Annotated in this window: 52 protein-coding genes and 1 pseudogene (1 of these 53 running past the window's edge); 32 read left to right on the forward strand and 21 right to left on the reverse strand. The window is 64.8% G+C overall.

All coding sequences use genetic code 11. From position 1 onward, the window contains the following. A partial coding sequence (locus tag HFRIS_RS19035) for a serine hydrolase (RefSeq protein WP_006464772.1) occupies positions 1–798 on the forward strand: 798 nt, incomplete at its 5' end. Here the strand turns inward: HFRIS_RS19035 and HFRIS_RS19040 are convergent. The 7 genes from HFRIS_RS19040 to xylF all read right to left on the reverse strand — a co-directional run bounded on the left by HFRIS_RS19040 (position 779) and on the right by xylF (position 10102). Continuing rightward, on the reverse strand, positions 779–2296 hold the full coding sequence (locus HFRIS_RS19040; protein ID WP_039876465.1) for a sensor domain-containing diguanylate cyclase: 1518 nt from the start codon (positions 2294–2296) through the stop codon (positions 779–781). The two genes, HFRIS_RS19035 and HFRIS_RS19040, sit on opposite strands and share 20 nt — an antisense overlap. A 130-nt stretch (positions 2297–2426) precedes the next feature. Further along, the gene (locus tag HFRIS_RS19045) at positions 2427–3353 is read right to left on the reverse strand and encodes an L-fucono-1,5-lactonase (RefSeq protein WP_006464774.1); all 927 of its coding nucleotides are present in this window, start codon (positions 3351–3353) and stop codon (positions 2427–2429) included. A 1-nt stretch (position 3354) separates the two neighbouring features. After that, positions 3355–5139: an IlvD/Edd family dehydratase gene (locus HFRIS_RS19050; RefSeq protein ID WP_006464775.1), complete on the reverse strand. Its 1785-nt coding sequence runs from the start codon at positions 5137–5139 to the stop codon at positions 3355–3357. Positions 5140–5172: 33 nt separating this feature from the next. After that, the gene (gene xylB, locus HFRIS_RS19055) at positions 5173–5964 is read right to left on the reverse strand and encodes a D-xylose 1-dehydrogenase (RefSeq protein ID WP_006464776.1); all 792 of its coding nucleotides are present in this window, start codon (positions 5962–5964) and stop codon (positions 5173–5175) included. Between the two features lie 260 nt (positions 5965–6224). Continuing rightward, positions 6225–7382, reverse strand: coding sequence for a sugar ABC transporter permease (locus HFRIS_RS19060; protein ID WP_199181529.1), 1158 nt, complete (start codon positions 7380–7382; stop codon positions 6225–6227). A 21-nt stretch (positions 7383–7403) separates the two neighbouring features. Then, complete coding sequence (gene xylG / locus HFRIS_RS19065; RefSeq protein WP_006464778.1) at positions 7404–8963, reverse strand: D-xylose ABC transporter ATP-binding protein; 1560 nt, start codon at positions 8961–8963, stop codon at positions 7404–7406. A gap of 122 nt (positions 8964–9085) precedes the next feature. Further along, positions 9086–10102 carry a D-xylose ABC transporter substrate-binding protein gene (gene xylF / locus HFRIS_RS19070; RefSeq protein ID WP_006464779.1) on the reverse strand — a complete coding sequence of 339 codons (1017 nt, stop codon included), beginning with the start codon at positions 10100–10102 and terminating at the stop codon, positions 9086–9088. A gap of 292 nt (positions 10103–10394) precedes the next feature. On the opposite strand from xylF, the gene HFRIS_RS19075 reads away from it, so the two are divergent. From HFRIS_RS19075 to HFRIS_RS19105, 7 genes are all read left to right on the forward strand, one after another. After that, positions 10395–11690: a XylR family transcriptional regulator gene (locus HFRIS_RS19075; RefSeq protein WP_167331830.1), complete on the forward strand. Its 1296-nt coding sequence runs from the start codon at positions 10395–10397 to the stop codon at positions 11688–11690. Further along, a complete protein-coding gene (locus HFRIS_RS19080) occupies positions 11687–12751 on the forward strand; it encodes an aldose epimerase family protein (protein ID WP_006464781.1) in 1065 nt (354 codons plus the stop codon). Before HFRIS_RS19075 ends, HFRIS_RS19080 begins: the two co-directional genes overlap by 4 nt. Positions 12752–12980: 229 nt before the next feature. After that, positions 12981–13406: a hypothetical protein gene (locus tag HFRIS_RS19085; RefSeq protein WP_006464782.1), complete on the forward strand. Its 426-nt coding sequence runs from the start codon at positions 12981–12983 to the stop codon at positions 13404–13406. Then, positions 13406–13858 (forward strand): DUF2442 domain-containing protein, encoded by a 453-nt coding sequence (locus tag HFRIS_RS19090; protein ID WP_006464783.1) that lies wholly within the window; start codon positions 13406–13408, stop codon positions 13856–13858. The genes HFRIS_RS19085 and HFRIS_RS19090 overlap by 1 nt, the downstream gene beginning before the upstream one ends. A gap of 274 nt (positions 13859–14132) precedes the next feature. Next, a complete protein-coding gene (locus tag HFRIS_RS19095; RefSeq protein ID WP_006464784.1) occupies positions 14133–14744 on the forward strand; it encodes a (2Fe-2S)-binding protein in 612 nt (203 codons plus the stop codon). Next, on the forward strand, positions 14741–16993 hold the full coding sequence (locus HFRIS_RS19100; RefSeq protein ID WP_006464785.1) for a xanthine dehydrogenase family protein molybdopterin-binding subunit: 2253 nt from the start codon (positions 14741–14743) through the stop codon (positions 16991–16993). Before HFRIS_RS19095 ends, HFRIS_RS19100 begins: the two co-directional genes overlap by 4 nt. 18 nt (positions 16994–17011) lie before the next feature. Then, positions 17012–18370 (forward strand): c-type cytochrome, encoded by a 1359-nt coding sequence (locus HFRIS_RS19105; protein ID WP_006464786.1) that lies wholly within the window; start codon positions 17012–17014, stop codon positions 18368–18370. A gap of 56 nt (positions 18371–18426) precedes the next feature. Here HFRIS_RS19105 and HFRIS_RS19110 read toward each other — a convergent pair whose 3' ends face one another. Further along, the gene (locus HFRIS_RS19110; RefSeq protein ID WP_006464787.1) at positions 18427–19461 is read right to left on the reverse strand and encodes an XdhC family protein; all 1035 of its coding nucleotides are present in this window, start codon (positions 19459–19461) and stop codon (positions 18427–18429) included. Positions 19462–19825: 364 nt separating this feature from the next. Between HFRIS_RS19110 and HFRIS_RS19115 the strand changes: the two genes are divergently transcribed. Both HFRIS_RS19115 and HFRIS_RS26025 read left to right on the forward strand, forming a co-directional pair. Then, positions 19826–20875 carry an NAD(P)-dependent alcohol dehydrogenase gene (locus HFRIS_RS19115; RefSeq protein WP_006464788.1) on the forward strand — a complete coding sequence of 350 codons (1050 nt, stop codon included), beginning with the start codon at positions 19826–19828 and terminating at the stop codon, positions 20873–20875. 46 nt (positions 20876–20921) lie between these two features. Further along, positions 20922–21179 (forward strand): annotated as a pseudogene (locus HFRIS_RS26025) (cyclophilin-like fold protein). A 6-nt stretch (positions 21180–21185) separates the two neighbouring features. Here the strand turns inward: HFRIS_RS26025 and HFRIS_RS19120 are convergent. Continuing rightward, the gene (locus HFRIS_RS19120; RefSeq protein ID WP_006464789.1) at positions 21186–22109 is read right to left on the reverse strand and encodes a LysR family transcriptional regulator; all 924 of its coding nucleotides are present in this window, start codon (positions 22107–22109) and stop codon (positions 21186–21188) included. 137 nt (positions 22110–22246) lie between these two features. Between HFRIS_RS19120 and glcE the strand changes: the two genes are divergently transcribed. The 5 genes from glcE (at position 22247) to HFRIS_RS19145 (ending at position 28616) form a co-directional block, all read left to right on the forward strand. Further along, complete coding sequence (gene glcE / locus HFRIS_RS19125; RefSeq protein WP_006464790.1) at positions 22247–23386, forward strand: glycolate oxidase subunit GlcE; 1140 nt, start codon at positions 22247–22249, stop codon at positions 23384–23386. 14 nt (positions 23387–23400) lie between these two features. Continuing rightward, the gene (glcF, locus tag HFRIS_RS19130) at positions 23401–24654 is read left to right on the forward strand and encodes a glycolate oxidase subunit GlcF (RefSeq protein WP_006464791.1); all 1254 of its coding nucleotides are present in this window, start codon (positions 23401–23403) and stop codon (positions 24652–24654) included. 12 nt (positions 24655–24666) lie between these two features. Further along, entirely contained in the window at positions 24667–26106 is a 1440-nt protein-coding gene (locus tag HFRIS_RS19135; RefSeq protein WP_006464792.1) for an FAD-linked oxidase C-terminal domain-containing protein, read from the forward strand. Between the two features lie 25 nt (positions 26107–26131). Further along, entirely contained in the window at positions 26132–27217 is a 1086-nt protein-coding gene (gene hppD / locus HFRIS_RS19140; RefSeq protein WP_006464793.1) for a 4-hydroxyphenylpyruvate dioxygenase, read from the forward strand. A gap of 88 nt (positions 27218–27305) precedes the next feature. Continuing rightward, positions 27306–28616: an MFS transporter gene (locus HFRIS_RS19145; RefSeq protein ID WP_006464794.1), complete on the forward strand. Its 1311-nt coding sequence runs from the start codon at positions 27306–27308 to the stop codon at positions 28614–28616. Positions 28617–28646: 30 nt separating this feature from the next. Here the strand turns inward: HFRIS_RS19145 and HFRIS_RS19150 are convergent, their stop codons facing one another. The 7 genes from HFRIS_RS19150 to HFRIS_RS19180 form a co-directional block, all read right to left on the reverse strand. Next, on the reverse strand, positions 28647–30098 hold the full coding sequence (locus HFRIS_RS19150) for a cytochrome c (RefSeq protein ID WP_006464795.1): 1452 nt from the start codon (positions 30096–30098) through the stop codon (positions 28647–28649). Positions 30099–30109: 11 nt separating this feature from the next. Next, positions 30110–31891: a GMC family oxidoreductase gene (locus tag HFRIS_RS19155; protein ID WP_006464796.1), complete on the reverse strand. Its 1782-nt coding sequence runs from the start codon at positions 31889–31891 to the stop codon at positions 30110–30112. A 68-nt stretch (positions 31892–31959) separates the two neighbouring features. Continuing rightward, positions 31960–32670 carry a gluconate 2-dehydrogenase subunit 3 family protein gene (locus tag HFRIS_RS19160; protein ID WP_006464797.1) on the reverse strand — a complete coding sequence of 237 codons (711 nt, stop codon included), beginning with the start codon at positions 32668–32670 and terminating at the stop codon, positions 31960–31962. Positions 32671–32845: 175 nt separating this feature from the next. Next, positions 32846–34105 carry a nitrate regulatory protein gene (locus HFRIS_RS19165; RefSeq protein WP_006464798.1) on the reverse strand — a complete coding sequence of 420 codons (1260 nt, stop codon included), beginning with the start codon at positions 34103–34105 and terminating at the stop codon, positions 32846–32848. A gap of 153 nt (positions 34106–34258) precedes the next feature. Next, on the reverse strand, positions 34259–35599 hold the full coding sequence (locus HFRIS_RS19170) for a YncE family protein (protein WP_420865070.1): 1341 nt from the start codon (positions 35597–35599) through the stop codon (positions 34259–34261). 119 nt (positions 35600–35718) lie between these two features. After that, on the reverse strand, positions 35719–36189 hold the full coding sequence (locus HFRIS_RS19175; RefSeq protein ID WP_006464800.1) for a DUF305 domain-containing protein: 471 nt from the start codon (positions 36187–36189) through the stop codon (positions 35719–35721). 118 nt (positions 36190–36307) lie between these two features. Then, positions 36308–37141, reverse strand: coding sequence for an oxidoreductase (locus HFRIS_RS19180; RefSeq protein ID WP_006464801.1), 834 nt, complete (start codon positions 37139–37141; stop codon positions 36308–36310). Between the two features lie 175 nt (positions 37142–37316). Here HFRIS_RS19180 and HFRIS_RS19185 point away from each other — a divergent pair, with 175 nt between their 5' ends. After that, positions 37317–38204, forward strand: a complete 888-nt coding sequence (locus tag HFRIS_RS19185) for an AraC family transcriptional regulator (RefSeq protein ID WP_420865071.1) — start codon at positions 37317–37319, stop codon at positions 38202–38204. An 18-nt stretch (positions 38205–38222) separates the two neighbouring features. On the opposite strand, the gene HFRIS_RS19190 is transcribed toward HFRIS_RS19185, so the two are convergent. After that, positions 38223–38930, reverse strand: a complete 708-nt coding sequence (locus HFRIS_RS19190) for a YitT family protein (protein WP_244436320.1) — start codon at positions 38928–38930, stop codon at positions 38223–38225. Positions 38931–39194: 264 nt separating this feature from the next. Here HFRIS_RS19190 and HFRIS_RS19195 point away from each other — a divergent pair, with 264 nt between their 5' ends. Together HFRIS_RS19195 and HFRIS_RS19200 are read left to right on the forward strand one after the other, a co-directional pair. Continuing rightward, positions 39195–40043 (forward strand): AraC family transcriptional regulator, encoded by an 849-nt coding sequence (locus tag HFRIS_RS19195; RefSeq protein ID WP_006464805.1) that lies wholly within the window; start codon positions 39195–39197, stop codon positions 40041–40043. Between the two features lie 53 nt (positions 40044–40096). Continuing rightward, positions 40097–40504: a DUF2000 family protein gene (locus HFRIS_RS19200; RefSeq protein WP_006464806.1), complete on the forward strand. Its 408-nt coding sequence runs from the start codon at positions 40097–40099 to the stop codon at positions 40502–40504. 71 nt (positions 40505–40575) lie between these two features. Here the strand turns inward: HFRIS_RS19200 and HFRIS_RS19205 are convergent, their stop codons facing one another. Continuing rightward, positions 40576–41457, reverse strand: a complete 882-nt coding sequence (locus tag HFRIS_RS19205; protein ID WP_006464807.1) for a MurR/RpiR family transcriptional regulator — start codon at positions 41455–41457, stop codon at positions 40576–40578. Positions 41458–41756: 299 nt separating this feature from the next. On the opposite strand from HFRIS_RS19205, the gene HFRIS_RS19210 reads away from it, so the two are divergent. Genes HFRIS_RS19210 through HFRIS_RS19240 form a run of 7 tightly spaced genes read left to right on the forward strand, consistent with a single transcriptional unit; the run spans position 41757 to position 46781 of the window. Next, on the forward strand, positions 41757–42590 hold the full coding sequence (locus HFRIS_RS19210; protein ID WP_006464808.1) for a transporter substrate-binding domain-containing protein: 834 nt from the start codon (positions 41757–41759) through the stop codon (positions 42588–42590). Positions 42591–42612: 22 nt separating this feature from the next. After that, positions 42613–43248, forward strand: a complete 636-nt coding sequence (locus tag HFRIS_RS19215) for a DUF1989 domain-containing protein (protein WP_006464809.1) — start codon at positions 42613–42615, stop codon at positions 43246–43248. A gap of 5 nt (positions 43249–43253) precedes the next feature. Next, positions 43254–43889, forward strand: coding sequence for an urea carboxylase-associated family protein (locus HFRIS_RS19220; protein ID WP_006464810.1), 636 nt, complete (start codon positions 43254–43256; stop codon positions 43887–43889). 16 nt (positions 43890–43905) lie between these two features. Then, the gene (locus HFRIS_RS19225) at positions 43906–44604 is read left to right on the forward strand and encodes an amino acid ABC transporter permease (RefSeq protein WP_006464811.1); all 699 of its coding nucleotides are present in this window, start codon (positions 43906–43908) and stop codon (positions 44602–44604) included. A gap of 1 nt (position 44605) precedes the next feature. Next, the gene (locus HFRIS_RS19230) at positions 44606–45310 is read left to right on the forward strand and encodes an amino acid ABC transporter permease (protein ID WP_006464812.1); all 705 of its coding nucleotides are present in this window, start codon (positions 44606–44608) and stop codon (positions 45308–45310) included. Beyond that, on the forward strand, positions 45307–46122 hold the full coding sequence (locus HFRIS_RS19235; protein WP_006464813.1) for an amino acid ABC transporter ATP-binding protein: 816 nt from the start codon (positions 45307–45309) through the stop codon (positions 46120–46122). Before HFRIS_RS19230 ends, HFRIS_RS19235 begins: the two co-directional genes overlap by 4 nt. Further along, complete coding sequence (locus HFRIS_RS19240; RefSeq protein ID WP_006464814.1) at positions 46119–46781, forward strand: DUF1989 domain-containing protein; 663 nt, start codon at positions 46119–46121, stop codon at positions 46779–46781. Before HFRIS_RS19235 ends, HFRIS_RS19240 begins: the two co-directional genes overlap by 4 nt. Positions 46782–46817: 36 nt before the next feature. Here HFRIS_RS19240 and HFRIS_RS19245 read toward each other — a convergent pair whose 3' ends face one another. Next, positions 46818–47705, reverse strand: a complete 888-nt coding sequence (locus tag HFRIS_RS19245) for a LysR family transcriptional regulator (RefSeq protein WP_006464815.1) — start codon at positions 47703–47705, stop codon at positions 46818–46820. Between the two features lie 126 nt (positions 47706–47831). On the opposite strand from HFRIS_RS19245, the gene HFRIS_RS19250 reads away from it, so the two are divergent. From HFRIS_RS19250 to HFRIS_RS19275, 6 genes are all read left to right on the forward strand, one after another. Then, positions 47832–48797 (forward strand): amidohydrolase family protein, encoded by a 966-nt coding sequence (locus HFRIS_RS19250; RefSeq protein ID WP_006464816.1) that lies wholly within the window; start codon positions 47832–47834, stop codon positions 48795–48797. An 11-nt stretch (positions 48798–48808) separates the two neighbouring features. Beyond that, positions 48809–50161 (forward strand): MFS transporter, encoded by a 1353-nt coding sequence (locus HFRIS_RS19255; protein ID WP_006464817.1) that lies wholly within the window; start codon positions 48809–48811, stop codon positions 50159–50161. Next, a complete protein-coding gene (locus tag HFRIS_RS19260; RefSeq protein WP_006464818.1) occupies positions 50158–51078 on the forward strand; it encodes an SMP-30/gluconolactonase/LRE family protein in 921 nt (306 codons plus the stop codon). Before HFRIS_RS19255 ends, HFRIS_RS19260 begins: the two co-directional genes overlap by 4 nt. A 47-nt stretch (positions 51079–51125) precedes the next feature. Further along, positions 51126–51815, forward strand: a complete 690-nt coding sequence (locus HFRIS_RS19265) for an RraA family protein (protein ID WP_006464819.1) — start codon at positions 51126–51128, stop codon at positions 51813–51815. Next, positions 51812–52753, forward strand: coding sequence for a hydroxyacid dehydrogenase (locus HFRIS_RS19270; RefSeq protein ID WP_006464820.1), 942 nt, complete (start codon positions 51812–51814; stop codon positions 52751–52753). Before HFRIS_RS19265 ends, HFRIS_RS19270 begins: the two co-directional genes overlap by 4 nt. A gap of 61 nt (positions 52754–52814) precedes the next feature. Beyond that, positions 52815–54137 carry an MFS transporter gene (locus HFRIS_RS19275; RefSeq protein WP_006464821.1) on the forward strand — a complete coding sequence of 441 codons (1323 nt, stop codon included), beginning with the start codon at positions 52815–52817 and terminating at the stop codon, positions 54135–54137. Between the two features lie 107 nt (positions 54138–54244). Here the strand turns inward: HFRIS_RS19275 and HFRIS_RS19280 are convergent, their stop codons facing one another. After that, entirely contained in the window at positions 54245–55174 is a 930-nt protein-coding gene (locus HFRIS_RS19280) for an amidohydrolase family protein (RefSeq protein ID WP_006464822.1), read from the reverse strand. A 521-nt stretch (positions 55175–55695) separates the two neighbouring features. On the opposite strand from HFRIS_RS19280, the gene HFRIS_RS19285 reads away from it, so the two are divergent. After that, positions 55696–55938, forward strand: a complete 243-nt coding sequence (locus HFRIS_RS19285; RefSeq protein WP_006464823.1) for a hypothetical protein — start codon at positions 55696–55698, stop codon at positions 55936–55938. A gap of 148 nt (positions 55939–56086) precedes the next feature. Here HFRIS_RS19285 and HFRIS_RS19290 read toward each other — a convergent pair whose 3' ends face one another. Continuing rightward, a protein-coding gene (locus HFRIS_RS19290) for an alpha/beta hydrolase family protein (protein ID WP_081626886.1) crosses the window boundary here: on the reverse strand, positions 56087–56294 show its 3' portion. Its footprint extends 1037 nt past the window's final position; the window shows 208 of its 1245 coding nt (coding positions 1038–1245); its start codon lies beyond the right edge, outside the window; it ends in the stop codon at positions 56087–56089.

Consider the following 56294-nt stretch of genomic DNA (forward strand, 5'->3'; position numbering starts at 1 on the left):
GTCAATACCAAACCCGAACTGCTCCCCCGTTGCGGCTTCACCGCCGCGTCGAAGCAGCACATCTTCTCGCGTGGGGTCTATGTGCTTGACGAGCAGACCAATACGCCACTCTTTGAACGCAATGCCGATACGGTGGCACCGATCGCTTCGGTCACCAAGCTGATGACGGCCATCGTCTGGCTGGACCAGAAGTCGCTGCCCATGAGCAACCGGCTGGAAGTCACCGAGGACGATCTCGATACCCTCAAGTTCACCCACTCGCGCCTGAACGTCGGCGCCAGCCTGTCGCGTGCAGACATGCTGCACATTGCTTTGATGTCTTCCGAGAACCGTGCTGCCGCGGCCATGAGCCGTGACTATCCGGGTGGCCGTCCGGCCTTCATCGCGGCCATGAATGCGCGGGCACAGGCGCTGGGCATGAAGCAGACCCGCTTCGAGAATGCGACCGGACTGTCGCCGGACAATGTCTCTACCCCGCGCGAACTGGCCGAGCTGGTCAAGGCCGCCAACCGCTACCAGCTGATCCGTAACGATTCTCTGGACAAGCAGAAGATCATCAACATCGGTCGCGGCCAGCTGCAGTACATCAATTCCAATCGCCTGATCCGTTATGGCCAGGTCAATGCCACGGTGCAGAAGACCGGTTTCATCAACGAATCCGGCCACAACATGGTGCTACGCCTGCTGGTGCATGACCGCCGCCCGGTGATCGTCACCATGCTGGGCAGCGGCAGCGCCGACGGTTCCCGCCTGGATGGCGTGCGTATCGCCAAGTGGCTCAACTGCTCGCTGAACTAACGGGCGCTCCATCCTGCACCGGGGCCGGATCGGACTGTGCCATCTGGACCCGATTGCGCCCCATGCGCTTGGCCTGATAGAGCGCCTGGTCGGCGGCCTTGATCACTTCCTCGATGCTGTGATGCACCTGCCGGTCCAGGCAGGTCGCACCTATACTCACCGAAAGCCGCCCGAAGGGGCTGCGTTCATGCGGAATCTTCATCGCCTGCAGTGCCGACATGATGTTGCCGGCCACGTGCAGCGCGCCGGCGGCATCGGCCTCGTCAAGCAGGATCACGAATTCCTCCCCGCCATAGCGGCCGGGCTTGTCACACTGCCGTGCCACAGCGCCGGTGATGCAACGTGCTACCGATACCAGCGCATAGTCGCCCGCCTTGTGGCCGTAGGTGTCGTTGTAGAGTTTGAAGAAATCGACATCGACGAACAGGATCGCAAAGCGCGCCGAGGTATTGCGCTGGCTCTTGTGCCAGGCGTCTTGCAGGCAATCGTCCAGTGCCCGGCGGTTGAGCAAGCCGGTCAGCTTGTCGGTGCGGGCCTGCTCTTGCAGTTGCTGGTCCAGTTTGCTGCGGCGGAAGAACTCCTCGCGTAACCGGCGGATCAGACAGGCGCAGATGGCGCTGAAGGCGGCCCCAAGAAACAGGACTGCATAGAGCATCCGCTCCCATTCGCGGAACAGTTCGGCATGGGTCCGGCCCACGAAGACCAGCCAGGGTGTATCGGGGATGCGCACGTAGGCGTACAGGCGCTTGACGTCGTCCTGCTGGGATCGCGCGGTATAGCTGCCCTGCAGGCTTTCCGGCGCTGACGAGGGCAGGGCCATGATGCGTCTGAAATTGGGCGTGTAACTCAAGCGAGAACCGATGAAGGCTTCATCGTAGGGCAGGCGCATGTAGGCCACGCCGTCCAGGGCGTAAAGCGACATGACGGCCTGTTTCTCCAGCGACAGGCTTTCGAACAGATGCCGGAAGTAGTCCAGGTACAGCACCATGAAGGCCACGCCGCCGAAGGACCCATCGGCGTTTGCCAACCGCTTGGACAGTACGATGACCTGCATTCTCCGTTCCAGGCGGATGCTCAGTGGTCGTGAGACAAACAGTTTTACCGTTGGATCGTCGCGATGCCTGGCGAAGAAATCCCGGTGTCCGTAATTGCCCGGCATGATCTCGGCCAAGGTGGGAGAACCAACCAGCAGTTCGCCATCGCGGCCGACGATGCCCATGGCGGCGATATAGGTGGCTTCAGCCTTTTCACCCAGAAGGAAGTCGCGTCGCTGCTGCTCCGGCATGAGCTGCAGGCTGGCATGCCGATGGCGCCAGACCAGGCTGTCCAGGTCCAGTGACAGCAATTCCATGTTGCGTGAAATCGAACGCTGGGCAATGCGCGCCACGTTGAGGGCATGCTCAATCGCGCTGCGCTCGGTCTGCCGATAGCTCTGGTAGAGCACCACGCCCGTGATGACAGTTGCCATCAGCGCGAGCGCACTGATGGTCAAGGTCATGTTGCGTTTGAGGCTTTTGATGTTCGTCTCCCCGTATCCCAGGTTGTTTGCCGCCATCGGGGGTGACCCCTGCGGCGCAATATCGCACCGGGCTTGACGGTTGGCAACGAAAAGGAATCGGGGGAAAACCTTATGACATCAGTCCATAAATCCTGGCCGAGGATTCGCCCCACAGGGCGTCCTGGTCGGTAGGAGAAAGGCGCTTGGCAGCCCATTCGCGCACCACGGCCACCACGCGCGCGTAGGAGGCGGCGAGCAGGCATACCGGCCAGTCGGAGCCGAACATGAGCCGCTGCGGACCGAACAGGTCCAGCGCGGTATCCAGACATTGCACGATATGTTCGAAGTCGCGTGTGCACAGGCCGCGCAGCCAGTCCGCCTCGGTCAGCAGGCCGGAAATCTTGCAGGCCACATGGGGCATGGCGGTCAGCTCGCGCATCTCCTGGCGCCAGCGTTCGAAGGCGGCGCGGCCCTTGCGGAATTCCTTGAGGGCCGGCTTGCCCAGATGGTTTAGCACGATCCAGTGCTGGTCGTGATGGGCGCACAGCTGGCGCAACTGCGGCAGGTGGCGTTCATGGGCCAGCAGGTCCAGCACATAGTCCCGCTCCTGAAGCCAGCGTACCCCCTGGTTGAACTGTGGCAGGGCCAGCAGCAGTTCGGCGTCATCGTCCTCCTGCATGGGATGGCGCAGCCCCAGCAGCTTGCTGCCACCCCAGTGCTCCATGCGCTCGGCCAGCATGGGCGAGCCGATGTCTTCCCAGCCGATGATGCCGGCGATGCGTTGGTCGCGCCGTGCCATCTCCAGCAGGAATGCCGTCTCGTCGTGGCCGGGACGTGCCTGCACCGTAATCGACGCATGCAGGCCCTGTGCATCCAGCAGGGGCTGGAACTGGTAGGGCAGGCGGTCTTGCGCCAGCAGGTCCATGCCGGTACCGATCCACGGATAGTCCTCGCAGCGGTAGCGCCAGAAATGCTGGTGCGCGTCGATGCGCATCGGCCCCTTGAGCTTTCTCACCGGGGCCGGTGGCATGCGCAGTTCACGATGCAGGGTCAGCATGTCAGTGGTTGTGCCGGGGCATGGTCTGCGCCACACCCTGGTACTTCAAGGCCAGCTCCATGCAGGCACCGGTTTCCAGTTGACCCACGGTGCTGCGGTAGATCTCCTGCCAGGGCGTCTGGCTGGGTGGCACGGGCGGAATACCCTCGCTCTTGCGGCGGGCCAGTTCTTCTTCGCTGATGAGCATATTGCACTCCCCGGTGTTGAGGTCGATGCGCACGCGGTCGCCGTCGCGCAGCCAGGCCAGACCACCACCGACCGCGCTCTCGGGTGAGGCGTTGAGGATGGAGGGACTGTCGGAGGTACCCGACTGGCGCCCATCGCCCAGCGTGGGCAGGGTAGAGACGCCGCGCTTGATCAGCGCATCGGGCGGCTGCATGTTGACCACCTCGGCCGAACCCGGCCAGCCCACCGGACCGGCGCCACGGATGGCCAGCAGGGTGTTGTCGTCGATGTTGAGTGCCGGGTCGTTGATGCGGGCGTGGTAGTCGTCCGAACCATCGAAGACCACGGCGCGGCATTCGAAGATGTTTTCCTGGCCGGGCGTGCTGAGGTAGCGCTGGCGGAAGGTCTCCGAGATGACACTGGTCTTCATGATGGCGAAGTCGAACAGGTTGCCCTTCAAGACCAGGAAGCCGGCCCGTTCACGCAGCGGCGCGCTGAAGGGGTAGATCACTTCACGGTCGTTCGACTGGCGGCCCTGCAGGTTCTCGGCCATGCTCTTGCCGGTGGCGGTGATACGATCGGCGCGCAGCTTGCCGGCCTGCTGCAGCTCCCACATGATGGCCGGCACGCCGCCGGCGCGGTGGAATCGCTCGCCCAGGTACTTGCCGGCCGGCTGCATGTTCAGCAGCAGCGGCACGTCGTAGCCGAACTTCATCCAGTCTTCCGACTGCAGATCCACGCCGGCATGGCGCGCCATGGCCATGATGTGCGGCTGGGCGTTGGTGGAGCCGCCGATGGCGGCATTGACCACGATGGCATCGAGGAAGGCTTCGCGGGTCAGGATGGCCGAAGGGCGCAGGTCTTCGTAGGCCATGCCGACGATGCGGCGTCCCGTCTCATAGGCCATCTGGCCGCGCTCGCGATAGGGGGCGGGAATGGCCGAGCAGCCGGTCAGCGACATGCCCAGCGCCTCGGCCATGGCGTTCATGGTGGAGGCCGTGCCCATGGTGTTGCAGTGGCCGGAGGAGGGCGCCGACGCGGCAGCGATCTCCAGGAATTTCTCGTTGTCGATGGCGCCGGCCGAGAGTTGCTTGCGGCCCTTCCAGATGGCTGCGCCCGAGCCGACCAGCTCACCATCCAGCCAGCCGTCCAGCATGGGGCCGCCGGACAGCACGATGGCCGGGATGTCCACCGTGGCCGCGGCCATGATCTGCGACGGTGTGGTCTTGTCGCAGCCGGTGGTCAGTACCACCGCATCGATGGGATAGCCGTGCAGGATTTCGACCAGGCCCAGGTAGGCCAGGTTGCGGTCGATGGCAGCGGTGGGGCGGCGGCAGTTCTCGAAGATGGGGTGCAGCGGGAATTCCATGGGAATGCCGCCGGCATCGCGGATGCCATCGCGCACCCGCTTGGCCAGTTCCAGGTGGATGCGGTTGCAGGGGCTGATGTCGCTGCCGCTCTGGGCGATGCCGATGATGGGGCGCCCCGAGCGCAGTTCCTCGGCGGTGATGCCGTAGTTCATGAAGCGCTCCAGATAGAGCGCGGTCATGTCGATGTGGTCGGGATTGTCGAACCAGTCCTGGGAGCGGAAGCGACGGGGTGTGGCAGATGGCTTGTTCATGGATTCCTCTTGGCCCGTGGGCGATTGGGTGGGTTACGCGCCCAGCCAGCCCGCATCGACGTAGTATTCGCGGCCGGTGCACTTGGCTGCGCTGTCGGAGGACAGGAACAGCGCCAGTGCAGCGACATCATGCGGATCGACGCGGGTGGGCAGGCATTGCGCAGCCAGGATTTTCGCCTCTTCTTCGGGGGTGTGCCACAACAGTGTCTGACGCGGGGTGCGGATGGCACCGGGGATGATGGCGTTGACCCGGACGCCATCACGCCCGAAATCACGCGCCATGCCGTGCGTCATGCCCTCGATACCGGCCTTGGCGGTCATGTACAGGGTCAGGTCGGGCAGGCCCAGATGCCAGGAAATGGAGCCGAAATTGAGGATCACGCCCGATTGCTGCGCGCGCATGCCCGGCAACACGGCCTGGGCGCAGAAGAACTGGTGGCGCAAGTTGACGGCGATGCGCTCATCCCAGTAGGCCGGGGTGACCTCGGCGGTCTTGTGGCGATCATCGTTGGCGGCGTTGTTGATGAGGATGTCCACGGTACCGGCCGCGGCGATGACCTCGGCGAAGGTGGCGCGCAGGGCCTCCAGGTCCATCAGGTTGCAGCGGAAGAAGCGCGGCGGTACGGGTGCCTGCTGCAAGGAGGCCACCAGCGCCTCGGACGGTTCGCTGGCGATATCCAGGAAGAACACCTGCGCACCCTGGGCGGCGAAGGCTTCCACCAGCGCCGCGCCGATGCCGCTGCCGCCGCCGGTGATGACGACCCGCTTGCCGGCGAGGCTGCGGTAGAGCGCGTGTTCGAAAATGGGGGCGGTGGCTGCGGTCATGCTTGATAACTCCAGTAGGTAGGACGGGCCGCTGATGCGGCGCGTAAAAAATTTAGTCTGATTCAGTCTGAATATCCGAAAAGCTGCATCGCTCCATCTCTTCCCGTTCGGACTGAGTAGGCCCGCGAGGGCCGTATCGAAGGCGCTGGGAACGCTGCGCTCCTTCCTCAAAGCAGGGCGCGCCTTCGATACGCGGCTGTACCGCTACTCAGTCCGAACGGTAGTCGGAGTGTGCTGCCGTCTTTTTTTGCCTTCGTTGATCAGCGGCCCGAACGGGTGCTCACATCGACCCACACGGCCAGCACCAGGATGCTGCCCTTGACGATCATCTGCCAGTAGGTGCCCACGTCCAGCATGGACATGCCGTTGTCGAGACTGGCCATCACCAGTGCACCGATCAGGGCGCCATAGATGGTGCCGGAGCCGCCGCGCATGGAGGTGCCGCCAATGAAGCAGGCGGCGATGGCATCCAGCTCACCCATGTTGCCGGCCGAGGGCGAACCGGCAGCCAGGCGGGCGGTATTGACCAGGCCGGCCAATGCGCACATCACCCCCATGATGCCGAACACCCACAGCTTGACGGCCTGCACGTTCACACCCGACAGGCGGGTGGCTTCCATGTTGCTGCCCACCGAATAGATGCGGCGGCCGAACACGGTCTGCGTGCTCACATAGCTGAACAGGCCCAGCAGTGCCAGCAACAGCAGCACCGGCACCGGGATGCCGTCATAGCTGTTGAGCGTACGCACGAAGGCCAGCAGCACGGCACCGATGACCACCACCTTCAGGCCGTCGCGCCACAGTGCCGTCAGCGGCAGGCCATGACGGCTGCGGTTGACCCGGCTCATCCAGGTCAGCGCCAGCGCCAGCACGAATAGCGCCACACCCAGCGCCACCCCCATCTGGGGCGGAAGGTAGCCCTGGCCGAGGTAGACCATGTTGTCCGAGACCGGGGCGATGGTCAGTCCACCGGTGATGCCCAGCAGGATGCCGCGGAAGGCCAGCATGCCGCCCAGGCCGACGATGAAGGAGGGAATGCCCAGGTAGGCCGTCAGGTAGCCGTTCAGCAGCCCCAGCGCCAGGCCGAAGCCCAGCGCCAGTACCAGGTTCAGCGCCAGCGGCAGGTGGTGGCTCACGTCCAGCAGCGCCGCCAGACCGCCCAGCAGGCCCAGCAGCGAACCCACCGAGAGGTCGATCTCGCCGGCGATGATCACCAGCACCATGCCGCAGGCAAGGATGCCGGTCACCGACATCTGGCGCAGCAGGTTGGACAGGTTGCGCGGCGTCAGGAAGCCACCCTCGGTCATGAAGCTGAAGAAGCCCCAGATGATGGCGATGGCGATCAGCAGCGCAATGATCTTGTAGCGCCGGAATACCTGCTTGAGGTCGGCCATGTTGGCCAGATTGCTTGAAGTCATACCGAATTTACCTTGTGATTTTTATCCTGCCGCCGCAGAGCGCGCGGGCGCCTGCGCTACGGGTTGGTTGATCGCCGCGGCCAGCACGGTTTCCTGGCTCAGCTTGTCGTTGACGAAGTCGCCACGCAGGCGGCCTTCGCCGATCACCAGTACGCGGTCCGACACGCCCAGCACCTCCGCCAGTTCGGAGGAGACCATGATGATGGCCAGGCCCAGTTTGGCCAGTTCCGAAATGAGGCGGTAGATCTCGGCCTTGGCGCCGACATCCACGCCGCGGGTCGGCTCGTCCAGGATCAATACCTTGGGCTGGGCCAGCAGCATCTTGGAAAGCACCGCCTTCTGCTGATTGCCGCCCGAGAGGCTGGTAATGGGCAGGAAGGGCGTGGCTGTCTTGACCCGCATGCGGCTGATTTCGTCCTGGATGGTCTTCAGTTCGGCGCTCCCATCGATGCGGCTGCCACGGGAGAAGCGCTTGAGCACGGTCAAGGTGATGTTCTGGCCGACATCGAGGTCGGGCACGATGCCGTGGTGCTTGCGGTCTTCCGGCACCATGCACAGGCCGCGCCGGATCGACTTGAGCGGCGAACCGGTATCGGCCAGCTTGCCTTCCAGCAGTACCTGGCCTTCGTGACGGCCGCGATAGGCGCCGAAGATGGCCGACACCAGTTCCGTGCGGCCGGCGCCCACCAGGCCGGCAATGCCCAGGATTTCGCCACGGCGCACGGAGAACGACACATCGTCCACACGCTTGCGGCGCGGGTTGTCGATGTCGTAGCAGGTGATGTGGCGCGCCTCCAGTACCACTTCGCCGATGGAGTGATTACGTTCGGGATACATGGCCGTGATTTCGCGACCGACCATCTGGGTGATGATCTTGTCCACGTCCATTTCCTGCATGGGCGTGGTGGCGATGTGTTTGCCATCGCGGATCACCGAGATGGTGTCGCAGATCTCGGCCACCTCGTCCAGCTTGTGCGAGATGTAGACGCAGGCCACGCCACGCGCCTTCAGGTCCTTGATGATCTTGAGCAGCACCGCGATCTCGGAGGCGGTCAGCGAGGATGAGGGTTCATCCAGGATCAGCAGCCGCGCATCCTTGTTGAGTGCCTTGGCGATTTCCACCAGCTGCTGGTGGCCGCCGCCATATTGCGAGACCGGCAGGGCCACATTGATGTCGGGCATGTTCAGCTCGCGCATGAGCTCTTCAGCGCGGCGGTACATGGCGGGGTAGTTCATGCGACCACCCGGCAGGGTGATCTCGTGGCCCATGAAGATGTTCTCGGCCACCGACAGCTCCGGCACCAGCATCAGTTCCTGGTGGATGATGACGATGCCGGCCGCTTCGGTATCGCGCACCGAGTGCGCCTGCAGCGGCTTGCCGTCCCACAGGATTTCGCCGTCCCAGGTGCCGTGGGGGTAGACGCCGGAGAGAATCTTCATCAGCGTCGACTTGCCTGCGCCGTTCTCGCCGCACAGGCCAACACACTCGCCGGGCCGGATCTTGATGTCGATGCCGTCGAGCGCGCGCACACCGCCAAAGCTCTTGACGATGCCTTTCATTTCTAACAGATACTCGGACATGCCTGTTCTTTCCAAGAAGCCTCTGGAATCCCTACCGGCGGGTGCCCGGCCGGTATGGACGGCGTTGCCGGCTACCGCGGGGGCGGCCGGCAACGCCTCATGCATTACGCCTCATGCAGGAATCAACGGCCGTCGATCTGGGCCTGGGTGTAGAAGCCGTCGTCGACCAGCACCTTGACGTTCTCCTTGGTCAGCAGGATGGGCTTCAACAGCAGGCTGTCAACCTTCTTGAAGCCGTTGTCATACTGGGCGTTGTAGGTCGGCTTTTCGTTGCGCGCCAGTTGCACGGACAGGTTGGCGGCCTCGGTGGCGATCTGCTTCAGGGGCTTGTAGACGGTCATGGTCTGGGTACCGGCCACGACACGCTTGACGGCGGCCAGGTCGGCATCCTGGCCCGAGACCGGCACCTTGCCTGCCAGCTTCTGCGCGGCCAGTGCCTGGATCGCACCACCGGCGGTACCGTCATTGGAAGCGACGATGGCGTCGATCTTGTTGTTGTTGGCGGTCAGCGCATTCTCGACGATGGAGAGGGCTTCGGTCGGGTTCCATTCCTTGACCCATTGCTGGCCGACGATCTTGATGTCGCCCTTGTCGATGTAGGGCTTGAGGGCCTTCATCTGACCTTCGCGGAACATCTTGGCGTTGTTGTCGGTGGGCGAGCCGCCCAGCAGGAAGAAGTTGCCCTTGTTCTTGACCTTCAGGATGCCCTCGGCCTGCATTTCACCGACCTTCTCGTTGTCGAAAGAGATGTAGGCATCCACGTCGGCGTTGAGGATGAGGCGGTCATAGGACAGCACCTTGATGCCGGCTTTCTTGGCTTCCTTGATGGTGTTGGTCAGCACGGTGGCATTGAAGGGCACGATCACGATCACGTCCACGCCACGCGAGATCAGGTTCTCGATCTGGGAAATCTGGCGCTGTTCGCTGGCATCGGCCGATTGCACGAACACCTTGGCACCCAGCTTCTCGGCAGCGGCGGTGAAGAAATCGCGGTCACGCGCCCAGCGCTCCACGCGCAGGTCGTCGATGGAAAAGCCGATCTTGGGATTCTTGGCGTCGGCCATGGCGCTACCGGCCACCATGGACAGGGTGGTCACGGTCATCAGCGCCAATACGGTCTTCTTCAGCATTGCCTTCATAGTCCAGTCTCCGATTTGAATTAAATTTGATTATGATTTTTGAAGCGGCGCTGTCCGGTGGATGTGGAGGCCTGATCTGGTGCAAAAGCTTCCAAAGCCGCATGGGGCCGGGTAGGGCAGGGGACGAATGCGCCGCATGATGGTGCGAGGGGGATACTAGCCCCGGGCCAATCCCCTCTACAATTACGAAATTGACCAAACGGCTTAGTGATTCTTTTTGTTGCAGGAGCACATATCGGTCATTTCGACCACGGCTCGCTACAATTCGACACCTGAGCCCATCCAGACAAAAATGGCGCGCGCCAGCGACGCCACCCCAAGGAGACACAGCGTGGCAAAAGTACCCACGGTGCACAGGATTGCGTTGCTCTTCAATGGCAACAAGATATTTGATCGGGAAATCATTTCCGGCATCGGCGAATACATCAGCAGTACCCGCGCTTCCTGGGACCTCTACCTGGAAGAGGATTTCCGCTGCCGTCCGCAAGGCATAGAGCGCTGGGCCGGACACGGCATCATCGCCGACTTCGATGACCCGGTCACCACCGCCGCGCTGGAAGGGGTGCAACTGCCGGTGGTGGCGATCGGCGGGTCCTACGCCGATCCTTCCCAATATCCGGCCAACCGCCCTTATGTGGCGACCGACAATGTGAAGATGGTCAAGCTGGCCTACGACCACCTGATCGAGGCCGGCCTGCAGCATTTCGCCCTGTTCAGTCTGCCCGAGTCCGACTGCAACCGCTGGGCGCAGGAGCGCGAACGCATCTTCACCGGCCTGACCGCCGCCGACGGCATCGAAGGGCATATCTACCGGGGCGTGGGCACCAGCGCGCAATCCTGGGATACCGCCGTGGAACAGCAGATCGCCTGGGTGCGCAGCCTGCCCAAGCCGGTGGGCATCATTGCAGTCACCGATGCCCGTGCGCGCCAGCTGCTGCAGGCTTGCCTGTTTGCCGGCATCGCCGTGCCCGAACAGGTGGCGCTGATCGGTATCGACAACGATCCCCTGGCCCGCGTGCTGACGCGCATCCCGCTCAGTTCGGTGATCCAGGGCAGCGTGGAAATGGGCCGCACCGCTGCTCACCTGCTGCATCAGATGCTGCATGGAGCGCGCTTTCCGGACACCCGCATCATGGTGCCGCCGGTGGGCATCAATGTCCTGGCCTCCAGTCGCCACGAGGTACGCAATCACCCGCATGTGATGCAGGCGCTGCATTTCATCCGGCAATACGCCTGCCAGGGCATCAAGACCGATCAGGTGGCCGATTACGTGGGCATCTCACGGTCCTCGCTGGAATGGTATTTCCGGCGCGAACTGGGACGCAGCGTCCATGATGAAATCCTGCGCTTCAAGCTGGAAGCCGCCAAGCGCATGCTGGAGCAGGCCGGCAGCCATGCCGCCGAGATCGCCGTGAGCTGCGGCTTCACCACCGTGCAATACATGCACGCCGTCTTCAAGCGCGAACTGGGCTGCACGCCCAGGGAATACCAGGAACAATTCGTCGCCGGGCTGGAGCATTCCGCCGCTCCTGCACCACGGCAGAAAAAGAAAACCGCAGGGAACGCCCTCCTCACCTCCACAAAATGACCCATTTCACCCTTTCCCACACCACCGCCGCCGACGGCATCCAGCTCTATACCCTGCGCAACCATACCGGCATGCGCGTGACCATCAGCGACCTCGGCGCCACCATGGTCAACTGGTGGGCGCCCGACCGCTATGGCCGCGAGGCCGACATCCTGCTGGGCTTCGACCGGGTGGAGCAATACCAGCGCAACCCGGCCTATTTCGGGGCCATCGTCGGTCGCTGGGGCAACCGCATCGCCGGTGGCCGTTTCACCCTGGACGGCACGCCGCGACAGGTCGATTGCAACGAAGGCGAAAACCATCTGCATGGTGGCCGCGACGGTTTCCATGCCCAGCGCTGGCAGGTCCAGCCCGACCCGGAAGGCCTGCGCCTGATGCTGGTATCGCCCGACGGCCAGGCGGGCTTTCCCGGCACGGTGATGGCATCGGTACTCTATCGCCTGGACGACGATGGCCAGTTGCGCATCGACTACACCGCCACCAGCAATGCCGCCACCCCCATCAACCTGACCTCGCACGCCTACTTCAACCTCAATGGCGGGGCCAGCGATATCCGTGACCACATCATCGCCATCGATGCCGACGCCTACCTGCAGGTGGATGCCAGCCTGATCCCGGAAGCACGCGCCGAGGTTGCCGGCAGCCCCTTCGATTTCCGGCAGCCGGCCCCCATCGGCCCGCGCCTGGACTGGCCCGATCCGCAGCTGAAACTGGCCGGCGGCTTCGATCATTGCTATTGCCTGCGCAGCGAGCACGAACCGGTGCCCGGCGAGAGCCGTGTGGCGCAGACATTGCGTGAGGTCGCCACCGTCTACGAACCGGGTTCGGGACGCGAATTGCGTGTCTCCACCACCGAAATAGGCCTGCAGTTCTACAGCGGCAATTTCCTCTCCGGTGTGCAGGGCCGGGGCGAGCAGCCATATGCCATCCATGACGGCTTCTGCCTGGAAGCGCAGTCCTACCCGGACCAGGTCAACACACCCCTGAGCGAAGCGGTGATCCTCCGACCGGGTCAGGTCTATCGGCAGACCACGGTATATCGCCTGGGCGTGCGCGACTGAAAGATTGAAATTTTTGAATAAAGCAGTCCTACATCCGCGTTACTGCTGACTTGCCCTTCCTCTCTCTTTAGCCTCCTCCGATCGCGGTGCCGCTGAACGTGGCATCGCGTCCGCTCCCCGTACGCATCCATTTGTTGTTTTGGTGCTTCAGGTAACTCATCTGGGTGAACCTGTTTGCGTCCATGACTTGCGTTGGGGCTTACAATCCAATAACCTAACGGTTAGGTTTATGAGAATCTGCAGCTACAAGGGTCTGGTCGTTTCCGTCTTCACCCGTGACGAGCACTGCCCGCCGCATGTCCATGTAGGTCACGAGCGTTGGGACGCGCGTTACCAGTTCAGTTTCTGGCATCACGGCGTGGCCTTGTGGGATGTGAGGCCCATGTGGTCTGCCCCCGGCATCGCGCTGCTGGAGGAGTTGAGGCAGGTGATCGAACAGCCGGACCATCTGCGGCGAGCGCGCCAGCGATGGTGGCAGAGCCGGGCTTCGGTCTGCCTCGATCACCAGCAGTGGGACCCGCGCCGGGAAGAAGTCGTCAGTCCCAGCGTTTTCCGGCGGCATGCCGTCGATATTGTGTGGGCGCGTTACGCACCTGAACGTGACAGCACCTTGATTCAACTCGCGGGGCAAGCCAGTCCCCTGGAGATACAGTAATGACCATCATCAAAGCGAAGAAACGCGATAATCCGCCCGTCACCGAAGAGCTGCTCGCACAGGCCCTGGCCCGCGGCAGCAAACGCGCTGGCGCCGCCCTGCAGGCTACGGAGGTGGATTATCTTCCCGCCTTCGCAGCCATCGCCATCGGTTTTGCCGACAAGACCGCCGTCCTGCTGCCCATCGACAACTACCCCGAGCTGGCCGAACTCAGTGCCGCCGAACTGGGGCGCATCGAACTGGGGTACGCCGGCAGTGCCTTGTGTCTGGAAGAGCGCGACCTGCATGTCTCCATCGCCGGGCTGGTGGCCGCCAGCCCGGCCTTGATGAAACTGGCGTCGACGGTGGTCGCAACGCGCAACGGCAGCCGCAGTAGCGAGGCCAAGGTCCTGGCCGTGCGTGAAAATGGTAAGAAGGGCGGCCGGCCCCGCAAGCTGCCGCAGGACGTCTAGCCCCTTGCTGGCAATACCCTGGTTCAACGGGGCCTCCCACTGTCGCCACCGCCACCATCGCCACCGCCACCACCGCATATCCGTCCGCTCTGCGACGGAATTCATTAGTTCGTCTAATATCCCCATTAAGCCCAGGTCAGCTAATCGCCTCCTGCGTGATGCGTCATCATGCGGGAGCTAATGCTCATGCACGGGCTCGCCTTGCTGCGTCCGTTTGCTCCCCCAGGGCTGCGTCCCGCCCTGATTTGTGTTCTCAACCCCGATGGCAGGAACCATGGAACTCCAGATAAACGACAAGACTTACCAGATCACTTCCGACGCCGAGACACCCCTGCTCTGGGTGATCCGCGACGAACTGGGCATGACCGGTACCAAATACGGCTGCGGCCTGGCCCAGTGCGGGGCCTGCTCGGTCCTGGTCGATGGCGAGGTGCTGCGCTCCTGCGTCATGCCGGTGGGCGCCATGGCCGGCCGCAAGGTCAGCACCATCGAGGCGGTGAGCGCCGATCCGGTCGGCAAGCAGGTGGTCGACGCCTGGGTCAAGCACCAGGTTCCGCAATGCGGCTACTGCCAGTCCGGCCAGGTGATGGCCGCAACCGCGCTGTTGAAGCAGGTCGCCCAGCCCAGCGACGAGCAGATCGCTGCCGCCATGGTCAATCTGTGCCGCTGCGGCACCTACAATGCCATCAAGGCCGCCATGCACGACCTCTCCGGCAGCAAGGGCGCTCCTGCGGCAGCGGCATCGACCCTGCCGGCAGCCCCCAGCGGCCCGGCCGGGGTCAACCAGACCACCGTCGCCGCCGCTGCCGTGGCGGGTATCGGTGCCGTGGCCGCCATCCAGTGGAGCCGCACGCAGAAGGCCAAGGCCGGAAAGGAGCAGGCATGAACCCCTCGCACGATCTTCCCGCCCAGGACCTGCCAGCCGATGGCGAGCCGGTCAATGTCTCGCGCCGCCACTTTCTCCTGAGCTCCGCCGGCACCGCGGCCGGCTCTCTGGTACTGGGCTTTGCGCTACCGGCCGGCAACGCCCGGGCACAGGGCAGTGCGGCACCAGCGGCCGCCGGCACGCGGGTGCCGGCCTTCCTTGAGATCCGCCCGGACAACAGCATCCACCTGCAAAGCCCCTTCGTCGAAGGCGGCCAGGGCATCTTCACCGCCATGGCCCAGATCGTGGGCGAGGAGCTCGACGCCGATCCAGCCGGCTTCGTCGTGCACAACGCCCCCGCCAACGACCAGTACAAGGTCATGGACATCGGTATTCGCATCACCGGCGGCAGCATGTCGGTGCGTACCAGCTATCCCACCATGCGTCGCGTGGGCGCGCTGGCGCGCCATTTGCTGATGCAGGCGGCCGCTACGCAATGGAAGGTGCCGCTGGAGAGCCTGTCCACCGAGCCAGGCCGCGTGGTGCATGCCGCCAGCGGCCGCTCGCTGAGCTATGGCGAACTTGCTCCCAAGGCGCTGGACCTGCCCAATCCGCCGCTGGACACCATCAAGCTCAAGCAAGACAGCCACTTCCGCTGGATCGGCAAGCCCCTCGCGCGCCTGGACGTGCTGGACAAGTCCACCGGTCGCACCCTCTACGGCATCGATACCCAGGTGGAGAACATGCTCCAGGCCGCCGTACAGCACGCGCCGCGCCTGGGCCTGGAAGTCGGAAGCATCCGCAACGAGGCCGAGGTGCGCAAGATGAATGGCGTGCATTCGGTGCACCGCCTGCCTGGTGCGGTGGCCGTGGTGGCCGAGCGCTGGTGGAACGCCAAACGCGCCGTCGAAGCCCTGCAGGTGGACTGGAGCGACCCTGGCCCGGCGCCGGACCGCCGCTATGTGCCGGCGGACTTTTCCACCGAACAATTCGCTGCGCAACTGGCCAGCTCCACCGCTGCCGTTGATGAGGCCGAGAACGAAGGCGATGTGAACAAGGCCATCGCCGGTGCCAAGACCGTGGTGCAGGCCAGCTACCGCAGCCAGTACCTGAATCACGCGCAACTGGAGCCGCCTTCGGCCACCGCCCGTTTCAATCCCGATGGTACGCTTGAAATGTGGATCCCCAACCAGGCGCCCGAGATGTTCCAGGGCGCCATCGCCAAGCAGACCGGCTTGCCGCCGGAAAAGATCCAGATCCACTCGCCGCTGCTGGGCGGCTTCTTCGGCCGCCATTTCCTCTACGAGAGCGCCATGGTATTCCCGCAGGCGATCCAGCTGGCCAAGGCGGTCGGTCGCCCGGTCAAGGTGATCTGGAGCCGCGAGGAAGAGTTCGCCCGCGACACCATGCGGCCCATGGCGGTCGTGCAGTTCCGCGCTGGCCTGGATGAAAAGGGCTTCCCCATCGCCATCGAAGCCATCAGCGCCACCGAAGGCCCCACCGAATCGATTGCCAACAAGCGCAACAAGATCGATCCGACCGCCCTCGAAGGCCTGGCCGGCAAGTCCTACCAGTTCGCCCACAAGCGCATCGGCCAGCGTTTCGTCAAGAATCCGCCGGTACTGGGCTACTGGCGTTCGGTGGGCAACTCGATGAATGACTTCTTCTACGAAGCCTTCCTCGACGAGATCGCCGACAAGGGCGGCCAGGACCCCTATGAAATGCGCCTGCGCCTGCTGCAGGGCAACGAGCGCCTGACCACGCTGCTGCGGGCAGCCGTCGATCTGTCCGGCGGCTGGAAGCGCGGCCCCTTCACCGCGCCCGACGGCACCCGTCGCGCCCGTGGCGTGGCCATGGCCAAGGCCTTCGGCACCGAGACTGCGGCCATCGCCGAAGTCTCCATCGAGAACGGCCAGGTCCGCGTGCACGACATCTGGGAAGCCATCGACCCCGGCCGCATCGTCAACCCGGCCATCGTCGAAGCCCAGGTCAACAGCGCCGTTTCGCTGGGCCTGTCGCAGGTCTTGCTGGAAGAAGTGGTCTACAAGGAAGGGGCCAGGATGGCGCGCAACTACGACCTCTATCCCATCCTGCCGCCCCAGCGAATGGCTCGCGTGCATGTGAAGGTCATCGAGAGCGGCGCCAAGATGGGCGGCATCGGCGAGCCCCCATTGCCGGCCGTGCCACCCGCCGTGGCCAATGCGGTCGCACACCTGACCGGCCAGCGCATCCGCAGCATGCCGCTGTCCCATTACACCTTCAAGGCCTGATGGCGGACTGACGCATCCATGACCACTCCAAAAACCGGGAAGCTGCGCATCTTCCTGCTGATCCTTGTCGCGCTCATCATCGGCGCCGCCTGGGTCGCCCTGCGCACGCCGGCCTCGCCCTTCGACGGCAGCGCACCGCCCCCGGCGCCTTCGGCCGAACTGCTCCAGCGCGGTGAATACGTGGCGCGCCTAGCCGATTGCGTGGCCTGTCACAGTACGCCCAACAGCAAGCCCTTCGCCGGTGGCCTGGAGATGGCCACCCCGTTGGGCGCCATCTACGCCACCAACATCACGCCGGATCGCGCCAGCGGCATCGGCGAATACAGTCTGGCCGACTTTGACCGCGCCCTGCGACATGGCGTGGCCCGTGACGGCCACCGGCTCTACCCGGCCATGCCCTATCCTTCCTACGCCAAGATGGCAGATGAAGATGTCAGCGCGCTCTATGCCTGGTTCATGCATGGCGTCAAACCGGTGGTGCAGGCCAACCGCGAGAGCGATATCCCCTGGCCGCTGGACATGCGCTGGCCGCTGGCGTTCTGGAACCTGGCCTTCACCCGTCCCCAACCGTATCAGCCCCAGCCAGGCAAGGATGCCCTCTGGAACCGGGGCGCCTACATCGTCCAGGGTGCCGGCCACTGCGGCAGTTGCCATACCCCGCGTGGTGTCGCCATGAACGAAAAGGGGCTGGATGATGGCCAGCCGCTCTATCTCTCCGGCGCGCTGCTCGATGGCTGGTATGCGCCCAGTCTGCGTGGCGACGTCAATATCGGCATCGGCCGCTGGAGCGAAGAGGAAGTGGTGCAATTCCTCAAGACCGGCCGCAACCAGCACGCCGTGGTCTTCGGCTCCATGGCCGACGCCTTCAACAACTCCACCCAGTTCATGAGTGATGACGACCTGAAGGCCGTCGCGCATTACCTGAAATCCTTGCCAGGCGACCCCGGTCGCGATGGCACCCCGTGGAAGTACGACGCCAGTACCACCGCCGCCCTGGCACCGCAACGCCTGGAGGGGAGCGGGGCGCGCACCTTCATGGCCAAGTGCGCCGCCTGCCATGCGGTCGACGGGCGCGGCAGGGCGCCCTGGATTCCTCCGCTGGCCGGCGCCGTGTCATCGCTGGCCAGGGAAGATGCCTCGGCCATCAATGTCACCCTCAATGGCTCGGCGCGGGTGGTGGCCGACGGCGTGCCCGATGCCTATCGCATGCCGCCGTTCCGCAGCCAGTTGTCGGACGCTGAAATCGCCGACGTACTGAGCTTCATCCGTACGTCCTGGGGCAACCACGGCGGCGCCGTCAAGGTGGACGATGTCAGCAAACTGCGCGAACGGACCAATCCGGCCAGCAGCAATCCCATCGTCCTTCAGATGCGCTGAGGTTCTCTTCGCGGAAGTCGTACCGGAACCGCCGCCTGCACAGGCGGCGGTTTTTTTCAGGTCGGGGAGGGGGATGATTCAGCCGTCACGCGTGCCTGCTTCATGGCCGCCACCGACATGGCCGCAGGCACGGCCACGCCATTCTTGACGGCCAGCACTTCAGCCATGACGCTGACCGCGATCTCGGAAGGCGTCTTACTGCCGATATAAAGACCGATAGGGCCGCGCAGGCGCGCCAGGCTTTCTTCGGTCTTGCCGAAGTGGGTCATCATGCGATCCTTGCGGGCGGCACTGTTGCGGCGTGAACCGATGGCACCCACATAGAAGGCCGGACTGGCCACCGCTTCCATCAACGCCAGGTCGTCCAGCTTGGGATCGTGCGTCAGGGCGATCACGCAACTGCGCTGATCGGGGCGGAAGGCCTGCACAGCGTCGTCGGGCATGTCGGTGACGATGCGCACCCCTGGCACCGCCCAGCCGCCCAGGTATTCCGAACGCGGATCGCACAGCGTCACCGAAAAACCGTTGAAGAGCGCCATCGTCGCCAGGTATTCGGCCAGCATGCCGGCGCCGATCAGGAGCATGCGATAGTCCGGCCCCATCGTATGGCGCAGGGTCTGGCCATCGAACATCAGGTCGGCCGGCGACGGGCTGACGTCCATGCGGCTCTGGCCGGTAAGGCAGTCGACGCTGCGGCAGACCAGTTGCCCGCTTTCCAGCGCCAGTACCAGTTCCTGCAAGGGCGCGGCCGGTGGATCGAATTCCAGCAGCAGCTCCAGCGTGCCGCCGCAGGGCAGACCGAAACGATGTGCCTCGTCGGCGTCGATGCCATAGCGCACCAGCTGCGGCGCCTCGGGGCGACCCCAGGCAGTGGGGGCGTTCTTGATGTATTGGAACAGCAGGTCATCCTCGATACAGCCCCCCGACACCGAACCGATCAGCCGGCCGTCGTCACGGATCGCCAGTTGGGAGCCCACCGGGCGGGGCGACGAGCCCCAGGTGGAGACAACAGTGGCCAGCAGTGCCCTACGGCCGGCCTGGCGCCACTCATGCAGGGCGCGCAATACCTTCAGATCAGTGGTGTCGTTCATGATGCGTTAGAAATACGGTGATGGAGCAAGTCTGCCACGACATCGTGGCCGGAACTAATTGCGCTGACCAATAGACCAAGCAAGCCCCGGACCAGCGAATCCCGGCCCACATGATGAGGCAGAATCGGCTGGTCTGCTTGCTTGCCCTTCGGAAAGCCGCTGCCCGCCGTCAGGCCCCGTTTGCCCGCTTGCCGTGCATGCAGTCATCCGGCTTCGTGCGGACCGGTGGAATTTCAGGCAATAATCGTAGCGGAATAGGTCTGTCTTCACTCCGCCCGCCACGTCACAATGCCCTGTTCCGTGACAGGTTCCCCGCTTGTCTGCACGTCCGTTTTCAATTCCCGTCTGACTCAAGGAGATTCCCATGCAAGTACATGCCTACGGCGCCCACGCAGCCGACAAGCCGCTGGAACCCCTGCAGATCAACCGCCGCGCCACCGGTGCGCATGATGTGCAGATCGACATCGCCTACTGCGGCATCTGCCACTCCGACCTGCACCAGGTCCGTTCCGAATGGGCCGGCACCCAATACCCCTGCGTCCCCGGCCACGAGATCGTCGGTCGCGTCACCGCCGTAGGCGGTCACGTCAGCAAGTTCAAGGTCGGCGATCTGGTCGGCGTAGGCTGTATGGTCGACAGCTGCCAGACCTGCCCCGACTGCGAAGAAGGCCTGGAAAACTATTGCGACAACATGGTCGGTACCTACAACGGCAAGACCGACGACGCTCCCGGCTGGACCATGGGCGGCTATTCGCAGCAGATCGTGGTGCATGAACGCTTTGTGTTGAACATCCGCCATCCGGAAGCCGACCTGGCCGCCGTGGCGCCGCTGCTGTGCGCCGGCATCACCACCTATTCGCCGCTGCGCCACTGGGGCGCCGGCCCTGGCAAGAAGGTCGGCGTGGTCGGCATCGGCGGCCTCGGCCACATGGGCATCAAGATCGCCCATGCCATGGGCGCGCATGTGGTGGCCTTCACCACTTCCGACTCCAAGCGTGCCGATGCCCAGGCACTGGGCGCGCATGAAGTCGTGGTCTCGCGCAATGCCGATGAGATGGCCGCCCATGCCAAGAGCTTCGACCTGATCCTCAACACCGTGGCCGCCCCGCACGATCTGGATGCCTTCCTTGGCCTCCTGAAGCGCGACGGCACCATGACCCTGGTGGGAATCCCGGCCGAGCCGCACCCTTCACCCAGCGTGGTCGAGCTGATCATGAAGCGCCGTTCCCTGGCCGGCTCGCTCATCGGTGGCATTCCCGAGACCCAGGAGATGCTGGACTTCTGCGCCCAGCACGGCATCGTCGCCGACATCGAGCTCATCCGCGCCGAGGACATCAACACCGCCTATGAACGCATGCTCAAGGGCGACGTCAAGTACCGCTTCGTGATCGACAACGCCAGCATGGCGGCTTGAATCCGGCCCTGCGGCACGCGAGTTCGCCGCCCGGCTGCCGCTGACGCTGGAACTGTCGGACTACCACCAGACCGAGAAGATCGCGTAACCGCCGCGCAAGCTCCCAATCCGGGGCGAGCCCGTCGGTTACGCCCCCAAGGCCGACGACCTGGCCTACTACGCGCCCTGAAGCAACATTGCGCTGTTCTACCGCGACTTCCCATATTCGACTGGGCTGGTGAAACTGGGTCGCCTCGATGGCGACCTGGAGGTGCTGCGCCAGCTTGGGCCCGGGCCTAAGCTGGCCCTGATCGAGCAGGAGTAGCCCGTCTCATCGCACGATATCCGGTGATACATTGACCGCCTGCCTGGTCAGGAAGGGGCCAAGAAAATCCACGAAGGCCGCCGCTGCCGGCGTCAGCGAACGCGTGGTCGGCAGATACAGCGACATCTCGCGGATCACTTCCGGTTCTTCGATACGCCGCATCACCAGTCCGAAGGCATGCGCGAGCACGCCCACATACGCCGGGCACAGCGTCACAGCGAGGTCGGCGGCAGCCAGGCCCAGCGCGGTAGAGAGGTGCGTCACCGTGTGGCTGGGCGTGAAGTGCTGCTCCGGCGGCAGTTCGTGCAGGGCCTTGGCGACATGGGTGGCGTAGTCGTGACTGGCGACCACGCTAGGATGACGGGCCAGGGTAGCCCAGGTGATCTTCTTGCGGCGCGCCAGCGGATTTCCTGCGGCACACCAGAGCACCCAGGGCGTCTGGTACAGACTGACCCGGCGCACGCTCTCGCCGGTCGCGCGGTCGGGGCCCACGGCAATATCCACATGGTCGCCATCGACCGCATCGACCAGTTCTTCCACCGCGCAATCGACCAGCCTCACCTGTACCCGCGGCTTGGTCTTGCGATAGGCGGCGATGGCGTGCGGCATCAGCGCGCTGGCTACGAACAGCGGCGCGGCCACGCGCACCACGCCGGTGGTCTTGTTCTTGACGTCCTGCGCGGTCTGCATCGCTGCGCCCAGCTCGCGCAGCACGCGTTCAGCGGCCGGCCGGAAGTCCTTTCCGGCCTTGGACAGGGCCACGCGCCGCGTGGTGCGGTCAAACAGGGGGAAGCCGATTTCCTCTTCCATTTCCTTGATCACCAGGCTGACCGCCCCGGCCGTCAGATGCAGGCGCCTGGCCGCCAGGTTGAAGCTCTCGGTCTCGGCCACGGTGAGGAAGGTGCGTAATTGCTTGATGGTCAAATTCATCGCGATATCGGAAAAAATATCAATGGTAAGTATTGTTTAGTAAAGCTCAATAATAGGCTAGAAGAACTCGCTTGTTGTGCCTATCCCGCCTCACTACCATCCCAGCACTTAGCCGATAGAGCGAGGCGGGAGACCAGGTGAGTAATCAGGACAACAATCCACATGTGCTTGCACACAACGAAGAGGAAGCGGCGCATTGGCTCGCCGCCACCCGGCGCCGCATTCGTGCTGCAGCCGAGGAGGGCGACCGGCTGGTGATCGAAGGCAGCGGCAGCCGCCGGGACTTTGCCGGCCAGCCAGAGGGAGAGCGCCTGTCCTTGCGCGCCTGTCGCGGCATCGTCCGCTACGAACCGGATGACCTGGTCATCACCGTGCGCGCCGGTACCCCGGTGACCGAAGTCCAGCAATTGCTGGATCAGCGCGGACAGATGCTGGGATTCGAGCCGCCCTTGCGCCCCGGTTCCACCGTGGGCGGGGCAGTGGCGCTGGGCTGGTCCGGCCCGCGTCGGCCGTTTGCCGGTGCTCTGCGCGATCACTTGCTGGGCGTTCGGATGCTCGATGGCGAAGGCCGCCTGCTGCGTTTCGGCGGGGAGGTAGTGAAGAACGTGGCGGGCTTCGATGTGGCTCGGCTGATGGCCGGCAGCCTGGGCATCCTGGGTCCCGTGCTGGAGGTCTCGCTGCGCGTGTTGCCGCGCCCGTCGGTGGAACTGAGTGCGGCCCTGCCAGCGACGCCAGCGCAGGCACTAAGCCTGATGCAGCGCCTGCCGACCGGGCCCGGCCTGCTCACCGCCGCCGCCTATTTGGAGGATCGTCTCTACCTGCGCAGTGCCGGCTCGCTGGCCTGCGTGCAGGCTTTCCTCGAACGCCAGGGCGGCCAGCTCATGGAGCCGGCCGCAGCGCGTGCTTTCTGGTCCGCCTTCAGCGATCAGACCCGTGCCTGCTTTGCGCAGCCGGCCGATGGCCAGCGGCTGTGGCGAATCTCGCTGCGTCCGGGCGCACCGGTCGTTCCGCCCGACCTCGCCACCACCTGTGCCATCGACTGGGCCGGCGCCTTGCGCTGGGCCTGGGCGCCAGCCAACGCTGCCGTTGGCATCATCGGATGGGCTCGCGCCCACGGCGGCCACGCCACCCTGTGGGCGCACGCCAGCGCCGAGGAGCGGCAGGGCGGCGTGTTCCAGGCGCTGCCGGCGCCGGTCATGCGCCTGCATCAGCGGCTCAAGCAGGTGTTCGATCCACGCGGCGTATTCAACGTCGGCCGCATGTATCCCCAATTCTGACCAAGGAGCCCGCCATGCGTGTCGAATTCGACCACAGGATGCAGGCCAGCACCGCCGCACCCGACGCCCGCCGCATCATCGAGTCCTGCGTCCATTGCGGGATCTGCACCTCGGTCTGTCCTACCTACGAATTGCTGGATCACGAACTCGACAGCCCGCGCGGCCGCATCTACCTGATCCGCGACATGCTGCAGGGAGCGCCGGTCACCACCCGCACCCGCGACCACCTGGATCGCTGCCTGACATGCCGCGCCTGCGAGACCGCCTGCCCCTCGGGTGTGGAGTACGGCCAACTGATCGATATCGGCCGCCAGGAGATCGAACGGCGCATTCCGCGTAGCCTGTCTGAACGCAGCAAACGCCGCTTGCTACGGCGCGCCCTGCAAAGTCCGCGCCTGCTGCAGTTCGCCCTGCGCGGTGCCTGGATGGTGCGTGCACTACTGCCAGCGCCTCTGCGCAAGCGTATCCCACTGCCGCCGCGGGCTTCTGACACTGCGGTGTGGCCGCCGGGGGCGCATGTACGTCGGGTACTGAGCCTGCGCGGCTGTGTGCAGGGCGTCCTGGCACCCGGCTACGACCTGGCGCTGGCGCGCATCCTCGACCGCTTCGGCGTGACACTGGTGGACGTCGCCGGCAGCGCCTGCTGTGGCGCAATCGACCAGCATCTGGGCGCGCCGCAGGCTGCGGCCCGAACCATGCGCCGCAATATCGATGCCTGGTGGCCGCACATCGAAGCCGGTGCCGAGGCCATCGTCCTCAGCTCCAGCGCCTGCGGCAACATGGTCGCGGACTATGCGCACCTGCTCAAGGACGATCCGCTGTACGCGGCCAAGGCGCAACGCGTCGGTGAACTGCTGCGCGATCCGGCCGAACTGGTCGCCAAGCTGTGGGAGCATGCCAGCCTGCCGCTGAGCGCGTTGCCGCCGGGGCGGGACAAGCTGGTCTTCCATCCGCCCTGTACCCAGCAACATGGCCTGCGCATCAAGGGGCGGGTCGAACTGTTACTGCAGCGGGCCGGCTATCAGCTCACCCCGCTGGCGGAGGGCCACCTGTGCTGCGGCTCGGCTGGCACCTATTCGCTGCTGCAGCCGGCCGTGGCGGGCCGTCTGCGGCAACGCAAGTTGTCCCATCTCCTGGCGGGCCGGCCGGTGGCCATCGCGTCGGCCAATGTCGGCTGCATCCTGTACCTGCAGCAAGAGAGCCCGGTGCCGGTGCGGCACTGGCTGGAGATACTGGCAGAGCGTCTGCTGGCGGGAGCGCAGGCATGAACGTAAAAAGCCTTGCTCCAGGCCTTGCGCGAGATTGTCGGTGAGCCGTGGCTACTGGCCGATGCCGAATCGGTGGCGCCCTACGAATGCGATGCCCTGTTCCACTTGCAGCAGCTACCGCTGGCCGTGGTGCTGCCCGCCGATGAGCAGCAGGTGGCGGCGCTGGTGGCCCTGTGCGTGCGCGAACGCGTGCCGCTGGTGCCGCGCGGCGCCGGCACCAGCCTGTCGGGTGGTGCCACGCCGGTGGCCGGCGGCATCGTGATGGCCCTCAACCGCCTCAAGCGCCTGGGTATCGACGCGTTGTCTCGGCAGGCCCTGGCGCAGCCGGGCGTGCGCAATATCGTGGTGTCGCAACAGGCGGCCGGTGCCGGGCTGTTCTTTGCCCCCGATCCTTCCAGCCAGGTGGCCTCCACCATCGGCGGCAATATCGCCGAAAACGCCGGCGGCGTGCACTGCGTGAAATACGGCCTGACCGTCCACAACCTGCTTGGCCTGCGCATGGTCAGCGGCGAGGGCGAGGTGCTTGCGCTGGGCGAGGGCAGCCTGGACCAGCCCGGACTGGACCTGCTGGCCCTGGCCTGCGGCTCCGAAGGCCTGCTGGGCCTGGTCACCGAAGCGCGCCTGCGCCTGCTGCCCAGCCCTCGGGCAGTGCGCGTGCTGCTGGGATTCTTCCCACGCATCGAAGCCAGCTGCGATGCGGTCTCGCGCATCATCGCCGAGGGTATCGTCCCGGCCGGACTGGAAATCATGGACCAGGCCTCCTTGCAGGCCGCGCACCGTTTCTCCCCGGCGCTGGGCCTGCGTGAAGACGCAGCTGCCGCCCTGCTGTGCGAACTGGATGGCGAACCCGAGGATATCGACGATGCCACCCGTCGCATCCGCTCCATCTTCCAGTCGCTGGCGGTGATGGAACTGCGGCAGGCCGACGACCCGGCCCAGCGCGCCCAGCTCTGGGCGGCCCGCAAGAACGTCCTGCCGGCCCTGTTGCGTAGCGCCAGCGATCTGTACGTCGCCGATTGCACCGTGCCACGCCGCGCCCTGAGCCGGGTGCTGAGCCGGGTCCTGCAGTTGTCGGCGCAACATGGCATCGCGGTGGCGCAGAGTTTCCACGCCGGTGACGGCAATCTGCATCCGGTGCTGTTCTATGACAGCGCCGTGGCCGGTGAGGAAGAACGCGCCCTGCGCCTGGCCGACGCCATTCTGCAGATGGTGCTGGCCGAAGGTGGCACCGTCAGCGGCGAGCATGGCATCGGCAGCGAAAAGCTGCATGGCATGTGCTGGCAGTTCTCGGCCGATGAGCTGGAGCTGTTCGCGCGCCTGCGGGCAGCCTTCGATCCCCATGGCCTCCTCAATCCCGGCAAGGCCATCCCCACCTTGCACCGTTGTGCCGAGTTCGGCGGCATGCATGTCGCGCGCGATGCGATGCCGTTCCCCGAGTTACCGCGCTTTTAATCACTGACCTTAGATGGGAGCAAACATGTCAGACCTGTTCGATAACCCCATGGGCCTGTGCGGCTTCGAATTCGTCGAATTCGCCTCGCCCCGTCCCGGCGTCCTGGAGCCGTTGTTCGTGAAGCTGGGCTTCACGGAAGTGGCGCGTCATCGTTCCAAGGATGTCTCGCTGTACCGCCAGGGCAGCATCAATTTCATCATCAATCGCGAGCCCGGCAGTCAGGCCGCCTACTTCGCCGCAGAGCACGGGCCATCGGCCTGCGGCCTGGCCTTCCGCGTGCGCGATGCCCACCTTGCCTACCGCCGCGCGCTGGAACTGGGCGCGCAGCCGATGGAGATCCCGACCGGCCCGATGGAATTGCGCCTGCCAGCTATTCGTGGCATCGGCGGGGCGCCGCTGTACCTGATCGATCGCTTCGAGGATGGCAAGTCCATCTATGACGTCGATTTCGAATTCCTGCCCGGCGTGGATCGCCATCCGCGCGGCCATGGTTTTTCGGTGGTGGACCACCTGACCCACAACGTCTATCGCGGACGCATGGCCTATTGGGCGGACTTCTACGGCAAGTTGTTCAATTTCCGGGAAATCCGTTACTTCGACATCCAGGGCGAATACACTGGCCTGACTTCCAAGGCCATGACCGCACCCGACGGCCTCATCCGCATCCCCCTCAACGAGGAAGCCCGCCAGGGCGGCGGCCAGATCGAGGAATTCCTGATGCAGTTCAACGGCGAGGGCATCCAGCACATCGCCCTGCTGACCGACAACCTGCTCGATGCCATCGACCAGTTGCAACTGGCCGGCATTCCCGTGCTGAGCGCACCCAACGAACGCTATTACGCGCAGCTGGAAGAGCGCCTGCCCGGCCATGGCCAGCCGGTTGACGCCCTGCAGGCGCGCGGCATCCTGCTGGACGGCACCACCGTGGGCGGTACGCCGCGTCTGCTGTTGCAGATCTTCTCGGAACCGCTGCTGGGGCCGGTGTTCTTCGAATTCATCGAACGCAGGGGGAATTACCGTGAAGGTTTCGGTGAGGGCAATTTCAAGGCCCTGTTCGAATCGCTGGAACGCGACCAGATCCAGCGCGGCGTGCTGGGCACCGAGCCGTAGCAGGAAAACGATATAAATAATTGATGACAGAGAGGCCGCGCGATGGAAGGCCATCGGCGCAGGACCTCCTCAACGACAGGAGACACAGATGACCACCCTAGCATCCACGCTGGACGGCGACGCCGCGACAGACTTCGAGAACCGTACTTATGCCAGGGTGACCTGGCGCCTGATTCCCTTCCTCTTCCTGTGCTACGTGGTGGCCTATCTGGACCGCGTCAATGTCGGCTTCGCCAAATTGCAGATGCTCAACAGCCTGCAATGGAGCGACAGCATCTATGGCCTGGGCGCAGGTCTGTTCTTCGTGGGCTATTTCCTGTTCGAGGTCCCCAGCAACCTGCTGCTGTACCGCTATGGCGCACGGCGCTGGATCGCCCGCATCATGATCAGCTGGGCCATCCTGTCGGGCCTGACGGCCTTCGTCACCACGCCGACCACGTTCTATGTCCTGCGCTTCCTGCTGGGCGTGGCCGAGGCCGGTTTCTTCCCCGGCATCATCCTGTACCTGACCTACTGGTATCCGGCGCATCGGCGTGGCAGGATCACGGCCCTCTTCATGACCGCCATTCCGATCTCGGGCGTGGTCGGTGGCCCGCTCTCGGGCTGGATCCTGGGCAGCTTCGGCAGTGCCGGCGGCTGGGCCGGCTGGCAATGGCTGTTCATGCTGGAAGCTTTGCCTTCTTTGCTGGTGGGCGTGATGGTCCTGTATTACCTGGATGACGGCATCGGCTCCGCGCGCTGGCTCGATGACCGGCAGAAGGCGCTGCTGCAGGACAATATCCGCACCGATGCCGCCGGCAAACAGGATCACTCTATCGGTGCGGCCTTTTCCAATGGCAAGGTATGGATCATGTGCGCGATTTACTTCACCTGCGCCATGGGCAACTATGGCATCAGCTTCTGGCTGCCCTCGCTGATCCAGGCGGCAGGCATCAAGAGCCTGCTGTCGGTGGGGCTGTTGTCGGCCATTCCCTTTGCTGTGGGGGCGATATCGATGGTCTTGTTCGCCCGCAGTGCTGATCGCCGGCTGGAACGCCGCTGGCACCTGGCCGTGGCGCTGCTGACAGGCGCCGTCGGCCTGAGCCTGAGCGCCCTGTTTGGCCAGCAGGCCTTCCTGGCGATTGCTGCGCTGTCATTCGCCTCGGCCGGCATCATGTCGCTGGCGCCGCTGTTCTGGAGCCTGCCGACCGCCTTCCTGGGCGGCGCGGCGGCCGCCACCGGTATCGCGCTGATCAATTCGGTGGCCAACCTGGCCGGCTTTGTCAGCCCCTTCCTGATCGGCTGGATCAAGGACCAGACCCACAGCACCGCCATCGGCCTGTACCTGCTGTCGGGTGTGCTGGTGGCCGGGGCGGCGCTGGTCATCGGTGCGGTGCCGGCTAGGCTGGTGAACCGTTAGCAAGGCTCGCCCGCTGCAGGGCGTTTCTGTTCAGGGCGCCCGATCCTCCACCGGCTTCGCCGTCTTTCTGATCTTCGCCACATCGGCCGCCGACACCGTACCACCGCGATTGCCCCAGGCGGTCTGGATGTACGAGGTCACCTCTGCAACCTGCTGGTCATTGAGCAACTGCGCGTAGGGCGCCATCACCAGTCCGCCCTTGACCGAATCGGTCGCTGGCTGGCGTCCGCCCTGCAGGATGATGCGGATGGCCGAGGTGGCATCGCCCGTCTGCAGCACCGGATTGCCCGCCAGTGCCGGGAAAGCCTTGCCGTAACCCGTGCCGTTGCTACGGTGGCAGGCAGCGCAGCGATCCAGGTAGAGCGCCGCACCCGGCGTCTGCGGGCGGCCCTCGTAGGCGGCCGTGGCGCTCACTTCGTCGTAGCGATAGGGCGCCGCATCGTTGCGCGGCGACAGACTCAACAGGTAGCGCGAGATGGCATTGAGATCGGCCTCGCTCAGGTATTGCATGGAATGCTCGACCACGTCATTCATGGCCCCGAAGGAGGCTGTGAATTGGTTGCGTCCGGTGCGCAGGAACTCCACCAGATCGGCCTGGCTCCAGCCAGCGATGCCGCCACCATGCTCGTTGCGCAGCGACGGCACGCTCCAGCCATCCACCACCTGGCCACCGGAGAGGTAGAGACGGCTGCTGTCGTCACGCAGCGATTTTTCCTGCAGCGTGGTCGAGCGCGGCGTATGGCAGCTGCCGCAATGTCCCAGTCCCTCCACCAGATAGGCGCCCCGTGCCAGTTCCTGATCGCCGCCGGCCGGTGCTGCATAAGGCGTCGGCGTCGGCGCAAACAGCTTGCGCCAGATCGACAGCGGCCAGCGCATCGACAGCGGCCACGGGATGTCATTGGCGCGATTGGCCTGGGCAGACGGCGGCACGGCTTTGGTGAAGTAGGCATAGAGCGCCTGCATGTCCTCCTCGCTCAGGCGCGAATAGGACGGGTAGGGCATGGCCGGGTAGACCGTATAGCCAGCCCGGGTGACGCCGGTGCGCATGAGGCGCGCAAAGTCCTCGTAGCTCCAGTCGCCGATGCCGTGTTCCTTGTCCGGCGTGATGTTGGTCGAGTAGATCGCGCCTAGCGGAGACGCCAGCGCCAGTCCGCCCGCAAAGGGTGCACCGCCCTTGCTGGTATGGCAGGCCACACAATCGCCGGCCCGCGCCAGGTAGGCACCCCGCAGCAGCAACTGGTCGTCCGCACTGGGGCTGCCCTTGGCGGCAATGCGTTGCGACAGCGCGGCATCGGCCGGCGGTACCGCGAAGGGCTGCAAGGGCGCCGTTTCGCGATTCAACAGCCGCCCGCCCATCGGCGGCTTGGGCGGCGCCGCAACGGTCAGCGAATCATGGGCATACGCCAGGTTGTAAGCGGCTGCCGCGGCCAGCATGGCCGCGCCCAGTGCCAGGGAGGAGGTCAGGATCAGTCGTTTCATCATCACTCCCGTGCTTACGCGCTGACCAGCGGACGCGGATCCTTGAGGTATTGCTCGCGGATGGCGCGGGCCGACCAGTAGGTCAGCGCCACCGCCGCCCCGGTCGGGTTATAGCCGATGCCCTGAGCGAATACGCCCGAGCCCACCGCAAACACGTTGTGTACGTCCCAGCTCTGCAGGTAGCGGTTCACCACGCTGGTGGAGGGGTCATTGCCCATGGCCACGCCTCCGGCCCAGTGCGTGGTCTGGTAGCTGCGCAGGTCCGGCGCCGCGCCGAAATCCTTGACCGTGACCTTGATCTCGCGCGCCTTCAGTTCATGCGCGATCTTGACCGCCTGATCAGTGACATAGCGGCTCATGCGGATGTCGTTGTCCTTCCAGTCGAAGGTAAAACGCAGCAGCGGCTGGCCAAAGGCGTCCTTGTAGTTCGGATCGAGATCGACATAGACGTCCCGATACACCATGTTGGCGCCATGCACGTCGAAGGACATGGTGTTCAGATAGCTGTCCTTGACCGCCTGCTTCCAGGCGCGCCCCCACTTGGGTGTACCGGGCGGCACGGCAATCCCCGAGATCGGCTTGGCCCCGGCCGGATTGCTCCAGATCGGGGAACCGCCCACGAAGCCCAGCGGCCCGTGGTCCATGTGGTCGCCATTGAAGTCATCCACCGCCACCCCGTTGCCACCGGCGCCGATGAAGCCATTGATGTTCTTGCCCGGCGCGAAGAAGGCATTGATGGTGGACATCATCTGGAAGGCGATATTGCGGCCCACCACACCGGTATTGGAAACCGGGTCATACGGCTTGCCGATGCCCGAGAGCAGGAACAGCCGCGCATTGTTGTAGGCGAAGGTACTGGCCACGACGATATTGGCTGGCTGGAACACGGTGTCGCCGTTGGCATCGATGTAGGTCACGCCGGTGGCCTTCTTGCGGGTGCTGTCGAGTTCGATGCGCAACACATTGCACTGGCTGCGCAGTTCGAACAGCTTGCTCTGGCGCAGCGCCGGCATGATGTTGACGTTGGGCGAGGCCTTCGAATAGTTGTAGCAGGCATAGCCCGAGCAATAGCCGCAGAAGGTGCAGGGCCCCATCTGGCAACCATACTGGTTCACATAGGGTGCCGAGGCATTGGCCGAGGGCAGCGTAAAGGGATGGAAGCCCGCCTGCTGCGCCGCCTTGCGAAACAGCGCCGCCTGGTATTGCTCCTTCTGCGCCGGCAGCGGGAAGGCGTCGGAGCGGTCGGCCTCGAAGGGGTTGCCACCATTGTCCACTACGCGACCCTTGACCCGATAGGCGGTGCCGGAAGTCCCCATCATCTTTTCGGCGAAGTCGAAATACGGTTCCAGTTCTTCGTAGCTCACCCCCCAGTCCTGCAGGTTCATATCCTTGGGGATGAAGTTCTTGCCGTAGCGTTCTTCGTAATGGCTGCGCATGCGCAGTTCTTCCGGCAGGATGCGCCAGTGGCAGCCCGACCAGTGCAAGCCAGCACCGCCCACACCTTCGCCCGGCTTGAACATGGCGATCTGGCGATAGGGGATGGCGCTGTCGCCCATCTTGCGGCGGAAGGTGAAGGAGGATTTGTTGAGGTTCTGGAACAGCTTGAAGCGCTGCTGGTAGTCCAGCTCATTGATGGTCTTGGGGTAGGCGCCATCGGGATAGGTATCGCGATAGACACCACGTTCCAGCGCCACCACGCTTTGACCGGCCTCGGTCATTTCCTTGGCCATGATGGCCCCGGTCCAGCCGAAGCCGACGATGACGACGTCGACTGCTTTCATGTTCTTGTTGGCCATGTGCTTGTGCTTCCTGGGGAAGGGGAAGAGGAAAGAAGTAAAGGGCAGGGGCAGGGACGCCCGCGCCATCAGCCGCGCGAGATTGGCGGCAGCGGATAGGTACGGCCGTACTGGTCCACCCAGTCGTAGTAGTCGGCGCGGGCACCGGGGAAGCCGATCATCTTCCATGCGGCCATGCCCTTGTTGCCGCCATCGACGGGGTCGCAGAAATAGCCTTCGTGCACGTTCTGCAGCAACTGGTTGAACAAGGCCGCAGGGGGAATGCTGGCCATCTTCACATTGCCCTTCTCGAACTCGCCCATCATCTTTTCGCGCTGCTGCTGGTTCAGCCCGACGTAGCCCTGGCCGTACTGCTGCTTGATGGCGGCGTCGAACTCGGCCAGGCCCTTCTTGTACAGTTCACGCGGCGGGTAGGGCAGCTGGTAACCGAACTCGGCCGGCGCATCCGGCGTGAACGGCCCCTGCATGTACCACAGCTGTCCGTGGCCGTAGGGCGTGTTCATCTGGGCATCGATGAATTCGGGTACGCCCGCCTCCAGCGCACCCGGGCCGTTTTCATCGGCCGGGATGAGCACCTCGGCCAGGGCGCTGAGCAGGGCGAATTCGTCCTGATTGAAGAAGCTGGGTTTGTAGGGCGTGCTGTCGCCGGGCTTGGCGGACTGACCCTGGGCAGCCACGGTGAGGCTGCCGGTGGTCACCGCCAGCGCGGCAGCCGGCGCGGCAGTCAGGGCGCCGCGCAGGAAGTGGCGGCGATTGGCGGAGATACTTATTTTTTTCATGGCGCGTTTCCGTGTGGGAAATCCAGGCCGCAGCAGGGTAGTCGCCGTGCATAAGGCTGAGCCATGATGCGCGCTCGCGCGCACGGAGGGGATCAGTGAATCTGTGCTTTTGGTGTCGGAAAAGTCTGACATCGCGGCGCCGTGTTCGCACCGCGATGTCCGCATGTCCCGCTGCTCAGGCGTCCGGCAGGATCTCGGTCAGCGAGAGGATGGCCTGGGCCACTTCGGCGATACGGCGGTTCTGGTTCATCGCATGCTTGCGCAGCAGGCGATAGGCGTTTTCTTCGTTGAGCCCCTGCTTCATCATCAGCACGCCCTTGGCGCGTTCGATGAGCTTGCGTTCTTCCAGGCTCTCGCGCACGGTGGCCAGTTCCTGGGTCAGGTTCTGCAGCCGTTCGGATTGCGCCCGCAGCAGATCGACGATGGATTGTGTCAGGTGCGGCCCGACCCCGGCATCCATGGGGCCGCCGCTCAGGTGCCCGCCATCCAGGCTGGAGGAGAAGGTCGCCAGGGGGGCCAGCGGATCGAGCGCCTCTTCCTGGCTGAACCACTGGCCCTGATCGTCCAGCTCCTTCTGCAGTTCGATGATCTTGGCGCGGCATTGCGCCTGCACGTATTGCGCCAGGTGGATCTCGACCTGATGCAGACCATCGATGCGGGTGGAGCAGCACTGGTACCAGGCATCGGCCATATCGGAATCCAGCGGCCGCTCGTGCGAGGTCAGCAGCTTGCGGCGCAGTCGCTCCAGCTCGGCCAGCGGCAGCGTGGCCTGCATTGCCGTCCACTCATTGCGGAAACCCTCGGCGAAGGACTCGAAACGGCGCAGCGCCTGCTCCTGCATCTCGATCTGGTATTCGATGCTCTGTTCCTGCTCGCGCGTGATCTTGCCCATGGCAAAGGCCGCGGCGCCGCCGGCGCGTTCGCGGCCGGCGAATTCCTTGCCCTGCATCAGGTTGAACAGCGCCACCAGCAGGCGTGAGATCTGCGGATCGACTGCTACATCGGCGGCCTCGAACACCAGCGCCAGCAGCGCCCCCACCAGCGTCTTGAAACGTTCGTAGCTGGCAGCCGGCGAGCAGGCCAGGGCCGCCACGTCGGCGCGCAGGCGCGGCAGGCCGTCCAGGGCGTGCAAGGCGAAGGCGATGCGGGTGTAGAGGCGGGCACCGTTGGAAAGTGCGTTGTCATGTTCGGTCGCCTCCAGCCAGGAGGCAAATTCCTGCTGCGCCACCTCGCTGGCAGCCACGCGCTCGCGCCACACCAGGGCATCACGCTCACCGCGCGAGCCCAGGTAGATATTGGAAATGCCACGTTCCTGCTGCAGGCAGTGGATCAGTTTTCCCACCGTCAGCACCAGCTGGCAGGTGCGGGCGAGGCGTTGCAGTTCTTCCACTTCGCAGCGGCGGGCAGTGATCAGGTAGTTGAGGACGTTGCTCATGGGCGCAGGAAAGGGAGGGAGCGGGCAGCTGCCAGGGCAAGCAATATTCATGCAATGCCCGGCGCTGCCGCGATTGTAAAGGATCGCTCCGCTGCCTGAAACCCCGGGGCGGGCCGGCGACCTTGGACCCCGGTCTGCCCCGCCCGTACCCGACTACATGTCGCTGACCAGCACGGCACGGCTGGCGTCGGCCGGTGCCGCGCCTTCCATCACGATCAGTTTCAGCGGGCCGGACTGGGACGATTGCGCGCCCGGTTCGGCCAGGCGGCGCGCCGGACCGATGGCCGTGCCGTTGGACATGCCCTTGGCATCGGTCACGAAGCTGGCCACCGGCGCACTCTGACCACTCAGGTAGACGTTGTAGTTGGTCTGCGGCTTGAGCTTGAAGAGCGACACCTCCAGGGCATCGACCACGCCCAGGTTGCGCGACACCACGAAGCCCTTGGCTTCCGGCGCCGTCACGGGTTTCAGGCGGATATTGAGCGGTTCGGCATTGGCCAGCGGCGCCAGGTTCTGCTTGCCATCACCCTCGCCGACCACGTTGGAGAGGAAGATCAGGGCCTGCGGCGCCTGCCCACCGGCGACGTGGGCGATCACTTTGTTCTGCGCCGGATCGATCACCTCCATGCCGTCACCGTTTTCCAGGCCCACATAGACCCGGCTGCTGTCGTCGGAACTCCAGATGCCATGCGGCAGCGCGCCGGTCGGGATGGTCGCCAGCAGCTGCGCCTGGGCATCGGTGCTGTAGACCTTGACCACGTTCTCGCCACCCACCGTGACATAGGCCAGCACCTGGCCGTTGACCGTGGCAAAGGCCAGGTGATTGGTGATGAAGCCGGTATCGATGACGCCGGTCACCTTCAGGGTGCGGGTGTCGATGCGGGTCACCTTGCCCACGTCCTTGTGGGTCATCCACAGTTCCTTGTGGTCGGGCGTAAATTGCAGGAAGGGCGAGAAGGGGCTCACCACGTCGATCTTCTTGATCACCGTATGCGACTTCACGTCGATCACATCCACCTGCGGCGTGAAGCTCGATACCGAGAAGGCCAGCTTGTTGTCCGGCAGGAACTGCACCATGCCGGGACCGACGGCGGTCTGGATGCGGCGGGTTTCCTTGAAGGTCTGCGGGTCGATGACGGAGATGTAGTCCTCGCCGCGCACCACCACCCAGACTTCCTTGCCGTCAGCGGTAAAGAAGCCCTCGTGCGGCGAGCGGCCGACGTAGGTCACGCCCTTGACGGCATTGGTGGCGGTATCGATGAAGGTGACCGAGTTGGACCCGTTGGAGATCACCACCAGGGTCTTGTGGTCCGGCGAGAAGCCCATGCCGTGCACGTTGATCTGGCCGCGATACAGGGGCGAGAGCACGTCCGGACGCGGATTGCCCAGGCGGATCTGGCCCACCAGCGTATTGTCGGCAGGATTGAAGACCGACACTGTATTGCTGTTCTGGTCGGCCGTGTACACCCGGTCATGGGCGGTGGGCAGGGCCATGGCTGAGCAGGACAGCAAGGACAGCAGCGAAATGGTGAGGGTGGAAAGTGCGAGTCTGGATGATTTCATGGCGTTGGCGCGGTGGTTGGAAAAGCGGGGGAGGCACAGTGATGGCGGGCTTAGGGCGCGCTGGAGGGGTAGCCGTGGCGCTTGAGCCAGGCCTGCATCACCTGGATCTCGTTCTGCTGTTCGGCCACGATGCCCAGTGCCAGATTGCGTATCTCCGGGTCCTGGCTGTACAACAGCACGGCACGCGCCATGTCGACGGCACCCTGGTGATGGGGCAGCATCATGCTCACGAAATCGTGGTCAGGTTGACCGTTCATGGGCGCGTGCTGCATGCCGTAGTCCATCACGGCCATGGCATCGTCATTCAGTGTGGAAAAGGGTTTGGCGCTGCTGGCCACGAAGACGGGGGGCGTTGCCGTGGTGAGTGGTGCCGGGCTGTCATGAGCCATACCATGCATGGCCCCCATGTCATGGGCCGGTGCGGTGGCCGCGAACGCAGCCAGGGAACATGCCAGCGAAGCCGCCAGCATCAGGCGCCAGCCCCGGGCCGACCGGCCGTGCGTTGTCGATACTGCCTTCATGCTATCTCCTGGAGGTGATGAGTACGGGCAGTCTAGGCAGCGCACGGCGTCGTCGGCATGACAATCGAATGACAAATCTGTCACCCGCTCATGCCCAACGACGGCAAGGAGGATAGGCTCAACCGTCGGTGGAACGGCTCAGCGCTTCATGGGTCTGGATTTCCTGCTCCAGCGCGACCAGGCCGGCGCGCACCAGTTGCAGCGCATCGCTGCCCAGCAGCAGATGGGCCGGTGGCTGCGGCATGGCGATCAGGGCCAGCATCGCCTGTGCTGCCTTCGCCGGGTCCCCCAATTGCTTGCCGTGCTTGTCTTCGCGGGCCTTGCGGACCGGATCGAAGAGGGCGTCATAGTCGCTGATGGTGCGCGGCGAGCGCGCCATCGACCGACCCGCCCAATCGGTGCGGAACGAGCCCGGCGCCACTGCCGTGACGGCGATGCCCAGTGGCTTGAGCTCCTGGCCCAGAGAGGCCGAGATACCCTCCAGCGCGAACTTGCTGCCGCAGTAATAGCTGATCCCCGGCATGGTGATATGCCCGCCCATGGAAGTGATGTTGATGAGGTGACCGCGCCGCCGGGCGCGCATGAAGGGTAGCACCGCCTTCATCATCGCCACCGCGCCGAAGACATTGACCTCGAACTGGCGGCGCATCTCCGCCAGCGGCGATTCTTCCATCACGCCTTCATGCCCATAGCCGGCATTGTTGACCAGCACGTCGATGCCACCGGTCTGCGCTTCGGCTGCGCTGACCATGGGCGCGATAGCGTCGGTATCGGTGACGTCCAGTACGTGACCCCAGGCGCGGCCCGGCGCCAGGGCCTCGAAGTCGGCCACCGCCTGTGCGTGGCGTGCGGTACCGACCACGCGGTGGCCGGCGTCCAGCGCCGCCACGGCCAGCGCCCGGCCGAAGCCGCTGCTGATGCCGGTGATGAGCAAGGTTTTCTGCAGGGACATCATGCTTCTCCAGTTGAAGTAGGGGAGTGCATAATAGTCAGCCATCACCGAATCATTAAGTCGTAATCACCTGTTTTTATTGCCTGAAACTATGAAACGCGAGATTGCCGTGCGTACCGCCAAGCCCACCCTGCAAGCCCCTGTACAGCAGCGCATCATCCAATTGCTGCAGGACATGGCGCCCACCGAGGGCTATCACCTCACGCCCATGGAGAGCGTGCGTGTACTGCGCGCCGATGGCCCGCTGGCGCGCACGCCGGTGCTCTACGACCCGGGCATCGTGATCGTCTGCCAGGGGCGCAAGCGTGGTTATTTTGGTGGGGAGCTGTATCTCTACGACGAGCAGCACTACCTGGCGGTCTCGGTACCGGTACCTTTCACCATGGAGACCGATGCCACGCCGCGACGTCCCTTGCTGGCCCTGTACCTGCACCTGGATTTCACCCTGGCTGCCGAGCTGGCGCTGCAGATCGACCGCCAGGGCGCCCCCGCCGTGCAGACCGCGCGCAGCATGATGTCCTCACCCATGGAGCCAGCCTTGCAGGGCAGCCTGCTGCGTTTTCTGGAAGCGATGGCGCAACCGCAGGAGGCCGCCATCCTCGGTACCGCGCTGCTGCGCGAAATCTACTATCGGGTGCTCACCGGCGCCCAGGGCGAGGCGCTACGCAATGCCCTGGCCATGCGCGGCCATTTCGGCAAGATCGGGCGCGTGCTGCGGCGTATCCACACCGACTATGCGCAGGACCTGGACGTGATGCAGCTGGCAGCCGAGGCCGGCATGAGCGCGCCCAGTTTCTACGTGCACTTCAAGGACATCACCCAGGCCTCGCCGATGCAGTACCTGAAGTCGATCCGCCTGCATCAGGCGCGTCTGCTGATGGTGCGCGAAGAGATGACGGCCGAGGCGGCCGCCCATGCGGTGGGTTATGTCAGCACCAGCCAGTTCAGCCGCGAGTTCAAGCGCCTCTTCGGCGCCACCCCGGTGGCCGAATGCCGACGACTGCGCGAGAGCTTTGCCCTGCCGCCCGGCTTTGCGGATGCGCAGTTCGTGTCCTCGCATTGAGCCCTCGGGCCGCAGCGTTCAGCGGGCGATATACCACTCGTAACGGTGGTTCCATGCCACGAACAGGTTCATGACGATGGCCCCCACCAGGGAATAGAGCACGCGGTCGGCCGGCATGAAGCAGGCCGCCGTGGCGAACAGCACCAGGTCGAAGCCCATCAGCAGCCAGCCGGCCTTGAAACCGGTGCGCTCCTGCAGGTAGCTGGCCAGGATGCTCATGCCGCCGCAACTGGCCTGGTGGCGGAACAGGCCGATCAGCCCGATGCCCACGCACAGACCCGCCAGCACGGCACCCACCAGCGGATCGAGGTGGCTGTAGCTGATGTAGTTACCGGCGATATTGGTCAGCACCGACACGGCGGTCACCGCCGCCAGCGTGCGCCAGGTGAAGGCCGCACCCATGCGCAGGGCCGCCAGCAGGTAGAAGGGCAGGTTGATCAGCGCAAAGGCCGTACCGAAGCTGACCCCGGTGGCATAGCTGACCAGGAAGGCCACACCGGCCACCTGGCCGATGATGAGCCCGAGACTGTGCAGCATGGACATGCCGAAGGCGATCATCACCACCCCGAACAGCTGGCCCTGCAGGTTGTCGATCCAGTTATGGCGTACCTGGGGAAGCGCTGCAGTGCGCTCGCGCGGGCGGGGCAAGGACGAGGAAGACGAGGAAGAAGCGGGTGCCACGGAGGCAGGGGAGGCAGACGAAGAGCCGGCAGTAGAGGTCGTCATGGCAATACCAATCATCAATCGTGGATAACGAACGCGTTACGGCAATGGACAGGCCAGCGGGTAAGCCGGCACCACCATTGCATTTGCGACTGCCTTCTGTCGTCGACAGTCGCCGCAGGGGCGCATGGTAATTGATTTGTTGCGACGCAGCGACTACTGGATGCGGCCGCGCTGCGTCCTCGCAACATTTCCCATCTAGCAGGAAATATGCCAGGGGGTCCGAGGGATGAGCACCGGAATGTCGCCTCCGGCTAGAATCCCGTCATGGACATTCTTTCTCCCACGCCCGCCCAGGAATGGATCAGGCTGCAGCGCGACGAGGACAGCGGCATCGAGAGCATCGGTGCCCATTTCTCCGGCCATGCCTACGATCCGCACGACCATGACGAGATGCTGGTCGGCGTGACCCTGCAGGGCGTGCAGCGCTTCCGCTGCGGCACCGCCTTGCACGTCAGCACCCCCGGCAAGTCCATCCTGATCGAACCCGGTGCCCTGCACGACGGTCACGCGCCCCATGAGAGCGGCTTTACCTACGCCATGCTCTACCTGCCTACGCCCTGGCTGGACAGGATGACCGACCACCTGCGCCTGCCCGCGATGACCCGCTTCGCTACCTTCCGCCAGACCCTGCACGACGACGCCCAGCTCGCCGGGGCCATCCACCGGGCCTTCCTGGCCTTGCACCAGCGCGAGGGCAAACTGGCCCGCGACCTGGCCCTGGACCGCATGCTGGTCTTGCTCTCCGGCCAGTTCGACGAGAGTGTGGCGGGAAGCAACGAGCCACCTTCCCCGGCCCTGCAACGGGTGCGCGATCTGATGCATGCACATTTTTCAGAGGATCTGGGCCTGGAAGACCTGGTCGCCTGTTCCGGCATGGACCGGTTCCGCCTGAGTCGCCAGTTCAGTCGGGCCTTCGGGCGCACCCCGCATGCCTATCTGGTGCAATTGCGCCTGCGCCTGGCGCGCAGCCTGCTGGCGGCCGGCCATGATCCGGCCCAGGTCGCGGCCGACGCCGGCTTTGCCGACCAGAGCCATCTGGGCCGCTGGTTCCGGCGCGCCTACCGCATCACCCCGGCCGCCTACCGGCGCGTCTGCACAAATGTTCTAGAGTGAAGCGCGGCGGCTTCCTAAGATGGAAGGCTCTGAATCCTGATCGGGAAGACCGCATGTTCGATACCAAAATCGCCATCCTGGTGCGCAATGACCTGCCCATGTGGCAACGCCTGAACGTCACCGCATTCCTTGCCACCGGCATCGTCGCCGCCGCGCCGCAAGCCCTGGGCACGCCCTATGTCGATGCCGCCGGGAAAAGCTACACCGCCCTGTGCGGCCAACCCATCCTGATCTTCGAGGCCGACCTGCAGGGGCTGCAGGCGGCCCATCGCATCGGCCTGGAACGTGAACTGATCGTCGCCCCCTATGTGCAGGCGATGTTTTCCACCGGCCATGACGACGCCAATCGCCAGGTCTTTCTGGCGGAAGACCCGGCATCCATGAACCTGGTGGGACTGGCCCTGCGCGGCGGCAAGAAGGCGGTGGACAAGGCCACCAAGGGACTGGCGCTGCATCCCTGAAGGAAGGCCAGAGCGGAGGAGGGGAGAGGGCTGGGCAGGCTGGATGGCGACGGCCGCTCAGACCGGTCGCGTCATTCCAGTTCCTTCAACTTCTGGTGCAGCACCTCCACCCGCTGCAGGTGGCCATTGCCGCGTTCGCGCAGCCGTTCGGCCGTCAGCGAACAGATCAGGTTGACCATCGCGGAGACGGCCACCACGCTGTCGAACAGCATCATGCCGTCGGTATGGCAGCGGATCACCCAGTCGGCGCGTCGGGCCGGCTTGCCGGCGATCACATCGGACACGTACAGGGTCTTCACGCCGGCCTCGGCCAAGGCTTCCATCGCCAGGGAGATCGCCGGCACCCGGCGTCGCAGACCGATCACGATCGCCATGTCGCGCTCGCCCAGGTCACCCAGGTACTCGGCCAGCGTATCTCCTGGCGCCGGCAGCACCAGCACATTGCTGCGCACCTGGATCAGCTCGCGCCGGATCATCTGCGCAATCGTATGGCTGTGACGATAGCCGATGATCGCCACGCGCTGTGCATTGGCAATGCCATTGACCGCATCGGTCAGGACCTGCGGGTCCAGCGAGCGGTAGGTATTGGCCAGGTTGGCGACCTCATGGTTCAGGTGCGCCTCGATGGTGGCACCGAGCCCGCTTCGGGCTTCCTTCTCTCCGCGCTTCTGCAGATACAGGGGCGACCCGCCCATCAGCGCCGCCCGCGCGTCTTCCCGGGCATCGTCATAGGACGCATAGCCAAGTTTCTGGAAAAAGCGGGTGGCCGTGGCCTTGGACACCTGCGCGCTTTCGGCCAGCTCCGTGGCCGTCTGCATGGCCAACTGACCCGGTGCGCTGAGGATGATGTCGGCCAGCCGCTGGTCGATTCCCGAAAGCTGTTCGTACTGCGCCGCGATGCGGCTTTCGATGGAGGCCGAAGCCTTGTTCTTCTTGGTCGGAATGCTTGCCATGGTTGTCTGGACGGCCTGGTCTGGGATGCTGCGCGATGGTGCAAGAATCATTCCAGTGCAGCGCGGCGCACCTGTCTTGTGCGGGGCGGCGCTGCCCTGGAACGAGAGGCATTGTACGTCGTCGGCGTCGTCGTGAAACAGATATTTCAGATTTAACCTGATTGTATCTGGTGTTTCACGGCATTCCTCGCAGGAAACTGGTGTTTCAGGATGGATTGGCATGAAACATGCATTGCATGATCGTGCTTGCCCGGATCGCCTGTGCGATCCCATCGTCCCTCAACCACCAGGAGCCGCCCATGTCCGCACCACGTCTGTCCCGCTATCTGCTTTCCGCACTGCTGTTCTGCAGCGTCGCCGCCCATGCCGACACGCTGGACGACATCAGGAGCCGCGGCAAGATGATCGTCGCCATCGATCCGACCTTCGCGCCCTATGAATACACCGATGCCTCCAACGCCATCGTGGGCTACCACCCGGCCGTGCTGGCGGCGGTGGCCAAGAGCCTGGGCGTGAAGATCGAATACCAGCGCATGGCCTTCAGCGGCATCATTCCCGGCCTGTTGTCAGGTTCCTTCGACATGGAAGGCTCGGCACTGAACGTGACGGCCGAACGCGCCAAGCGCATCGCCTACGTGGTACCGACCGGCAAGACCGTCAACGGCCCTCTGGTGCGCGATGACTTCACCAGGATTCCCGCCAATCCCACCCCCGAATCGCTGGCCGGCCTGACCGGCGCGGTCAAGACCGGCAGCGCGCCCGAGGGCATCCTCAAGCAGTTCAACGACACGCTCAAGGCCAAGGGGCTGGCGCCGATCACCCTGCTCAGCGTCGATAGCGTCGACCAGACCGTGGCCGCCCTCATGACCCGTCGCGCCGACTTCGTCTTCGATGACCTGACCGTGCTGGCCGACGTCATCAAGCAGCACCCCGGCAAGATGAAGATCACCGGCGAACTGGGCCCCTCGCAGTGGATCGCCCTGGCCACCCGCCCCGAAGACAAGCGCCTGAACAAGGCCGTCAGTGACCAGATCCTGGCCATGAAGAAAAGTGGCGAACTGGCCCGCCTGCAGCAGCAATACCTGGGCGTCACCTTCGCCACGCCCGATGCCGATTTCATCCCCGCCAAATAAGCGCCCAATACGACCTGCCAGCATGTGTAACCACACCCACTCCCTGACCGTCCCCGCCGGTCATGGCCGGACCTTTGAAGTCAAGGCCGGCCAGTTCCTCACGATCACCGATGTCGAGGGTCAGCAGGCGGCCGATTTCGTGGCCGTCGTCGCCGGCGACAAGAGCGAGAAACTCTCGCCCACGCATACACGCCGCAGACTGCAGTCGATCTTCTTCGACGTCGGTGACCACCTGTATTCCTCGCTGGACCGGCCGCTGCTACGCGTGGTGGCCGACACCGTCGGCGTGCATGATGCCAACGTCCCGGCCTGCGACGATACCCGCTTCACGGTCGACTTCAACGTGATCGGCCACCGCAATTGCCTGGACAACATGCACGAAGGCCTGGCGCTGCACGGCCTGTCCAAGTTCGACGTGCCGGAGCCCTTCAATCTGTTCCAGAACGGCCCGGTTACCCCGGACCGCCGCATGCAGGTCACCGACCCGACCAGCAAACCGGGGGATCACATCACCTTCGAGGTGCTGGAAGACCTGCTCTGCGCCGTCTCGTCCTGCCCGCAGGACATCATTCCCGGCAACGGCCTGCGGGTCACCGATATCGCCATCTCCATCCATGACGCCGATCCGCACCGCCGTGCCGGGGCGTCCACCGACTGACTACCATGCTGCTGCTCAAAGAAACCCCGCCCCGTCAGCCCCTGCCACCCACGCGCCTGGTGGTGCCGGCCGGCGAAAGCCGCGCCATCGACGTCAAGGCCGGCCAGATCCTGCGCATCGAAGCGCGCGAGGACGGCGCCACCGCCATGCTGTTCGCCTTCGACCGCGCCCAGCCTGACATCTTCATGTCGGTGCACCATACCCGCGTCTTCAGCAATTCCTATGTCCTGCAGGCGGGCATGCGCATCGTCAGCAACCGACGCCGCGCGCTGATGGTGCTGGGCAAGGACAGCGTCGGCACGCACGACCTGCTCATGCCGGCTTCCACCACCGACTGGCTGGCCGCCAACGGCTATGCCGGCCAGACCGGCTGCGTGGAGTCGGTCTCGGCCGTCATCCAGGAGCAGGGTCTGACGCCGCCGCGCCTGCCGGACCCGATCAATCTCTTCATGCATGTCGACCTGGACCAGCAGGGCCGTATCATTCCCTTGCCCAGTCGCACCCGGGCCGGCGACTTCATCGCCTGCCGGGTGGTGGCCGACATGGTCTTCGTGGTCTCGGCCTGTTGCACCGGCGTGCCCGGCAACGACCGCCCGGGGGCGCTGGAAGTGGCCACCGCCGAAGAACTGAACGCCCTGTAGGCAACGGAGAGCGCGCATGTGGTTTAGCCCCCAGGTGATCCAGAGTTTTCCCGCGCTGTTCGACGGCTGGATGATGACGGTCTCGCTCACCGTGCTGGGTGCCATCGGCAGTCTGGCCTGGGGCCACCTGGCGCTGGCCCTGCAACTGGCGCCGCTGGCCCCGCTGCGCTGGCTGGTGCGGCTCTACATCAGTTTCATGCGCGGCACGCCCGCGCTGGTGCAGTTGTTCCTGGTGTTCTTCTCCCTGCCGCTGATCGGGCTGGGCGGTCATCCGCTGCTGGCGGCGGCATTGACGCTGGGCCTCAACAGCGGCGCCTACACCGCTGAAATCCTGCGCGGCAACCTGCGTGTCGTCCCGCGTGGCCAGATCGAGGCCGCCACCGCGCTGGGCATGGCGCCCTGGCGCATCGCCACGGGCATCGTGATGCCGCAGGTGCTCAAGGCCAGCATCCCGGCGCTGGTCAATGAATTCACGATCCTGCTCAAGACCACGCCGCTGGCCTCGGTGGTGGCCGTGACCGAGCTGACCTATGCCGGGCAGATGGTGATTGCGCGCACCTATACCTCGTCCCAGATCATGCTGATCGTGAGCATCGGCTATCTCGCCGTCGTGCTGCCGGTCCTGGCGCTGGGCAAGCACCTGAGCCGGGTGCCGCGGTCCGGTCAGACCCGACTGACCAGCCCGGCCACCCCGGCCACTCCGGGGAGAAGCTGACATGGCCTTCGATCCCGGCATCCTGCGCCCGCACGTCCCGGCCCTGCTGGCAGGTCTGGTGGACACTTTCTGGCTGTGCGCAAGCAGTGCCGTGCTGGCCTGCCTGCTGGGCATGGTGCTGGTGGTATTGCGACGCATGGGGCCGCGGCCGCTGGCCGTGCTCATCGACGCCTATATCGCCGTCACCCTGGCCTTGCCCCTGCTGGTGCTGCTCTATGTGAGCTTCTACGTACTGCCCGATTTCGGCCTGCTGCTGCCGGCGCCGCTGGTGGGGGTGCTGACGCTGGCCATCTATTACGCGCCCTATATCGCCCAGGTGATCCAGGCCGCCATCGACGGCCTGCCCCGGGGCACGGTGGAAGCGGCGGTCGCCATCGGCATGCCGCCGCTGGCCATCGCACGCCGGATCGTGGCGCCCCAGGCCTTGCCCCTGCTACTACCCACCATGACCGGGCTAGGTATCGGCCTGTTCAAGGATTCCGCATTGCTGTCGGTGATCTCGGTGCATGAATTCATGTTCGCCGCCAAGAGCGTGGTGGCCGAGACCTATGCGCCGCTGGAAGTCTATTGCATGGTGGCGCTGGTCTACTGGGCCGCCACCGGCTTGCTGCATGCACTGACGCGACGCTGGGAGCAGCGCATCGCCATCGCCCATGGCGTCCAGTCCCATTGCATTTCATCCTCATCCAACGCTAGCACGCCATGAACCCGACAGAACCGAATTCTCCCGTCGGTGGCGCGATCGCCCTGCGCGTTCGCGACATCGTCAAGTCCTTCGGCCCGCAGCGCATCCTCGACGGCGTCAGCCTCGATATCGAACGCGGCAAGGTGGTCTGCATCCTCGGCCCCTCGGGGTCGGGGAAGTCGACCCTGCTGCGCTGCCTGAACTGGCTGGCACCGCCCGACGCCGGTGAGGTCTGGATCGGCGATGAGCGCGTGGGCGTGCGGGAAGGGCCGCACCAGCGCCTGCAGCCCCGTCCTGCGCGCGAGATCCGTGCCCAGCGCAGCCGCATCGGCATGGTGTTCCAGAACTTCAACCTGTGGCCGCACATGAGCGTGATCGACAACGTCATGGAAGGCCTGATCTCGGTCAAGGGCATCCCGCGCCTGGAGGCCAGCGACATCGCCGCCGAAGCACTGCGCAAGGTCGGCCTGGCTGGCAAGCACACCGCGATGCCAGCCGCGCTGTCGGGCGGGCAGCAGCAGCGGGTGGGCATCGCCCGCATGCTGGCCATGGCGCCGGAAGTGATTCTTTTCGACGAACCCACCTCGGCCCTCGACCCCGAGCTGGTCGGCGAGGTGCTGGCCGTGATGCGCGCCCTGGCGGCCGCCCAGACCACCATGATCGTGGTCACGCACGAGGTGGCCTTTGCGCGCGACGTGGCCGATGTGGTGGTCTTCATGGACGGCGGCAAGGTCGTCGAGATGGGGCCGCCTGAGCAGGTGATCGACCAACCCTCTTCGGCGCGACTGCGCCAGTTTCTTCAACGTTTCAACCCAGGAACCCCGACATCATGACTTCTCCCGCTTCCATTACCGTTCCCGCCGGCCACGGCAAGGCCGTGCGACTGCAGGCCGGGCAGGCCGTGCGCGTCATCAATACGCACGGCACCCAGGTGGTCGATTGCTGGGCATGGAACGCCTACGACCTGGCCGAATACATGTGCATGGAGACCACCCGCGTCTGGAACCAGCGGCTCAACCCGGTGCTCGGCGACAGCTTCGTGACCAACCGGCGCCATCCCATCCTCACCGTGGTGGAGGACGCCACGCCGGGCGTGCATGACACCTTCATGGCCGCCTGCGACCGCCGCCGTTACGAATTGCTCGGCGTGCAGCACTACCATCGCAATTGCTGCGACAACATGTTCGAGGGCATGTTCGAACTGGGCGTGACCCCGCCACGGGCCAACCTGGCCTCGTTCAACATCTTCATGAACATCCGCGTCCAGCCCGACGGCATCACCCTCAAGACCCTGCCCACGGTGACCAAGCCGGGCGACTTCATCACCCTGCGTGCGGAGATGGATTGCTTCGTCGCTTTTTCGGCCTGTCCGCAGGACATCGTGAAGATCCAGGGGCAGGGCGACAATACCCCCAAGCCGGTCGAGATCAGGGTGCTGGAGCAGTTCCAGTCCGACCTGCCAGGCACGCGCACCTGGGTGCCGCAGGATTGAGGGGGCAGGGCCGCGCGGCCTGCAGGCGGGTACCGGTCACGGCTGGCCGGCCGCCTTTTCGCGAATGATGCGGATCAGCCGCAGCGCCGCCGGTGACAGGTACATGTCGCGCCGGTGGGTCAGGCCCATGCGGCGCAGCATGGTGGTTTCCTTCAGGGCCACCTCGCGCAGGTGACCCCGGCCGCCCAGCAGATTCAGCTTGGACGCAAAGCCCAGCAGATTGCTACGCTCGATGAGCGGCAGGATCATGTTCAGCACCGTGGGCGTGATCTGCACGTCGGGTCGGGGCAGGTGATGGCGGTCGAAGACATTGTCCAGCCACTGCCGGCTCAATACCGATTGCGCCGGCAACACCCACTGGTATTCCAGCAGGTCGCGCAGCCGCACCTTCCTGTCGAAGATGGGGTGATGCGGGCTGGCCATCACCACCATCTGGTCCTGCATGATTTCCTCGGTGTGAAATAGCTCGTCATCCTGGATCATCGGCCCCAGCACGATATCCAGTTCTCCCGCCTTCAATCCCGTCAGCAGGACATCGTTCATCGACACCTTGAGGTCGATGGTCACCTTGGGCGCCTCCGCCAGCAACTGCTGGCAGATGCCCGGCAGCACGTGCTCGGCCAGCGTGGGGACGCAGCCCAGGCGGATGTTGCCATCCCGGCCATTGGCATAGTCACCGATCTCGCGTGCGGTCTCGTCCATCATCAGGCTGATCTGGCGCGCCCGGGTCAGCAGCGCCTGGCCCACGGCGGTCAGGCGGATGCCGCGCCCGGCTCGTTCAAACAGCGGCGCCCCCAGTTGTTCCTCCAGGCGATCGATGCACTTGGTCAGCGCCGGCTGGGTCTTGTAGAGCCGTTCGGCGGCCCGCCCCACGTGGCCTTCCTCGGCGATGACGGCGAAATACTTGAGGTCGCGGAAGTCCATAAATCATTCCTGGAAGTTATCGAACGTAAAATAAAAGCAAATATACATTAAATATTCGCCCGCGTAGACTGCCCTCCAAACAAGAACCCCGCCCACCGTGGCGGCGACAACATGGAGACCAGCACGATGCACGTCCAGCCTTCCCGGCGCCACTTCCTGCGGCGCAGCGCCCAGTGGGCCATCAGCCTTGGCGCCGGCAGTTATCTGCCGTTCGCGCTGGCCCAGCCCCAGCCCCAGCCCCAGCCCGTCAGCTACCCCCATTCTTCCGGCAGCGAACCCGCGTCGGCCAGGCTGCCGGCCGATGCCTGCGACTGCCACATGCATGTCTACGACCCGCGCTTCCCCTGGGCACCCGGCGCCAAGCTGCTGCATCCGGCGGCCACCGTGGCGATGTACCGCCAGCTGCAACAACGGCTGGGGACCACCCGCAACGTGGTGGTCACGCCCTCGGCCTATGGCGTGGACAACCGCTGCACGCTGGACGCCCTGGCCCAACTGGGCCCCCGCGCACGCGGCGTGGCCGTGGTGAACGACCAGGTCAGCGACGACCAATTGCAGGTCCTGCATCAGGCCGGTGTGCGCGGCCTGCGTTTCAACCTGGCCCTGGGTTCGGTCACCACCGTGGAGATGATGGAGCCGTTGGCGCGCCGCGTCGCCCCGCTGGGCTGGCACCTGCAGGTCAACATGCCCAACGAGGTCTTGCTGGCCAACCGCGCAGTGCTGGCCCGCCTGCCGGTGCCGCTGGTGTTCGACCACTTCGCCCGCATCCCGCTGCAGGCCGATGCAACGCATCCGGTATTCGATTTCGTGACTGGCCTGATGCGTGAGCAGCGCGCCAGCGTCAAGCTTTCCGGCGCCTATCTGTACAGCAAGCGGGGCGCGCCCGACTACGACGACGTCGCACCGCTGGCCCGCACGCTGGTGCAGCTTGCGCCTTCGCAAGTGGTCTGGGGCAGCGACTGGCCGCACCCGACCGAACAGCACAAGCCCGATGACGCCCGCCTGCTCGACGTGATGACCACCTGGCTGGGCTCGGACGCGCTCATGCGCACCGTGCTGGTCGACAATCCGACCCGCCTCTACCACTTCTGACGGAGCCCCACATGTCCCAGGCATCGATCAATCCGCTGGCGCAGCCGGCTGTCACCGAAGCGGCCGTCAGCGAGCAGGCCACCATGAAGAAGGTGATGCGTCGCCTCATTCCCTTCATCCTGCTGTGCTACGTGGTCAGCTATCTGGACCGCATCAACGTCGGCTTCGCCGCCTTGACCATGAACAAGGACCTGGGCCTGACGCCCTCGCAGTTCGGGCTGGGTGCGGGTCTGTTCTTCATCGGTTACTTCTTCTTCGAGATTCCCAGCAACCTGGCGCTGCACCGTTTCGGCGCCCGCATGTGGATTTCGCGCATCATGATTTCCTGGGGCCTGATCTCGATGGCCACCGCCTTCGTGGTCGGTCCCAAGAGCTTTGCGCTGGCGCGCTTCCTGCTGGGCATGGCCGAGGCCGGCTTCACCCCGGGCATCTACCTGTACTTCACGCAGTGGTTCCCCGGCGCCTGGCGCGGCAAGGCCACGGCCTTCTTCCTGATCGGCATCCCGGTGGCCAACATCATCGGCTCGCCCTTGTCTGGCGCGCTCATGGAGTTGCACGGCATGTGGGGCTTCCAGGGCTGGCAGGTGCTGTTGCTGCTGGAGGCCGTGCCCGCCGTGCTGCTGGGCGTGCTGTGCCTGTTCCTGCTGCCGGACCGTCCATCCAAGGCCGCCTGGCTCAGCAGCGACGAAAAGCGCTGGCTGGAAAACGAACTCTCCACCGAACAGAACGTGCTGGCCGCCCGCCATGGCAACAAGCTCAAGGATGCCTTCACCAACTGGCGCGTGTTCGCCCTGGCCGCGGCCAACTTCTGCGGCATCATCGGCTCGCTCAGCATCGGCCTGTGGCTGCCGCAGATCATCCGCGAATTCGGCCTGCCTTCGCACCAGGTCGGTCTGGTGGCGGCCATCCCCTATCTGGTCGGTGCCATCGCCATGACGCTCTGGGCGCGCCTGGCCAACCGCAGCCAGCGGCGGCTGGTCTATGTGGCCGGTGCCATCGTCCTGGCCGCGCTGTCGCTGGCGATCTCGGCCTTCCTGCATACACCGCTGCTGAAGATGCTGGCCATCACGGTGGCGGTGGCGTCCATCCTGTCCTTCCAGGCTACCTTCTGGGCCATCCCCTCGGGCTTCCTGACCGGGCGTGCCGCAGCCGGCGGACTGGCCCTGATCGTCTCCATCGGCAACCTGGGCGGCTTTGTCGGACCGTCGGTGATCGGCTTCATCCGCGAATCGACCCAGGGCTTTACCTATCCCCTGATCTTCGTGGCCGCCGCCTTGCTGCTGGGCGCCGTGATCACGCTGGCCCTGGGCGATCCTTCCCGCACCCATTCCCGCACGACGTCTTCTTCCAAGGAACCCGCATGAGCTTCTTTGCCCCGCCTCCGGTGGTCGAGGCCACCGTCTTCACCCGCCTGCCGGACCATTTCCGTACCCCTCGCAAGAATGCCTGGGGCGATGCCAACCGCGGTGGCCTGCCCATCGATTCCTTCCTCGAAGGCCCGTCCTTCGACCGCCAGGGCCGGCTCTACGTGACCGACATTCCCTACGGCCGTATCTTCCGCATCTCGATGCAAGGCGAGTGGGAACTGGTCACCGAATACGACGGCTGGCCCAATGGCCTCAAGATCGACAAGACCGGTCGCATCGTCATCACCGACTACAAGCGCGGCCTGGTACAACTGGACCCGGATACCGGCACCGTCACGCCACTTTTGGAAACGGTCGGCTCGGAAGGCTTCAAGGGCGTCAACGACCTGGTCTTCGGCCCCAAGGGCGAGATCTATTTCACCGACCAGGGCCAGACCGGCCTGCAGGACGCCACCGGCCGCGTCTACCGGCTGGCGCCGGACGGCCAGCTGACCTGCCTGATCAACACCATTCCCAGCCCCAATGGCATCGTCTACGACCCGGCCCTGAACCATCTGCTGGTGGCCGTGACCCGCGCCCAGCAGATCTGGCGCATTCCCCTGCATCACAACGGCGTGGTCGGCAAGGTTGGCGTCTTCGCCAACCTGCACGGCGGCATGGCCGGCCCGGACGGACTGGCCCTGGATGCGGAGAGCTGCCTGTACATCACCCACACCGGATTCGGCTCCATCTGGCGGCTTTCCAAGTTTGCCGAGCCGCTGCTGCGCATCCGCTCCACGGCCGGCATCTCCACCACCAATCTCGCCTTCGGCGGGCCGGAGGGCAAGAGCCTCTTCATCACCGAATCCCAGACCGGCAGCATCTTGCGCGCCGACGTGCCGGTGGCCGGTCTACCCATGTATTCCCATGCCTGAGGCTGAACCCTCAGCCCTGACTTCACTTCCAGCAAAGGACCCACACCATGAGCCAGCAACCTGATTTCATCCGTGACTTCGACCGTGTCGACGCCGCCATCGTCGCCAAGGCCGCCGAATTCCCCGCCTCCATCCTGGCCGACGTGGCCGGCCGTCGCGGCACCCTGTGCAGCCGCGTGGCGCCGCTGTCACCCACCATGCGCGTGGCAGGCCCCGCGCTGACGGTGGAAGTGCGCCCCGGCGACAACCTGATGATCCACGCCGCCATGGCCATCGCCAAGCCGGGCGACGTGCTGGTCATCGATGGCAAGGGTGACGAGACCAGCGCACTGATGGGCGAGATCATGGTCTCGCAATGCAAGGCCAGCGGCCTGGCCGGCATCATCATCTACGGTTCCGTGCGCGACACCGAGGCCCTGCGCGAGATCGGCTTCCCCGTCTATGCCGTCGGCGCCAACCCCAACGGCCCCACCAAGAACATCGCCGGCCGCGTGAACTGGCCCATCTCGGTGGGCGGCACCGCCGTGCAGCCGGGTGACCTGATCGTCGGTGACGCCGACGGCGTGGTGGTGGTCGAACGTGAGAAGGCCGCCTCCCTGCTGGAGGCCGCCGCCAAGAAGGTGGCCGACGAAACCAAGCGCCTGACCGAGATCCGTGGGGGTGGCCCGCTGCGTCCGGGCTGGCTGGAAGGCGCGCTGCGCAAGGGCGGCGTGCTGGCCGAAGGAGAAACACTGTGAGCGGCGCCCACAAGGACGTGGTGATTGTCACCGGTATCGACCTGGCCCCGGCCGCCATCGATATCCTGCGTGACTACCAGCTGGTCTACACCAGCGCCAAACCGACCGAGGACGACCTCATCAAGCTGGCGCAACAGCACCAGCCGGTGGCCATCATCGTGCGCTACGGCGGCGTGAGCGCGCGCGTGATGGATGCCAGCCCGGCGCTGCGCGTGATCTCCAAGCACGGTACCGGCATCGACACCATCGATAGCCAGGCCGCGCAGCAACGCGGCATCGCCGTCAAGGCCGCCGTCGGCGCCAATGCCCCGGCCGTGGCCGAGCATACCTGGGCACTGATCATGGCTTGCGCCAAGAACGTGGTCGGCCTGGACCGCCGCATGCGCGAAGGTCACTGGGACAAGTCCACCCACAAGAGCCTGGAGCTGCAGGGACGCACCCTGGGCCTGGTCGGTTTTGGCGCCATCGGCCGTCGCGTGGCCGCCGTGGCGGCCGCGCTGGGCATGCCGGTGCTGGCCTACGACCCGTATGCCAAGGAAGCGGCACCGGGCGTGCAACTGGTCGACCTGGACACGCTCTATGCCCGTTCCGATGTGGTCTCGCTGCATTGCCCGCTGACCGCCGAGAACAAGCACATGATCAACGCCCAGTCTCTGGCCCGCATGAAGGATGGCACCATCCTGGTCAACACCGCACGCGGTGGCCTGATCGACGAAGCGGCCCTGATCGCCGCCCTCAACAGCGGCAAGCTGCGCGCCGCCGGGCTGGACAGCTTCGAGAAGGAACCCTTCGCTGCGCCTCATCCCTTGCAGGACGTGGGCAATGCCATCCTGAGCCCGCACATCGGCGGCGTGACATCCGACGCCTACATCGCCATGGGCACCGGCGCTGCCCGCAACATCCTGGCAGTGCTCAACGAGCAGGCCATTGCCGGCTGATCCATAATCACCCCCGGGCCAGCCGCCGAGACAGGCGGCGCCCGCCTTCCGAGAGAGACACATGGAGACCATCCAAGACGACAAGCAGCTGGAGCAGGAGACCGTAAAAAAGGTCACCTGGCGCCTGCTGCCATTCCTGATGCTGTGCTACCTGTTTGCCTTCATCGACCGTGGCAACATCGGCATGGCCGCGCTGCAGATGAACCACGACCTTGGGCTCTCGCCCAAGATGTTCGGCTTTGCCAGCAGCCTGTTCTTCATCGCCTATTTCATCTTCGAGGTGCCCAGCAACCTGGCGCTGCAGAAGTTCGGCGCCCGCAAATGGCTGGCGCGCATCATGATCAGCTGGGGCCTGATCTCGGCCTGTACCGCCCTGGTCCAGGGACCGAACTCCCTGTACGTGGTGCGCTTCATTCTGGGTGCGGCCGAAGCCGGTTTCTTCCCCGGCGTGGTGCTGTACCTGACTTACTGGGTGCCCTCGGCCTACCGCGCCCGTATCGTGGCGCTGTTCATGGTGGCCATCCCTGCCGCCAGCTTCATTGCCTCGCCGATCTCGGCATTGCTGCTGCAGATGGATGGCATCGGCGGCCTGCGTGGCTGGCACTGGCTGTTCATGCTGGAAGGCCTGCCCACGGTGCTGCTGGGCGTGGTCTGTCTGCGCTTCCTGACCGACCGCCCTGAACAGGCCCGCTGGCTCGACGAGCGCCAACGCAACTGGCTGACCGCCACCATGAACAAGGAGGCCGCCGGCCGCGCCGCCAAGCAGCATGTGCCGCTGTGGAAGCTGTTCAGCCAGCCGCACGTCTGGGGCATGGCGCTGGTCTGCGCCTGCGCCTCGGCAGCCGGCTCGGTGCTCAACGTCTGGCAGCCGCAGTTGCTGAAGTCCTTCGGCCTGACGGTGATGCAGACCGGTCTGGTCAACTCCATTCCCTACCTGATCGCCTCGGTGCTGATGGTGTGGTGGGGCCGTCATTCCGACCGTAGCGGCGAACGTCGCTGGCATACCGCCATCCCGCTGATCCTGATCGGCGGCGGCCTGGCCATGGCCACCCTGGCCAATTCGCTGGTGCCGGTGGTGTTGCTGCTGACCATGGTGTTGATCGGCGCCTATTCCTTCAAGGGACCGTTCTGGGCCATGGCCTCCAGCTGGCTGGCCACCGGTTCGGCAGCGGCCGGGCTGGCGGGCATCAATGCCGTCTCCAACCTGATCGGCGGCGGGCTGATGGTCAACGTCTATGGTTGGGTCAAGGACGCCACGGGCAGCTACGCCATGGCCCTGCTGCCGATGGTGGGCCTGTCGGTGGTGAGCGTGGGGATCCTGCTGTTCCTGTCGCGCAAGGCACGCTCGCAGGGCAGTGGCATGATGAAAGAGGCGGTGCGCTGAGCAGGACCCGCTCACAACGCAATCCGCATCACCCATACAAAAACGCCTTGCGTTCAATCGAATGCAAGGCGTTTTTTACTGGCGCCTGAGGCGCCAGTCCAGGCAGATCAGCGAAAGCCGAACAGCGCCGCCGGGTTGCTCACCAGCACCTGTTCGCGCAGCGCCGGGTCCGGCGCCCAGTCGGCCAGCAGGTCGAACAGCACGGCATCGTCCGGCTTGATCTTCTCGGTCGGATGCGGCCAGTCGCTGCCCCACAGCGTGCGCTGCGGCGCCGCCTGCAGATAGGCGCGGGCCAGCAGGCTGGTATCCGGATAATCCGGCGCCCCGCGCAAGGTATCGGCATACGGTTCGGACAGCTTGATCCAGACATGGCCCTTCTCCAGCAAGCGCAGGATCGCCCTGGCGCCCGGATGGTCCAGGCCGTCCGGCTGCGGGATGCGGCCCAGATGGTCGATCACCACCGGTGTGGGCAGCGCGGCCAGCACCGCCTCATGCTGCGCGATCTGCGCCCCCGACATCAGCACCTGCACATGCCAGCCCAGCGGCGCGATGCGCTCCGCCGTGCGACGCAGGCGGTCGACCGTGGTCACGCCCCAGCTCTGCGGCGACAGGAAATTGACCCGCACTCCACGTACGCCCAGCCGGTCCATCTCCTGCAACTGGCCGACGTCAACATCATCCTCGATCACCACGATGCCGCGTGCCTGCTGGCCGAACTGCGCCAGCGCATCCAGCAGGCAGCGATTGTCGCTACCATAGGTGGAAGGCTGCACCACCACATGCCGGGCGATGCCCAGCTTGGCCATCAGCAGCCGGTAGTCCGCCACGGTAGCGCCATCCGGACGCCCGCCGCGCCAGTGCGGCGACACCGGAAAGCGCGCGTCGTAGATGTGGTGATGGCTGTCGCACGCCAGCGCCGGCGCCTTCAGGCGCGGTGCCTCGGTGCCGGCCGAGTTGGGAACGGATTGCGCCTGCGCAGCGCGCAAGCCGGAGCACGCGAGCAGGCTGCCCGCGATGAAGCGTCTTCTGTTGACCATGGGTCTCCCTGGTTGTTGTTGTCGGCATGAGCGGCACAGGCGCAGGATGTGAGCGCGCGTGGCCTGCCTGTGCGGGAGTCTAGCGAGGGGCAGGGAGCAGGACTATTTCCTTTTATTTTCCCAACGATAAATGGCGGGAATGGGTGCGGCCGGCGCGTCCTGTCTGCGTTCAGCCTGCAGGGCGACACGCTGTCAGACACGGCGCCGATCACTTTGCTATTCTGCTGGCCGGCCCGCACAGGGCGGGGGGCAGGGCGCTGAATCCGGGCATCGGGGCCGGATCGCGATCTTGTATGGATCTTGTCTTCTGGATGTATGGACGCTAGCTGGTTAGAATGGCTAAAAACAAGTGTTACCGGGACAGTGACACACCTGTGCTAAGTTCGGATTCAAGGCTGGCGCCGCAGAGAAGGGCGCCCACATCAACAAGGGTTTTGACTGTGGTGGTATCCGATAGCGCTCAGGCAACTGCAGCGCTATCGGCTTTTTTCGTCACTGCCCGCAACTGGAAAACACGCATCATGGATTGGGTCCCTATCGTCTTCGTCATCTTCAAGCTCGGTGTGCTCTGCACGGGCATGTTCTACGCCATCAAATGGCACTACGACCAAGGAAAGAAAGAAAAGGAAAAAGGCAAGGAGAGGCGCGCCGTGCTGCGGGGAGCGGCGACGGTGATCGTGATCTTCTTGATCTTGCTGGTGGGGTTGGGGGTGGTGACGTATGACGTCGCGAAGATGTTGGGGTTGGAGTTGACGTTTCCCTGATGGGGACGACGCATTGCTGTCGCCGGACTGAATGCCTTGCCTGAGCCGTAGTCTTTAGCTGACCGGGCGCCGAACAACACGGCTGCCGCAGTCGCATCAGCAAAAATCCGTCGTTGAGTGGCCCGGCATGCGTCGCCAGGCCGACTCCTTACTTGCCCGCCACCTTGTCATCGAACCAGCGTTTCCAGGAGGGCACGGCCGTGGCAAAGGTCCCGCGATGCGTGGTCGGTCCGGTGGATACCGCTTGCACATGCGGATTGCCGGCACCCATGGCCTGCGCATAGGTCATCGCCATGCGACCCACGCCGGGTGTGATGGCTTCATCCGATTCACCATAGTAATTGCGCACATCGGAA

The organism is Herbaspirillum frisingense GSF30, from assembly GCF_000300975.2.
GTDB classification, from domain to species: domain Bacteria; phylum Pseudomonadota; class Gammaproteobacteria; order Burkholderiales; family Burkholderiaceae_D; genus Herbaspirillum; species Herbaspirillum frisingense.

What these genes read in the sequence shown, in the direction of transcription:
- HFRIS_RS19230 (WP_006464812.1), top strand. Translation starts at nt 44,606, where the DNA reads ATGGCCTTCGATCCCGGCATCCTGCGCCCGCACGTCCCGGCCCTGCTG.
- xylB (WP_006464776.1), bottom strand. Translation starts at nt 5,964, where the DNA reads ATGACCGCAGCCACCGCCCCCATTTTCGAACACGCGCTCTACCGCAGC.
- HFRIS_RS19250 (WP_006464816.1), top strand. Translation starts at nt 47,832, where the DNA reads ATGCACGTCCAGCCTTCCCGGCGCCACTTCCTGCGGCGCAGCGCCCAG.
- HFRIS_RS19155 (WP_006464796.1), bottom strand. Translation starts at nt 31,891, where the DNA reads ATGGCCAACAAGAACATGAAAGCAGTCGACGTCGTCATCGTCGGCTTC.
- HFRIS_RS19115 (WP_006464788.1), top strand. Translation starts at nt 19,826, where the DNA reads ATGCAAGTACATGCCTACGGCGCCCACGCAGCCGACAAGCCGCTGGAA.
- glcF (WP_006464791.1), top strand. Translation starts at nt 23,401, where the DNA reads ATGCGTGTCGAATTCGACCACAGGATGCAGGCCAGCACCGCCGCACCC.
- HFRIS_RS19075 (WP_167331830.1), top strand. Translation starts at nt 10,395, where the DNA reads ATGGCGCGCGCCAGCGACGCCACCCCAAGGAGACACAGCGTGGCAAAA.
- HFRIS_RS19120 (WP_006464789.1), bottom strand. Translation starts at nt 22,109, where the DNA reads ATGAATTTGACCATCAAGCAATTACGCACCTTCCTCACCGTGGCCGAG.
- HFRIS_RS19165 (WP_006464798.1), bottom strand. Translation starts at nt 34,105, where the DNA reads ATGAGCAACGTCCTCAACTACCTGATCACTGCCCGCCGCTGCGAAGTG.
- HFRIS_RS19175 (WP_006464800.1), bottom strand. Translation starts at nt 36,189, where the DNA reads ATGAAGGCAGTATCGACAACGCACGGCCGGTCGGCCCGGGGCTGGCGC.
- HFRIS_RS19275 (WP_006464821.1), top strand. Translation starts at nt 52,815, where the DNA reads ATGGAGACCATCCAAGACGACAAGCAGCTGGAGCAGGAGACCGTAAAA.
- HFRIS_RS19215 (WP_006464809.1), top strand. Translation starts at nt 42,613, where the DNA reads ATGTGTAACCACACCCACTCCCTGACCGTCCCCGCCGGTCATGGCCGG.
- HFRIS_RS19100 (WP_006464785.1), top strand. Translation starts at nt 14,741, where the DNA reads ATGAACCCCTCGCACGATCTTCCCGCCCAGGACCTGCCAGCCGATGGC.
- HFRIS_RS19205 (WP_006464807.1), bottom strand. Translation starts at nt 41,457, where the DNA reads ATGGCAAGCATTCCGACCAAGAAGAACAAGGCTTCGGCCTCCATCGAA.
- HFRIS_RS19150 (WP_006464795.1), bottom strand. Translation starts at nt 30,098, where the DNA reads ATGATGAAACGACTGATCCTGACCTCCTCCCTGGCACTGGGCGCGGCC.
- xylF (WP_006464779.1), bottom strand. Translation starts at nt 10,102, where the DNA reads ATGAAGGCAATGCTGAAGAAGACCGTATTGGCGCTGATGACCGTGACC.
- HFRIS_RS19040 (WP_039876465.1), bottom strand. Translation starts at nt 2,296, where the DNA reads ATGACCTTGACCATCAGTGCGCTCGCGCTGATGGCAACTGTCATCACG.
- hppD (WP_006464793.1), top strand. Translation starts at nt 26,132, where the DNA reads ATGTCAGACCTGTTCGATAACCCCATGGGCCTGTGCGGCTTCGAATTC.
- xylG (WP_006464778.1), bottom strand. Translation starts at nt 8,963, where the DNA reads ATGTCCGAGTATCTGTTAGAAATGAAAGGCATCGTCAAGAGCTTTGGC.
- HFRIS_RS19210 (WP_006464808.1), top strand. Translation starts at nt 41,757, where the DNA reads ATGTCCGCACCACGTCTGTCCCGCTATCTGCTTTCCGCACTGCTGTTC.
- HFRIS_RS19160 (WP_006464797.1), bottom strand. Translation starts at nt 32,670, where the DNA reads ATGAAAAAAATAAGTATCTCCGCCAATCGCCGCCACTTCCTGCGCGGC.
- HFRIS_RS19260 (WP_006464818.1), top strand. Translation starts at nt 50,158, where the DNA reads ATGAGCTTCTTTGCCCCGCCTCCGGTGGTCGAGGCCACCGTCTTCACC.
- HFRIS_RS19195 (WP_006464805.1), top strand. Translation starts at nt 39,195, where the DNA reads ATGGACATTCTTTCTCCCACGCCCGCCCAGGAATGGATCAGGCTGCAG.
- HFRIS_RS19170 (WP_420865070.1), bottom strand. Translation starts at nt 35,599, where the DNA reads ATGGCCCTGCCCACCGCCCATGACCGGGTGTACACGGCCGACCAGAAC.
- HFRIS_RS19185 (WP_420865071.1), top strand. Translation starts at nt 37,317, where the DNA reads ATGGCGCCCACCGAGGGCTATCACCTCACGCCCATGGAGAGCGTGCGT.
- HFRIS_RS19085 (WP_006464782.1), top strand. Translation starts at nt 12,981, where the DNA reads ATGAGAATCTGCAGCTACAAGGGTCTGGTCGTTTCCGTCTTCACCCGT.
- HFRIS_RS19110 (WP_006464787.1), bottom strand. Translation starts at nt 19,461, where the DNA reads ATGAACGACACCACTGATCTGAAGGTATTGCGCGCCCTGCATGAGTGG.
- HFRIS_RS19235 (WP_006464813.1), top strand. Translation starts at nt 45,307, where the DNA reads ATGAACCCGACAGAACCGAATTCTCCCGTCGGTGGCGCGATCGCCCTG.
- HFRIS_RS19245 (WP_006464815.1), bottom strand. Translation starts at nt 47,705, where the DNA reads ATGGACTTCCGCGACCTCAAGTATTTCGCCGTCATCGCCGAGGAAGGC.
- HFRIS_RS19050 (WP_006464775.1), bottom strand. Translation starts at nt 5,139, where the DNA reads ATGAACAAGCCATCTGCCACACCCCGTCGCTTCCGCTCCCAGGACTGG.
- HFRIS_RS19090 (WP_006464783.1), top strand. Translation starts at nt 13,406, where the DNA reads ATGACCATCATCAAAGCGAAGAAACGCGATAATCCGCCCGTCACCGAA.
- HFRIS_RS19105 (WP_006464786.1), top strand. Translation starts at nt 17,012, where the DNA reads ATGACCACTCCAAAAACCGGGAAGCTGCGCATCTTCCTGCTGATCCTT.
- HFRIS_RS19240 (WP_006464814.1), top strand. Translation starts at nt 46,119, where the DNA reads ATGACTTCTCCCGCTTCCATTACCGTTCCCGCCGGCCACGGCAAGGCC.
- HFRIS_RS19200 (WP_006464806.1), top strand. Translation starts at nt 40,097, where the DNA reads ATGTTCGATACCAAAATCGCCATCCTGGTGCGCAATGACCTGCCCATG.
- HFRIS_RS19220 (WP_006464810.1), top strand. Translation starts at nt 43,254, where the DNA reads ATGCTGCTGCTCAAAGAAACCCCGCCCCGTCAGCCCCTGCCACCCACG.
- HFRIS_RS19180 (WP_006464801.1), bottom strand. Translation starts at nt 37,141, where the DNA reads ATGTCCCTGCAGAAAACCTTGCTCATCACCGGCATCAGCAGCGGCTTC.
- HFRIS_RS19095 (WP_006464784.1), top strand. Translation starts at nt 14,133, where the DNA reads ATGGAACTCCAGATAAACGACAAGACTTACCAGATCACTTCCGACGCC.
- HFRIS_RS19285 (WP_006464823.1), top strand. Translation starts at nt 55,696, where the DNA reads ATGGATTGGGTCCCTATCGTCTTCGTCATCTTCAAGCTCGGTGTGCTC.
- HFRIS_RS19080 (WP_006464781.1), top strand. Translation starts at nt 11,687, where the DNA reads ATGACCCATTTCACCCTTTCCCACACCACCGCCGCCGACGGCATCCAG.
- HFRIS_RS19060 (WP_199181529.1), bottom strand. Translation starts at nt 7,382, where the DNA reads ATGACTTCAAGCAATCTGGCCAACATGGCCGACCTCAAGCAGGTATTC.
- HFRIS_RS19045 (WP_006464774.1), bottom strand. Translation starts at nt 3,353, where the DNA reads ATGCTGACCCTGCATCGTGAACTGCGCATGCCACCGGCCCCGGTGAGA.
- HFRIS_RS19280 (WP_006464822.1), bottom strand. Translation starts at nt 55,174, where the DNA reads ATGGTCAACAGAAGACGCTTCATCGCGGGCAGCCTGCTCGCGTGCTCC.
- HFRIS_RS19265 (WP_006464819.1), top strand. Translation starts at nt 51,126, where the DNA reads ATGAGCCAGCAACCTGATTTCATCCGTGACTTCGACCGTGTCGACGCC.
- HFRIS_RS19225 (WP_006464811.1), top strand. Translation starts at nt 43,906, where the DNA reads ATGTGGTTTAGCCCCCAGGTGATCCAGAGTTTTCCCGCGCTGTTCGAC.
- HFRIS_RS19190 (WP_244436320.1), bottom strand. Translation starts at nt 38,930, where the DNA reads ATGACGACCTCTACTGCCGGCTCTTCGTCTGCCTCCCCTGCCTCCGTG.
- HFRIS_RS19145 (WP_006464794.1), top strand. Translation starts at nt 27,306, where the DNA reads ATGACCACCCTAGCATCCACGCTGGACGGCGACGCCGCGACAGACTTC.
- HFRIS_RS19255 (WP_006464817.1), top strand. Translation starts at nt 48,809, where the DNA reads ATGTCCCAGGCATCGATCAATCCGCTGGCGCAGCCGGCTGTCACCGAA.